The sequence below is a fragment of the Stenotrophomonas sp. STEN054 genome (assembly GCF_056854535.1).
The window spans coordinates 1-55,240 of sequence record NZ_JBXFWG010000018.1 but is presented as its reverse complement, the minus strand read 5'-3'; the positions used below and the strand labels follow the sequence as shown (position 1 = coordinate 55,240).

At 67.3% G+C, this 55,240-nt stretch carries 53 protein-coding genes and 1 other RNA gene (1 of these 54 cut by a window edge); 19 read left to right on the top strand and 35 right to left on the bottom strand.

The genetic code is table 11. From position 1 onward, the window contains the following. Positions 1-489, bottom strand: the 5' end (the start) of a protein-coding gene (locus AC1VXD_RS09560) for an MFS transporter (protein WP_482991855.1). The gene continues 711 nt to the left of window position 1, outside the view; the window shows 489 of its 1,200 coding nt (coding positions 1-489); the start codon lies at positions 487-489; its stop codon lies off the left edge, out of view. A gap of 73 nt (positions 490-562) precedes the next feature. Here AC1VXD_RS09560 and AC1VXD_RS09555 point away from each other — a divergent pair, with 73 nt between their 5' ends. Next, the gene (locus tag AC1VXD_RS09555; RefSeq protein ID WP_482991854.1) at positions 563-1,360 is read left to right on the top strand and encodes an AraC family transcriptional regulator; all 798 of its coding nucleotides are present in this window, start codon (positions 563-565) and stop codon (positions 1,358-1,360) included. A 152-nt stretch (positions 1,361-1,512) separates the two neighbouring features. On the opposite strand, the gene dnaJ is transcribed toward AC1VXD_RS09555, so the two are convergent. The 4 genes from dnaJ to hrcA all read right to left on the bottom strand — a co-directional run bounded on the left by dnaJ (position 1,513) and on the right by hrcA (position 6,544). Continuing rightward, positions 1,513-2,640, bottom strand: a complete 1,128-nt coding sequence (dnaJ, locus tag AC1VXD_RS09550; RefSeq protein WP_482991853.1) for a molecular chaperone DnaJ — start codon at positions 2,638-2,640, stop codon at positions 1,513-1,515. Between the two features lie 154 nt (positions 2,641-2,794). Next, complete coding sequence (dnaK, locus tag AC1VXD_RS09545) at positions 2,795-4,717, bottom strand: molecular chaperone DnaK (protein ID WP_482991852.1); 1,923 nt, start codon at positions 4,715-4,717, stop codon at positions 2,795-2,797. A gap of 183 nt (positions 4,718-4,900) precedes the next feature. Then, positions 4,901-5,416 carry a nucleotide exchange factor GrpE gene (gene grpE, locus AC1VXD_RS09540; RefSeq protein WP_482991851.1) on the bottom strand — a complete coding sequence of 172 codons (516 nt, stop codon included), beginning with the start codon at positions 5,414-5,416 and terminating at the stop codon, positions 4,901-4,903. A 63-nt stretch (positions 5,417-5,479) separates the two neighbouring features. Further along, positions 5,480-6,544, bottom strand: coding sequence for a heat-inducible transcriptional repressor HrcA (hrcA, locus tag AC1VXD_RS09535; protein ID WP_482991850.1), 1,065 nt, complete (start codon positions 6,542-6,544; stop codon positions 5,480-5,482). Positions 6,545-6,658: 114 nt separating this feature from the next. Here hrcA and recN point away from each other — a divergent pair, with 114 nt between their 5' ends. Further along, positions 6,659-8,335: a DNA repair protein RecN gene (gene recN / locus AC1VXD_RS09530; RefSeq protein WP_482991849.1), complete on the top strand. Its 1,677-nt coding sequence runs from the start codon at positions 6,659-6,661 to the stop codon at positions 8,333-8,335. Between the two features lie 103 nt (positions 8,336-8,438). On the opposite strand, the gene AC1VXD_RS09525 is transcribed toward recN, so the two are convergent. Continuing rightward, on the bottom strand, positions 8,439-9,356 hold the full coding sequence (locus AC1VXD_RS09525) for a LysR family transcriptional regulator (RefSeq protein ID WP_482991848.1): 918 nt from the start codon (positions 9,354-9,356) through the stop codon (positions 8,439-8,441). Positions 9,357-9,453: 97 nt separating this feature from the next. Between AC1VXD_RS09525 and AC1VXD_RS09520 the strand changes: the two genes are divergently transcribed. Beyond that, positions 9,454-10,755 (top strand): SGNH/GDSL hydrolase family protein, encoded by a 1,302-nt coding sequence (locus AC1VXD_RS09520; protein WP_482991847.1) that lies wholly within the window; start codon positions 9,454-9,456, stop codon positions 10,753-10,755. A gap of 77 nt (positions 10,756-10,832) precedes the next feature. On the opposite strand, the gene fur is transcribed toward AC1VXD_RS09520, so the two are convergent. Further along, on the bottom strand, positions 10,833-11,246 hold the full coding sequence (gene fur / locus AC1VXD_RS09515; RefSeq protein ID WP_164074970.1) for a ferric iron uptake transcriptional regulator: 414 nt from the start codon (positions 11,244-11,246) through the stop codon (positions 10,833-10,835). Positions 11,247-11,349: 103 nt separating this feature from the next. On the opposite strand from fur, the gene AC1VXD_RS09510 reads away from it, so the two are divergent. Beyond that, the gene (locus AC1VXD_RS09510; protein ID WP_313203887.1) at positions 11,350-11,739 is read left to right on the top strand and encodes an outer membrane protein assembly factor BamE; all 390 of its coding nucleotides are present in this window, start codon (positions 11,350-11,352) and stop codon (positions 11,737-11,739) included. A gap of 36 nt (positions 11,740-11,775) precedes the next feature. Here AC1VXD_RS09510 and AC1VXD_RS09505 read toward each other — a convergent pair whose 3' ends face one another. Then, positions 11,776-12,033 carry an RnfH family protein gene (locus AC1VXD_RS09505; protein WP_482991846.1) on the bottom strand — a complete coding sequence of 86 codons (258 nt, stop codon included), beginning with the start codon at positions 12,031-12,033 and terminating at the stop codon, positions 11,776-11,778. 3 nt (positions 12,034-12,036) lie between these two features. Next, positions 12,037-12,462 (bottom strand): type II toxin-antitoxin system RatA family toxin, encoded by a 426-nt coding sequence (locus AC1VXD_RS09500; protein ID WP_079221549.1) that lies wholly within the window; start codon positions 12,460-12,462, stop codon positions 12,037-12,039. Positions 12,463-12,519: 57 nt separating this feature from the next. Here AC1VXD_RS09500 and smpB point away from each other — a divergent pair, with 57 nt between their 5' ends. Next, the gene (gene smpB / locus AC1VXD_RS09495) at positions 12,520-13,023 is read left to right on the top strand and encodes an SsrA-binding protein SmpB (RefSeq protein ID WP_079221548.1); all 504 of its coding nucleotides are present in this window, start codon (positions 12,520-12,522) and stop codon (positions 13,021-13,023) included. A 90-nt stretch (positions 13,024-13,113) separates the two neighbouring features. Here the strand turns inward: smpB and AC1VXD_RS09490 are convergent, their stop codons facing one another. Together AC1VXD_RS09490 and AC1VXD_RS09485 are read right to left on the bottom strand one after the other, a co-directional pair. Further along, positions 13,114-13,686 (bottom strand): hypothetical protein, encoded by a 573-nt coding sequence (locus tag AC1VXD_RS09490; RefSeq protein ID WP_313053952.1) that lies wholly within the window; start codon positions 13,684-13,686, stop codon positions 13,114-13,116. 109 nt (positions 13,687-13,795) lie between these two features. Continuing rightward, entirely contained in the window at positions 13,796-14,845 is a 1,050-nt protein-coding gene (locus tag AC1VXD_RS09485) for a hypothetical protein (RefSeq protein WP_482991845.1), read from the bottom strand. 221 nt (positions 14,846-15,066) lie between these two features. Here AC1VXD_RS09485 and ssrA point away from each other — a divergent pair. The 3 genes from ssrA to AC1VXD_RS09470 all read left to right on the top strand — a co-directional run bounded on the left by ssrA (position 15,067) and on the right by AC1VXD_RS09470 (position 16,552). Further along, positions 15,067-15,459: a transfer-messenger RNA gene (gene ssrA / locus AC1VXD_RS09480) on the top strand. 154 nt (positions 15,460-15,613) lie between these two features. Continuing rightward, positions 15,614-15,988 carry an NINE protein gene (locus tag AC1VXD_RS09475; protein ID WP_482991844.1) on the top strand — a complete coding sequence of 125 codons (375 nt, stop codon included), beginning with the start codon at positions 15,614-15,616 and terminating at the stop codon, positions 15,986-15,988. Between the two features lie 93 nt (positions 15,989-16,081). Beyond that, entirely contained in the window at positions 16,082-16,552 is a 471-nt protein-coding gene (locus AC1VXD_RS09470; RefSeq protein ID WP_482991843.1) for a hypothetical protein, read from the top strand. Positions 16,553-16,568: 16 nt separating this feature from the next. Here the strand turns inward: AC1VXD_RS09470 and AC1VXD_RS09465 are convergent, their stop codons facing one another. Continuing rightward, positions 16,569-17,024: a methyltransferase family protein gene (locus AC1VXD_RS09465; RefSeq protein ID WP_482991842.1), complete on the bottom strand. Its 456-nt coding sequence runs from the start codon at positions 17,022-17,024 to the stop codon at positions 16,569-16,571. A gap of 118 nt (positions 17,025-17,142) precedes the next feature. Here AC1VXD_RS09465 and AC1VXD_RS09460 point away from each other — a divergent pair, with 118 nt between their 5' ends. Further along, positions 17,143-19,152 (top strand): esterase/lipase family protein, encoded by a 2,010-nt coding sequence (locus tag AC1VXD_RS09460; protein WP_482991841.1) that lies wholly within the window; start codon positions 17,143-17,145, stop codon positions 19,150-19,152. Positions 19,153-19,172: 20 nt separating this feature from the next. Here the strand turns inward: AC1VXD_RS09460 and AC1VXD_RS09455 are convergent, their stop codons facing one another. Then, positions 19,173-21,281 (bottom strand): TonB-dependent receptor, encoded by a 2,109-nt coding sequence (locus tag AC1VXD_RS09455; protein ID WP_482991840.1) that lies wholly within the window; start codon positions 21,279-21,281, stop codon positions 19,173-19,175. A 204-nt stretch (positions 21,282-21,485) separates the two neighbouring features. On the opposite strand from AC1VXD_RS09455, the gene AC1VXD_RS09450 reads away from it, so the two are divergent. Next, positions 21,486-22,343: an endonuclease/exonuclease/phosphatase family protein gene (locus AC1VXD_RS09450; protein ID WP_482991839.1), complete on the top strand. Its 858-nt coding sequence runs from the start codon at positions 21,486-21,488 to the stop codon at positions 22,341-22,343. A 16-nt stretch (positions 22,344-22,359) separates the two neighbouring features. Here AC1VXD_RS09450 and AC1VXD_RS09445 read toward each other — a convergent pair whose 3' ends face one another. The 7 genes from AC1VXD_RS09445 to AC1VXD_RS09415 all read right to left on the bottom strand — a co-directional run bounded on the left by AC1VXD_RS09445 (position 22,360) and on the right by AC1VXD_RS09415 (position 30,594). Then, the gene (locus AC1VXD_RS09445) at positions 22,360-22,623 is read right to left on the bottom strand and encodes a hypothetical protein (RefSeq protein WP_482991838.1); all 264 of its coding nucleotides are present in this window, start codon (positions 22,621-22,623) and stop codon (positions 22,360-22,362) included. A gap of 150 nt (positions 22,624-22,773) precedes the next feature. Next, a complete protein-coding gene (locus AC1VXD_RS09440) occupies positions 22,774-24,195 on the bottom strand; it encodes an efflux transporter outer membrane subunit (RefSeq protein WP_482991837.1) in 1,422 nt (473 codons plus the stop codon). Continuing rightward, on the bottom strand, positions 24,189-24,926 hold the full coding sequence (locus tag AC1VXD_RS09435) for an SDR family oxidoreductase (protein ID WP_482991836.1): 738 nt from the start codon (positions 24,924-24,926) through the stop codon (positions 24,189-24,191). Before AC1VXD_RS09435 ends, AC1VXD_RS09440 begins: the two co-directional genes overlap by 7 nt. 63 nt (positions 24,927-24,989) lie before the next feature. Next, complete coding sequence (locus AC1VXD_RS09430; RefSeq protein WP_482991835.1) at positions 24,990-28,160, bottom strand: efflux RND transporter permease subunit; 3,171 nt, start codon at positions 28,158-28,160, stop codon at positions 24,990-24,992. Positions 28,161-28,287: 127 nt separating this feature from the next. Further along, positions 28,288-29,508, bottom strand: coding sequence for an efflux RND transporter periplasmic adaptor subunit (locus tag AC1VXD_RS09425; protein ID WP_482991834.1), 1,221 nt, complete (start codon positions 29,506-29,508; stop codon positions 28,288-28,290). A 91-nt stretch (positions 29,509-29,599) separates the two neighbouring features. Continuing rightward, entirely contained in the window at positions 29,600-30,370 is a 771-nt protein-coding gene (locus tag AC1VXD_RS09420) for an SDR family NAD(P)-dependent oxidoreductase (protein ID WP_482991833.1), read from the bottom strand. Further along, on the bottom strand, positions 30,367-30,594 hold the full coding sequence (locus tag AC1VXD_RS09415) for a hypothetical protein (protein WP_482991832.1): 228 nt from the start codon (positions 30,592-30,594) through the stop codon (positions 30,367-30,369). Before AC1VXD_RS09415 ends, AC1VXD_RS09420 begins: the two co-directional genes overlap by 4 nt. Positions 30,595-30,740: 146 nt before the next feature. On the opposite strand from AC1VXD_RS09415, the gene AC1VXD_RS09410 reads away from it, so the two are divergent. Further along, on the top strand, positions 30,741-31,769 hold the full coding sequence (locus tag AC1VXD_RS09410; RefSeq protein WP_108768548.1) for a LysR family transcriptional regulator: 1,029 nt from the start codon (positions 30,741-30,743) through the stop codon (positions 31,767-31,769). A gap of 41 nt (positions 31,770-31,810) precedes the next feature. On the opposite strand, the gene AC1VXD_RS09405 is transcribed toward AC1VXD_RS09410, so the two are convergent. Next, positions 31,811-32,695 (bottom strand): LysR family transcriptional regulator, encoded by an 885-nt coding sequence (locus AC1VXD_RS09405; RefSeq protein WP_482991831.1) that lies wholly within the window; start codon positions 32,693-32,695, stop codon positions 31,811-31,813. A gap of 119 nt (positions 32,696-32,814) precedes the next feature. Here AC1VXD_RS09405 and AC1VXD_RS09400 point away from each other — a divergent pair, with 119 nt between their 5' ends. Next, positions 32,815-33,540 (top strand): SDR family oxidoreductase, encoded by a 726-nt coding sequence (locus AC1VXD_RS09400; RefSeq protein ID WP_482991830.1) that lies wholly within the window; start codon positions 32,815-32,817, stop codon positions 33,538-33,540. A 166-nt stretch (positions 33,541-33,706) separates the two neighbouring features. On the opposite strand, the gene AC1VXD_RS09395 is transcribed toward AC1VXD_RS09400, so the two are convergent. Together AC1VXD_RS09395 and AC1VXD_RS09390 are read right to left on the bottom strand one after the other, a co-directional pair. Then, positions 33,707-34,402: a YiaD family glycine zipper/OmpA-like lipoprotein gene (locus tag AC1VXD_RS09395; RefSeq protein WP_079221528.1), complete on the bottom strand. Its 696-nt coding sequence runs from the start codon at positions 34,400-34,402 to the stop codon at positions 33,707-33,709. Positions 34,403-34,540: 138 nt separating this feature from the next. Beyond that, positions 34,541-35,956: a cryptochrome/photolyase family protein gene (locus tag AC1VXD_RS09390; RefSeq protein ID WP_482991829.1), complete on the bottom strand. Its 1,416-nt coding sequence runs from the start codon at positions 35,954-35,956 to the stop codon at positions 34,541-34,543. 109 nt (positions 35,957-36,065) lie between these two features. On the opposite strand from AC1VXD_RS09390, the gene AC1VXD_RS09385 reads away from it, so the two are divergent. After that, the gene (locus AC1VXD_RS09385; protein ID WP_482991828.1) at positions 36,066-36,650 is read left to right on the top strand and encodes a hypothetical protein; all 585 of its coding nucleotides are present in this window, start codon (positions 36,066-36,068) and stop codon (positions 36,648-36,650) included. A gap of 19 nt (positions 36,651-36,669) precedes the next feature. On the opposite strand, the gene AC1VXD_RS09380 is transcribed toward AC1VXD_RS09385, so the two are convergent. From AC1VXD_RS09380 to AC1VXD_RS09365, 4 genes are read right to left on the bottom strand one after another with little or no spacing between them, the layout of a single operon-like run. Continuing rightward, positions 36,670-37,284 (bottom strand): inorganic diphosphatase, encoded by a 615-nt coding sequence (locus AC1VXD_RS09380; protein WP_482991827.1) that lies wholly within the window; start codon positions 37,282-37,284, stop codon positions 36,670-36,672. An 11-nt stretch (positions 37,285-37,295) separates the two neighbouring features. Further along, a complete protein-coding gene (locus AC1VXD_RS09375; RefSeq protein ID WP_482991867.1) occupies positions 37,296-38,612 on the bottom strand; it encodes a purple acid phosphatase family protein in 1,317 nt (438 codons plus the stop codon). A 44-nt stretch (positions 38,613-38,656) separates the two neighbouring features. Further along, positions 38,657-39,772, bottom strand: coding sequence for a phytase (locus AC1VXD_RS09370; RefSeq protein WP_482991826.1), 1,116 nt, complete (start codon positions 39,770-39,772; stop codon positions 38,657-38,659). Further along, entirely contained in the window at positions 39,772-42,324 is a 2,553-nt protein-coding gene (locus tag AC1VXD_RS09365) for a TonB-dependent receptor (RefSeq protein WP_482991866.1), read from the bottom strand. Before AC1VXD_RS09365 ends, AC1VXD_RS09370 begins: the two co-directional genes overlap by 1 nt. 179 nt (positions 42,325-42,503) lie before the next feature. Here AC1VXD_RS09365 and upp point away from each other — a divergent pair, with 179 nt between their 5' ends. Beyond that, positions 42,504-43,136 (top strand): uracil phosphoribosyltransferase, encoded by a 633-nt coding sequence (gene upp / locus AC1VXD_RS09360; protein ID WP_108768539.1) that lies wholly within the window; start codon positions 42,504-42,506, stop codon positions 43,134-43,136. A 66-nt stretch (positions 43,137-43,202) separates the two neighbouring features. Here upp and AC1VXD_RS09355 read toward each other — a convergent pair whose 3' ends face one another. Then, the gene (locus tag AC1VXD_RS09355; RefSeq protein WP_482991825.1) at positions 43,203-43,421 is read right to left on the bottom strand and encodes an SRPBCC domain-containing protein; all 219 of its coding nucleotides are present in this window, start codon (positions 43,419-43,421) and stop codon (positions 43,203-43,205) included. Positions 43,422-43,778: 357 nt separating this feature from the next. On the opposite strand from AC1VXD_RS09355, the gene AC1VXD_RS09350 reads away from it, so the two are divergent. Then, a complete protein-coding gene (locus AC1VXD_RS09350; protein WP_150454601.1) occupies positions 43,779-44,069 on the top strand; it encodes a PsiF family protein in 291 nt (96 codons plus the stop codon). A gap of 214 nt (positions 44,070-44,283) precedes the next feature. On the opposite strand, the gene AC1VXD_RS09345 is transcribed toward AC1VXD_RS09350, so the two are convergent. The 6 genes from AC1VXD_RS09345 to rsmD form a co-directional block, all read right to left on the bottom strand. Continuing rightward, positions 44,284-45,171: an MBL fold metallo-hydrolase gene (locus tag AC1VXD_RS09345; RefSeq protein WP_482991824.1), complete on the bottom strand. Its 888-nt coding sequence runs from the start codon at positions 45,169-45,171 to the stop codon at positions 44,284-44,286. 132 nt (positions 45,172-45,303) lie between these two features. Then, positions 45,304-47,034, bottom strand: coding sequence for a gamma-glutamyltransferase (ggt, locus tag AC1VXD_RS09340; RefSeq protein ID WP_482991823.1), 1,731 nt, complete (start codon positions 47,032-47,034; stop codon positions 45,304-45,306). Further along, positions 47,031-47,312 carry a YfhL family 4Fe-4S dicluster ferredoxin gene (locus AC1VXD_RS09335; protein WP_482991822.1) on the bottom strand — a complete coding sequence of 94 codons (282 nt, stop codon included), beginning with the start codon at positions 47,310-47,312 and terminating at the stop codon, positions 47,031-47,033. The genes ggt and AC1VXD_RS09335 overlap by 4 nt, the downstream gene beginning before the upstream one ends. 131 nt (positions 47,313-47,443) lie before the next feature. After that, entirely contained in the window at positions 47,444-47,935 is a 492-nt protein-coding gene (locus AC1VXD_RS09330) for a hypothetical protein (protein WP_116864860.1), read from the bottom strand. 78 nt (positions 47,936-48,013) lie between these two features. Continuing rightward, on the bottom strand, positions 48,014-48,523 hold the full coding sequence (gene coaD / locus AC1VXD_RS09325) for a pantetheine-phosphate adenylyltransferase (protein WP_008267036.1): 510 nt from the start codon (positions 48,521-48,523) through the stop codon (positions 48,014-48,016). Positions 48,524-48,549: 26 nt separating this feature from the next. Beyond that, on the bottom strand, positions 48,550-49,128 hold the full coding sequence (gene rsmD, locus AC1VXD_RS09320) for a 16S rRNA (guanine(966)-N(2))-methyltransferase RsmD (protein ID WP_482991821.1): 579 nt from the start codon (positions 49,126-49,128) through the stop codon (positions 48,550-48,552). A gap of 746 nt (positions 49,129-49,874) precedes the next feature. On the opposite strand from rsmD, the gene htpG reads away from it, so the two are divergent. Beyond that, positions 49,875-51,761, top strand: a complete 1,887-nt coding sequence (gene htpG / locus AC1VXD_RS09315; RefSeq protein ID WP_482991820.1) for a molecular chaperone HtpG — start codon at positions 49,875-49,877, stop codon at positions 51,759-51,761. A 123-nt stretch (positions 51,762-51,884) separates the two neighbouring features. Here htpG and AC1VXD_RS09310 read toward each other — a convergent pair whose 3' ends face one another. Beyond that, positions 51,885-52,181, bottom strand: a complete 297-nt coding sequence (locus AC1VXD_RS09310) for a hypothetical protein (RefSeq protein ID WP_482991819.1) — start codon at positions 52,179-52,181, stop codon at positions 51,885-51,887. Between the two features lie 130 nt (positions 52,182-52,311). On the opposite strand from AC1VXD_RS09310, the gene ftsY reads away from it, so the two are divergent. From ftsY to AC1VXD_RS09295, 3 genes are all read left to right on the top strand, one after another. Continuing rightward, positions 52,312-53,628 (top strand): signal recognition particle-docking protein FtsY, encoded by a 1,317-nt coding sequence (ftsY, locus tag AC1VXD_RS09305; RefSeq protein ID WP_482991818.1) that lies wholly within the window; start codon positions 52,312-52,314, stop codon positions 53,626-53,628. Between the two features lie 120 nt (positions 53,629-53,748). Beyond that, positions 53,749-54,873: an A/G-specific adenine glycosylase gene (mutY, locus tag AC1VXD_RS09300; RefSeq protein WP_482991817.1), complete on the top strand. Its 1,125-nt coding sequence runs from the start codon at positions 53,749-53,751 to the stop codon at positions 54,871-54,873. A gap of 5 nt (positions 54,874-54,878) precedes the next feature. Beyond that, the gene (locus AC1VXD_RS09295; RefSeq protein WP_482991816.1) at positions 54,879-55,148 is read left to right on the top strand and encodes an oxidative damage protection protein; all 270 of its coding nucleotides are present in this window, start codon (positions 54,879-54,881) and stop codon (positions 55,146-55,148) included. Positions 55,149-55,240 lie beyond the last annotated feature (92 nt).

The window sequence follows — 55,240 nt, the reverse complement described above, 5'->3', positions numbered from 1 at the left end:
CACCGCGGCGGCGATCAGCGGGCCCAGGGCAGTACCGAAGTTGCCGCCGACCTGGAACACCGACTGGGCAAGCCCGTGGCGGCCACCGGAAGCCAGCCGTGCGATGCGCGAGGCTTCCGGGTGGAAGATGGCCGAACCGATCCCGACCATGGCCGCAGCCAGCAGCACCATCGCGTAGTTCGGCGCGAAGCCGAGCAGCAGCATGCCGCACAGGGTCGACGCCATGCCGATCGGCAGCGAGTACGGCGCCGGCTTGCGGTCTGTGACCAGGCCGACCAGCGGCTGGAAGATCGACGCGGTCAGCTGGTAGGTCAACGTGATCAGGCCGATCTGGGTGAAGCTGAGGTTGAAGCCTCCCTTGATCACCGGATAGATGGCCAGGATCAGCGACTGCATCATGTCGTTGACCATGTGGGAGGTGGAAATCGCTGCCAGCACGCCGCGGGTCGAGCTGCGGACGGTGGGCGCGGGTGTAGCCAGGCTGGACATGGTGCGCAGTCAGGTTGGGGGCGAGGCCTGCATGCTACGGTGCCCTCCCCCTCCCTTCCGCCGCGTTCTGGTCATGCCATATCGCAAAAAGGACACTCCCTGCACGATCCGGGAGTTCGCGCCCTGGAACGAGGTGCCCGGCCACCGGCCGGTGACCTGCCGGGTCAAGGATTACCCGGCCGGCACCCGGGTGTCGCCACACCGCCATCGCCGCCACCAGCTGGTCTATGCCATGTCCGGCCTGATGGTGGTGCGCTCGGAAGTCGGCCGCTGGGTAGTGCCCTCCACTCGTGCCATCTGGATGCCGGCCGGCATGGCCCATGCGGTGGACTGCATTGCCGACGTGCACATGCGCAGCCTGTACATCGACCCGGCATTCGCTCCGCAGCTGGCCACCGAGGCCTTTGCGGTGCAGGTGGCGCCGCTCCTGCGCGAGCTGCTGCATGCAGCGACCCTCATCGAGGGCGAGCACGAGGACGACAGCCGCGATGGCCGCGTGGTGCGCCTGCTGCTGGATGAACTCCACCGCATGGACGTGCTGCCCCTGCATTTGCCGACCCCGGTCGATCCGCGGCTGCAGCGCATCTGCCAGCACATCCAGAAGCATCCCGGCGACGAAGCCACGCTGCAGGACTGGGCCGAAGCCCTGGCAGTGGACGTGAAGACCGTCCAGCGCCACTTCGCCAGCGAACTGGGCATGACCTTCGGCCAGTGGCGGCAACAGGCGCGCCTGCTTGCCGCGATGGAGCGCCTGGCGGTCGGCGAGAAAGTCATCGATGTGGCGCTGGCGATGGGCTATGACAGCCCAAGCGCCTTCACCAGCATGTTCAAGCGTCAGCTGGGGCAGACGCCGGCGGCGTTTTTCCGCTGATTCGGCAAACCGCATCCACGCATGGCGTGGGTCTACCAGATGACAGCCCCGTGGCAGCGCCGGGCCATGCCCGGCGGAATGCGTGCGATGCGCGCAAACGAAAAACGCCGGGCATGGCCCGGCGCTACCGTTCTACGTTTTCGTTCAAGAACTCAGGACGTCATGCGGTCCCAGAAGCCCTTCACGCCATCCATGAAGGTGGCTGACTTCGGCGAATGCTTGCGCGCTTCCTCGCCGACGAAGGTGGCTTCGAACTGCTCAAGCAGCTTGCGCTGGTCGTTGGTCAGGTTCACCGGGGTTTCCACCACCACGCGGCAGTAGAGGTCGCCTTCGCTGCGGCTGCGCACCGAACGCACGCCCTTGCCGCGCAGGCGGAACAGCTTGCCGGTCTGGGTTTCGGCTGGAATGCGGATTTCCGCTTCGCCGCCGAGGGTGGCCACGCGCACGGTGTCGCCCAGCGCGGCCTGCGAGATGCGGATCGGCACTTCGCAGTGCAGGTCGTCGCCGTCGCGCTGGAAGATGTGGTGCTCGCGCACGCGCACTTCCACGTACAGGTCGCCCGGCGGCGTACCGGCGGGGCCGGCCTCGCCTTCGCCCTGCAGGCGGATGCGGTCGCCGGTATCGACGCCGGCCGGCACCTTCACCGACAGCACCTTGTCTTCCTCGATGCGGCCGTTGCCGTGGCAGGTCTTGCACGGCTTGGCGATGATCTGGCCACGGCCGTTGCAGTGGTGGCAGGCCTGCTGCATGGCAAAGATGCCGCGCTGGATGCGCACCTGGCCGCGGCCATGGCAGACGTTGCAGGTCTCGACCTTGCCGTCTTCGGAGCCACTGCCATCGCAGTCGCCACACTCGGCCAGGGTCGGGATCTCGATCCGGCGTTCGACGCCGCGCACGGCTTCTTCCAGGTCCAGTTCCATCACGTAGCCGATGTCGGCACCGCGACGGGCCTGGCGCTGACCGCCACCGCCGCCACCAAAGATGTTGCCGAAGATATCGCCGAAGATATCGTTCATGTCCGGGCCGCCCGGACCACCGCCGCCGCCCATGCCGTGCTCGAACGCGGCGTGGCCGTGGGCATCGTACATGCGGCGCTTGTTGCTGTCGGACAGCGTTTCGTAGGCTTCCTTGCACTCCTTGAAGGAGGCTTCGGCGGCCGTATCACCCGGGTTGCGGTCCGGGTGGAACTTCATGGCACAGCGACGGTAGGCTTTCTTCAGCTCTTCGTCGGTGGCGGTGCGGGCAACGCCCAGCACTTCGTAGTAATCGCGCTTGCTCATAGGGTGAATCAGTTTCCGGAAAGTCGGGATTCGTCAAAGCGGAAGAGCGGAACCAGGTCCGCTCTTGCGTCGGGCGCCCCGACACGCCGGGCGGCGGTCAGGACCCTGGTACGACAACGGGACGCTGGCAGGCAGCGCCCCGCGTCGGTCCGGATCAGGACTTCTTGTCGTCCTTGACTTCGGTGAACTCGGCGTCCACCACGTCATCCGCTGCCTTGCCTGCGTTGCCGGCATCGCCACCCGGGGCACCGCCCTGGTCGGCCGAAGCCGCGGCGAACAGCGCCTGGCCGGCTTCTTCCAGCACCTTCGACTTGGCTTCGATCTGTGCCTTGTCGTCGCCCTTCATCGCGGTTTCCAGATCGGCCAGAGCCGCCTCGACCTTGCCGATGACATCGCCGCCGACCTTGCTGCCGTGCTCGGTGATGGCGCTGCGGGTGCCGTGGATCAGGGCATCGGCCTGGTTGCGGGCCTGCACCAGTTCCTGGAACTTCTTGTCTTCGTCGCGGTTGGCTTCCGCGTCGGCGACCATGCGTGCGATCTCTTCCTCGGACAGACCCGAACCGGCCTTGATCTCGACCTTCTGTTCCTTGTTGGTCTTCTTGTCCTTGGCCGACACGTGCAGGATGCCGTTGGCGTCGATGTCGAAGGACACTTCCACCTGCGGCAGGCCGCGCGGGGCCGGCTCGATGCCGGACAGGTCGAACTTGGCCAGCGACTTGTTGAAGCGGGCCTGCTCGCGCTCACCCTGCAGCACGTGCACGGTCACGGCCGACTGGTTGTCCTCGGCGGTGGAGAACACCTGCGAGGCCTTGGTCGGGATGGTGGTGTTCTTCTCGATGATCTTGGTGAACACGCCACCCATGGTCTCGATGCCCAGCGACAGCGGGGTCACGTCCAGCAGCAGCACGTCCTTGACGTCGCCGCCCAGCACGCCGCCCTGGATCGCCGCACCCAGTGCCACCGCTTCGTCCGGGTTGACGTCCTTGCGCGGTTCCTTGCCGAAGAACTCGGTCACCGCCTGCTGCACCTTCGGCATGCGGGTCTGGCCACCGACCAGGATCACTTCGCTGATGTCGCTCGAACGCAGGCCGGCATCGTTCAGGGCGACGCGGCACGGCTCGATCGACTTCTTGATCAGCTCGTCGACCAGCGATTCCAGCTTGGCGCGGGTCAGCTTGATGTTCAGGTGCTTCGGACCCGAGGCATCAGCGGTGACGTACGGCAGGTTCACTTCGGTCTGCTGGGCGCTGGACAGCTCGATCTTGGCGCGCTCGGCGGCGTCCTTCAGGCGCTGCAGGGCCAGCGGATCCTTGCGCAGGTCGATGCCCTGGTCCTTGTTGAACTCTTCAACCAGGTACTCGATGACGCGGTTGTCGAAATCTTCGCCGCCCAGGAAGGTATCGCCGTTGGTGGCCAGCACTTCGAACTGCTTCTCACCGTCGACGTTGGCGATCTCGATCACCGAGACGTCGAAGGTGCCGCCGCCCAGATCGTACACCACGATCTTGCGATCCTTGTTGTCGCCCTTGTCCAGGCCATAGGCCAGCGCGGCCGCGGTCGGCTCGTTGATGATGCGCTTGACGTCCAGGCCGGCGATGCGGCCGGCGTCCTTGGTCGCCTGGCGCTGGCTGTCGTTGAAGTAGGCCGGCACGGTGATGACCGCTTCGGTGACCTTCTCACCGAGGAAGTCCTCGGCGGTCTTCTTCATCTTTTCCAGCACCTTGGCCGAGATTTCCTGCGGCGCCATCTTCCTGGCATCGCTGGTCGACACCCAGGCGTCGCCATTGTCATGGGCCAGGATGCTGTACGGGACGTGGGCGATGTCCTTCTGCACTTCAGCGTCGGTGAACTTGCGGCCGATCAGGCGCTTCACCGCGTAGAAGGTGTTCTTGGGGTTGGTGACGGCCTGACGCTTGGCCGAGGCGCCGACCAGGACTTCGCCGTCCTTGGTGTAGGCGACGATCGACGGGGTGGTGCGATCGCCTTCCGAATTCTCGATGACGCGGGCCTTGCCGCCGTCCATGATCGCCACGCACGAGTTGGTGGTGCCGAGGTCGATACCAATGATCTTGCCCATGGGGGAGACTCCTGAAGAATGCTTGTTGGTGTCAATCCGGCCGGTCGGCCGGTGGATGAATGGGATGTGGGGGAGGCTCGTGGAACATTCAAGCCATCCCCCGAACGCTGTGTTCAACCGTTCAAAGTGCGCCGGGCCTGGCCCGGCTACCTGACGGCGATGGGCCGTTGCCGGCCCGGCGCGTCAGTCGGCAGCCACCACCACCAGCGCCGGCCGCAGCAGGCGCTCGTTGAGCAGGTAGCCCTTCTGGAACACGGTCACCACGCTGCCCGGGGCCGCGTCGGGGGCCGGCACCTGGCTGATGGCCTGGTGGTGTTCCGGGTTGAATGCCTGGCCGGTCGGGTCCAGCAGGACCAGTCCGTTGTCGGCGGCGACCTTCAGCAGCTGCCTGTAGGTCATCTCCAGCCCCTCGCGCAGCGGGTTGGCATCGTCGCCGGCGGCCTTCAGGCCGGCATCCAGGCTGTCAAACACCGGCAGCAGCTCGCCCAGCAGCTTCTCGTTGGCGAACTTGCGCGCCTGCTCGATGTCGCGGGCCACGCGCTTGCGCTGGTTCTCCAGGTCGGCGCGCTCACGCAGCGCATCGGCCTTGACCTGCTCGACTTCGGCGCGCAGGCGCTCCACTTCGTCATGGGTGCCCGCGGCAGCGGCCGCATCGGCGGCGCTCTGCTGGGCTTCGATATCTGGCTGTTCTTGGTTCATGTCTGGGTCCCTGGCGGTCACTCTCCGCCTCCACCCACCCTAGTGTGGGCGGGATGCTGCGTTTCAAGCGTCTGCCGGCCCCGGACCGCGTCCCGGCGGCGAAAAGGCCGCCCCGAGCACGTCCGCGGTGGCCTGGACCAGTGGAATCATCCGGTCGTAGGCCATCCGCTTGGGCCCGATCACCCCCAGCACGCCCAGCACCTGGCCGTTGGCGGTGTAGGGCGCGGTGACCAGCGAGACCCCCTGCAGCGGCATCATCCCGGTCTCTTCGCCGATGAAGATGCGCACGCCTGGGGCCTGGATCGTCCGCTCCAGCAGCTGCAGGATCTCGCGCTTGCTGGAGAACAGCTCGAACAGCTCGCGCAGGCGCTCCAGGTCCGACAGGTCCTGCACCCCCATCAACCGGGTCTGCCCGGCTACCAGCATGTCGTCGGCCGGTGGCTGCAGGGCCTGCTCGGCCAGCTCGATGCTGTGCGCCAGCAGCTGTTCCAGCTCGGACCGGGCGTCGCGCAGCTCCAGCAGCAAGCGGGTGCGGATCTCGGCCAGCGGCAGCCCGGCGAAATGGGCGTTGAGGTAGTTGGCCACCTGTTCCAGCTGACCCGGCTCGAAGCCCTGGCGGGTCTCGATGACCCGGTTCTGCACCTCGTTGTCGGCAAACACCAGGATCGCCAGCACCCGGCGGCCGTCCAGGGCTACGAAATCGATCTGGCGGAAGGCGAACTGCTCGCGCCGCGGCGCGCTGACCACGCCGACGAAGTGGCTCATCGCCGACAGCAGCTCCGAGGCGCTGCCGAGCAGGGCCTGGGTGCTGCCGCCACCGGCCAGCTCATGGCGCAGGCGGGCCAGTTCGCCCTCGCCCGGCGGCTGCATCTGCAGCAGGCTGTCGACGAACACCCGGTAGCCGTGCGCGGTCGGGATGCGCCCGGCCGAGGTATGCGGCGACGCCAGCAGGCCCAGGTCCTCCAGGTCGCCCAGAATGTTGCGGATGGTGGCCGGGCTGACCTCCAGGCCTGCCACGCGCGCCAGCGTCTGCGAGCCGACCGGCTCACCGTCCTGGATGTAACGCGCGATCAGCGTGCGCAATAGATGGCGCGCACGCGGGGCAAGCTGGTCAGCGGAACCGTGCATGGAATCAACCTGTGAGACACGGAGACTAGATAATGGCGGTGCGTCGCCTTGGCAAGTCGTTGGACCACCCCGCCGCGCGTGCTAGCGTTGCGCGGCTCAGACACCCCTGTACCCATGCTCAGACATCTTTCGATCAAGGATTTTGCCGTCGTCCGCGCTACCGAGCTGGAGTTCGGGCCGGGCATGACCGTCGTTTCCGGCGAGACCGGCGCCGGCAAGTCGCTGATGGTCGACGCGCTCGGCTTCCTGTCCGGCCTGCGTGCCGACAGCGGCGTGGTCCGCCATGGCGCCGCCCGTGCCGAGCTGTCGGCCGAGTTCGCCCTGGACCAGCTGCAGGCCGCGCGCCAGTGGCTGGCCGACAACGAGCTGGACGACGAGGACCAGTGCCAGCTGCGCCGGGTGATCCGCGCCGATGGCGGCTCGCGCTCGTGGATCAACGGCCGCCCGGTGACCCTGGCGCAGCTGGCCGATCTGGCGGGGCGGCTGGTGGAAATCCATGGCCAGCACGAGCAGCAGGCCCTGCTGACGCGCCCGTCGCAGCTGGCCTTGCTGGATGCCTATGCCCGCAACGAGGACGAGCGCCGCCAGGTGCGCCGCGCCGCTGCGGCCTGGCAGACCCTGGTCGATGAATCGCTGGCCCTGTCGCAACAGGGCGACGTTTCCGACCGCATCGGCTTCCTCGAACACCAGCTGCGCGAGCTGGACCGCGAAGACCTGGAACCCGAGTCGATTGTCGCGCTGGGTGCCAGCCACCGCCGCCAGGCCCACGCCAGCGCCCTGCTGAGCGCCTGCCAGGCGGCCAGCAACCAGCTCAATGGCGACGACGGCAGCTCGGCCATGGACCTGCTGCAGCAGGTGCGCCACGAACTGTCGCGACTGATCGAACACGACCCGCGCCTGGGCGACGTGGACGGCCTGATCGAGAACGCCTCGATCCAGCTGCACGAAGCCCTGTCGCTGCTGGACCGCGTGCACGACGACCTCGATGCCGACCCGGAGCAGTTCGAAGAAAACGAGCGCCGCCTCGGCCGCCTGCACGACCTGGCCCGCAAGCACCGCGTGCCGATGGACGAGCTGGGCGCGCAGCGCGAACGCATGCATGCCGAAGTGGAACAGCTGCGCGGTGCCGACGAGCGCCTGCAGCGCCTGGCCGGTGAGATCGAGAAGGCTGCCGCCGCCTGGCGCGTGCAGGCCGAGGTGCTCAGTGCCAGCCGCCGCAAGGCCGCTGCCGAGCTGTCGGCCACCACCACCGGCATCATCGCCGAGCTGGGCATGGGTGGCGGCCAGTTCCTGATCGAGCTGGAAGCACAGGACAGCGGCAAGCCCGACCCGCAGGGCGCCGAGCGCGTCGAGTTCCTGGTGGCAGCCAATGCCGGCCAGCCGCCGCGGGCGCTGCGCAAGGTCGCCTCCGGCGGTGAACTGTCACGCATCTCGCTGGCCATCGAGGTGGCCGCGCTGGACCTGGATGCGGTGCCGACCATGGTGTTCGACGAAGTGGACTCGGGCATCGGTGGCGCGGTCGCCGACATCGTGGGCCAGAAGCTGCGTGCACTTGGCGAGAAGCGCCAGGTGCTGTGCGTCACCCACCTGCCGCAGGTCGCCTCCAAGGGCCACGCCCATTACCGGGTCAGCAAGGCCCCGGTGGAAGGCATGACCCAGAGCGCGGTGGAGAAGCTGGACACCAAGGCGCGCGAAGAAGAGCTGGCACGCATGCTGGGTGGCGTGGAAGTGAGCAAGGAAGCCCGCGCCGCAGCCCGCAAGCTGCTGGTGGCGTCGAGCTCGCTGGACTGACCGCATTGAGCCGGGCATGGGCTCGGCTCTACAACGTGCGCCCGAACGAAACCGGCCTGTAGAGCCGAGCCCACGCTCGGCTCCGGCGCATCCACGCGCGGCGTCACCCCAGCGGCCGCGCCAGATCCACATGCTCCACCAGGAAATCAAGAAACGCCCGCACCCGCAGCGGCAGGTATCCACCCTGCCCCAGAAACACCGCGTGCACCTCTTCCAGGTCACCCGGGTTGACCTCTTCCAGCACCGGCAGCAGCCGCCCCGCCGCGATGTCAGCCTGCACCTGGAACGCAGCCAGCCGCGCCATGCCCAGCCCACCCAGCACCAGGCGGCGCAGCGCATCGCCATTGCTGGCGCGGGCATTGCCGCTGGGCAGCAGCATCCGCTCGCGCCCGTCCTGCAGCACCGGCCAGCCCTGCATCGCCCGCGCGTGGCCGATATCCAGCCGGTTGTGTGCCTGCAGCGCCTCGACCGAGTGCGGAAGGCCATGGCGCTGCGCATAGGCTGGCGCCGCGACGATCATCATCCGGGTCGAGCCCAGCCGCCGCGCCACCAGGCTGGAACTCTTCAGCGGTCCCGCGCGCACGGCCACGTCGGTGCGCTGCTCCAGCAGATCGATCACCTCGTCGTTCAGGGTCAGGTCCACTCCCACCTGCGGGTGCTGCTGCAGGAACGCGGGCAGCAGCGGCAGCAGGAAGTGCTGGCCGAAGGGCACGTTGGAATTGACCCGCAGGCGCCCGCGCGGCTCGGCGTGGGCACTGGCGCAGCGCTCGGCCTCCTCCAGGTCGGCCAGCACGCGCAGGCCGCGCTCGTAGAACGCACAGCCTTCCGGCGTCAGCTGCAGCTGGCGAGTGGAGCGCTGCAGCAAGCGCGTACCCAGCCGCTGCTCCAGCCGCGCCACCAGCTTGCTGACCGCCGAGGGCGTCATGTCCAGCGAGCGCGCGGCAGCGGAGAAGCCGCCGGTCTCGATCACCCGCACGAACACTTCCAGTTCGCCGGATCGGTTGATGTCGGGTCGTGCCATGCCAGTGAATCCAGTTCATAGATGATTATCCATCCGCAGTCTAGTTCACAGATGGGGCCGCAATCACCATGGCGCGTCCACCTGCCGGGATTGACCGATGAACGACCTTCGCCATCTTGCCGCCACTGCCCTGATCGCCCTGTCCGGCACCGCCGGCACTCAACCTGCCAGCCCCAGCCACTGGGTCGCCAGCTGGCAGGCCAGCCCGCAACCGGTGTGGAAACAGGACTTCCTGTTCCCCACACTGTTGCCCGCACAGCTGGACAACCAGACCTTCCGGCAGACCGCGCGCATCAGCCTGGGCGGGCCGCGCCTGCGGGTGCGACTGAGCAACGCCCACGGCACGCAGCCGCTGCAGATCGATGCGGCCAGCGTGGCGGTGGAGGCCGATGCGCCGCCGCTGGCCCTGCGTTTCGATGGTCAGCCGGGCGTGCGCATCGCACCGGGCCAGCAGTGCGTGAGCGATCCGCTCGCCCTGCCGACCCGCAACCTGCAGCAGGTGCAGGTCAGCACCTACCTGGCCGGGCCGACCCCGCTGCAGACCTTCCACTGGGAAGGCCGCCAGACCAGCTGGATCGCGCCGGGCGACCAGAGCCCGGCGAGCACGCTGCACGACGCCCGCCCCACCACGGCGCGCGCGTTGCTGGCGGGGATCGACGTCGAGGCGCCGGCCAGCGCGCGCAGCGTCGTGGTCATCGGCGATTCGATCACCGATGGCGCGACCGCCACCCTGGACCAGGACCAGCGCTGGACCGACCATCTGGCCGCCCGTCTGGCCCCGCGTGGCATTGCCGTGGTCAATGCCGGCATTTCCGGCGGCCGCCTGCTGCGCGATGGCATGGGCGCAGCCACCCTCGCCCGCTTCCAACGCGACGTGATCGACCAGCCCGGCGTGGCCAGCGTGATCGTGCTGATCGGCATCAACGACATCAGCTGGCCGGGCACCGCCTTCGCCCGCGATGAGCCCCGCCCTACCCTGGCCGGGCTGCAGGCCGGCTATCGGGCACTGGCCCAGCAGGCCCGCCGCCACGGCCTGCGCATCCTCGGCGCGACCCTGCCGCCGTTCGCCGGCGCCCTGCCCGGCACGCCGCTGGAGAACTACTACGACGCAGACAAGGACGCGCTGCGCCGCCAGCTGAACGACTGGCTGCGCACGGACAGCCCCTTCGATGCGGTGGTCGACCTGGATGCGGCCCTGCGCGACCCGGCAGAACCGTCGCGGATGGCCGCTGCCTTTGATTCCGGTGACCACCTGCACCCCGGCGATGCCGGCAACCGGGCCATGGCCGAGGTGGTGGATCTGGACGCGCTGCTTGGGACATCCACGCAGGGCGTGGATCTACTGCACGAGCCGGGGTCGGCCGGGGTCGGATCCCTTTGCGCCAGCAAAGGGCTCTGACCCCAGCACCAGGCCCAGCAACGAAAAACCCCGGGCAGGCCCGGGGTCTTCATGCATCCGCAGATGGCTGCAGCGCCTTACTTGCGCTTCTTGCGCACGTACAGCACCAGCGAGTGCTCTTCCAGCTCGTAGCCGTGGTCTGCGGCGATCTTGCGCTGCAGCTCCTCGATCTCATGGCTTTCGAACTCGATGATCCTGCCGCTGTCCACGTCGACCATGTGGTCGTGGTGGCCGCCGCGGTCCAGCTCGTAGACGGCCTGGCCGCCTTCGAAGTTGTGCTTCAGCACCAGGCCGGCGGCCTCGAACTGGGTCAGCACCCGGTACACCGTGGCCAGGCCGATTTCATCGCCGTGCTCCAAGAGCTGGCGGTAGATGTCTTCGGCGGTCATGTGGTGGTGGTGCTGCGCATCGCGCTGCTCGAGCAGCGCCAGGATCCGCATCCGCGGATGGGTCACCTTCAGGCCGACTTTACGCAGGTCGTGGGTTTCCATAGGTCTCCGTTCATTGGCGATTTAGCGCCAGCTGCCTCGGATTGGGTCGCGGTGGCACGCCGGGAGTGTATCATCGGTTTGATTTCCCCAACCGCCAGTACCGATGCGCAATCTTCTGTTGGTCGCCGCCGTCGCCCTGTCCACCACCGGGTGCGGCATCATCTACAAGCAACCCATCTATCAGGGCAACCTGATCCGGGAAGATGCCGTGTCCAAGCTGCAGGTCGGGCAGAGCAAGCAGCAGGTGAACGCCCTGCTGGGCACCCCGTCCGTGCCGGACCCGTTCCACGCCCAGCGCTGGGACTACACCGCCAGCCAGCGCATCGACCGTCTCGGCCGTACCGAAGTGAAGAACTTCACCGTGTACTTCGAGAACGACGCCGTCACCCGCTGGGAAGGCGACTACTTCCCTGCCAACGACAAGGCCCTCGCGCAGCAGACCGTGCGTCAGTTCGGCCGCAACCTGGCCAAGGACAAGAAGAAGGGCCGCTGAGCCTTTCGACCCGCCCCTCGGGGCGGGACCCTGGAATCAATCGCCGCGCGCGCGACGCCGGCGGTTTTCCTTGGGATCGGCCTGCAGAGGCCTCAGCAGCTCCACCCGATCGCCATCCAGCAGCGCCTGCTGCGGGCGTGCGGGCACGCCATGCACGGCAGCGGCCGGACAGTCGGCACTGCCTTCGAGGGCGGCGGCGGCAATGGCCTCGGCCACGGTCGCGCCTTCCGGCAGCTGCAGCCGGCGTGACAGCACCTGCTGCGGCCAGGCCAGCACCACCTCGACCTCGATCATCGCTCAGCCCTCGTCGGCAACGCGGACGAAGTCGTTGACCATGCGGTCGGCCAGGCCCTGGAAACCGATTGCCAGCGCTGGCGCGAGCAGGCGGGATTTCGGCTCGAACTCCAGGGTCAGGGTGACCTTGCAGGCATCCTCGGCCAGGGCATGGAATTCCCAGCGACCGTGCAGCTGCTTGAACGGGCCGTCGCGCAGCTGCATATCGATGCTGTGCGGGCGCTGCAGGGTGTTTTCGGTCTGGAACCAGGTGCTGAATGAACCCAGGCCCAGATCCAGGCGGGCGACCAGGCGGTCCTCGCCCTGTTCCAGGACGCGGGCATCCGAGCACCAGCGGAAGCGGCGCGGATAGGCCTGGACATCGTTGACCAGGTCGAACATGCGCGCGGCCGAGTGTTCGACCAGGGCGCTGCGGCGGATAGTAGGCATAAAGACGGCGCGTTTCGGCAATCGACCGGGCGGGCCCGAATCGGAGACAATACGGAAATGAGCAAGAACAGCGGCAAGGATAAAGCAAAGAACGCGACGGCCAACAAAACCATCGCGTTGAACAAGCGTGCCCGCCACGAGTACCACATCGAGGAACGCTTCGAGGCAGGCCTGGCCCTGCAGGGCTGGGAGGTGAAGTCGATCCGCGCCGGGCGCGGCAACATCATCGACGCCTACGCCTACGTGAAGCAGGGCGAGATCTTCCTGATCGGCGCGCAGATCACCCCGTTGATCCAGGCCTCCACCCACGTGGTGGCCAACGACCGGCGCGAGCGCAAGCTGCTGCTGCACCGGAACGAGATCGACAAGCTGGTCGGCAAGGTCGAGCGCGATGGCTACACGATCGTGCCCACGGCCATGTACTGGAGCAAGAACAAGATCAAGCTCGAAGTGGCGCTGGCCAAGGGCAAGCAGACCCACGACAAGCGCGATGCCGCCAAGGACCGTGACTGGGCGATCGAGAAGCAGCGCGTGATGCGTCGCGGAAACCGCGACGCGTAACAGCTGTCTGTAGAGTCGAGCGATGCTCGACTTGGCTCTACTGGTTGCAGGGCAGCCGAGCATGGCTCGGCTCTACAGGAAGGTGGGCGATCAGCCCGCCAGCATGCCCTGCCCGCGCATCCGCGGCGCCAGCGCCGCATGCATCACCGCCAGGTGCATCACCACCGCCAGCTCCGGCGCATGCCGGTCATCGCCGGCCCGCCACTGCTTTGCCAGCTGGGCCGCATCGTCAGGCAACAAAGCCAGCAGCTGCTGGTCATCCAGCGCATCGGCCTGGTGCTGCAGCTGCTGCGACAGCGCCCAGCTGCGGCGGACATGGGTCAGGATGCTCAACGAGGCCAGGGTCAGCAGGGCCACCGCCGCCCCGTGCTCGAACCATTGCGCGATGACGTCCGGGCCCCAGACCATTACCGCCAGCACGGCCAGGGCCAGCATGCGCCAGCCCGGCACCAGGGCCTGGTCGCGTCGCGGCCAGTACACCACCACCGCGCTGGCCACCAGGAACACCGCCGCCGTCGCCGGCAACGCGGTCAGGCAGGCCGCCGTGACGATCGCGGCCAGCACCGCCCAGACCCAGCCGGGCGGCAACGCGCGTCGGCGGTAGTCGGCGCCTACCGGCCCGATCAGCTGTCGCAGACTGCGTTGTTGGATGGTGTCGGTCACCCGGGTCTCCGTGTCATTCCTGGCTCGGATGTTGGCCGCCAGTGTGTCGCAAAATCGTGCCAATGAAGTTAGCAATCCGCTATGACGGGCATGCGGCAATCCCTCGACTTCACTCGCACACAGACGCCGCAGCCTGTAGCAGCGGGCCCTCACTCAGCACGGGCGCGGGCTGATCCGCCGGAAACGCGGCCGCGATCGCCTTCGCCGCGCGGTCGGCATGGGGTTGGACGTACCACGAAGACTGGCTCGAAAGCGTCACCCCACGCACCTCCCGCTCAAACCGGTACTGGCCCCAGTAGATCGCCAGCGGCTCCTCCAATGCGTTCAACGGATTGGGCAGGGCCAGGGCCGCGGGGCACAACCGCGCGAACGCTGCCGCCAATGCCTCACGCCCGGCCGCGGGCTGGCCAGCCGAAAGGAAGTGCGCGTACTCGTGCAGCACGATCGGCGCCCAGTCGTCCTCCACACCCGGCGGCGAGAACAGCACGATGGACCCGCCTCGCAGCTTGGCCTGGGTGCGGTTGGCGTACGGCCACCACACAAAACGAACCTGGAAGACAGGCGCAGCCTCGGCGGCGTAGAAGGTGCGCATGCGCGCGACGAACACGGCTGTCTCCGGCGCCGCCAATTCCCGGGTCAAGGCTTCCTGCTGCTGGATGAAGCGTCCAGCCCCTGCCAGCAGCTCGCGGGCACGGGGCTCGAACCGCGCATAGTAGCGCCGCAACAGCTCGTGGTCGGCAGGCGCCTGAGCAGCGATTGCGGCATTCGCGGCAGCCGTGAATGACGCGGCATTCTGGAAGTAGCCGGTGTAGGGGTCGCCGACGCGGGTGTCGCTGCCGGCAAACAAGCGCTCCGCCACTGGCCGCGCATTGTCGTCCTCCCTAACCATGGGGGACGTGCGCTGGCGGAAGCGGGCGTACTCCTTGAGCACGGCACGATCCTGCGCATCCAGCCCAAAGCGGCGCTCCCAGTCTTCCCTGTAGATCGCGCTCGTATAGCCCGGCAGCCAGTCAGGCAGGTTGTCGAGCAGGTTGAACAGATCGAAGGCCTCGTCGTAGCCCACAGTCACCAGGGGTGATGCCTGTCGCGAAAGGCCTTGCGGCTCGGCACGGGCCCATTGGGCCAGCAGTAATAGAACAGCGATGCACGCGAACTGCACTGCCCATGACCTGACTGACATCCGATGTCCCCCTGGAGACTGAATGGCCTGATTCGAGCACGGCCAGCACGCAGTCACAACATGTCCCTCGGCAGGGTGCCCTCACCCACACACACGTCCGCCGAGCGTGACTGTTCAGGAAGATTGCCGTACCATTGGTGTCGTTAGGCGGGTCCTTGGGCAATAAGGCACCTGAAAGCCTTGCAAGACTTGAAGAAACCGGGGGTGCATTGGTTTCGACGGGGGTTGTGAAGTCGCCTGGCGCATGCCGAGGGGGTAGCTGTCCTCGTAAATCCAGCTGCAAAACTCTAGTTGCCAACGACGACAACTACGCTCCGGTCGCTCTCGCAGCCTAAAAACTGCGGTGCGTGACCTTCTGCCGACTTAGGCGGAGCCTCGAAACTGCTTGTGTCCATGCTCGCAGCGTAGAGTCATTATCATGGAATCGCGCTGGGCGGTTGCCTGTCAGTCCGGCACTAGAACACAACAGGCTGGTTCCCGGGTGCGCTTTGCACACCGTGCTGCTCGGGGATGAGATTCAACGGTGAGCTAAGCATGTAGTGCTGGGGATGGAGTGCCTTCGGACGGCGGTTCAATTCCGCCCACCTCCACCATCTGTACCGCCCTTCGGGGCACGAAAAGCCGGACACTCCCGTCGATTGGGGTCCGGCTTTTTTGTTGCCTGTTCTACGGCCGCATTTCGCCCGACACCACCGATAATGTTGCTTTGGACCGGCGGATCCCCCGCCCAGCACAGGGAACAGAACGATGGCGTTGGTGAGTTGCATGGAGTGTGGCCGCGAAGTCAGTGACAAGGCCGCCAGTTGCGTCGGCTGCGGCGCCCCGATCGGCGCCCACCGCCCGACCCCGCCGCCACTGCATGCGGCATCGGCGTACGCCGCCCCTCATGCACAGCCGCAACCCGTCGCGCGTGCCCGCGTCGCCTACGTCCTGCTGGGCCTGTTCCTCGGCGGGCTGGGCATCCACAACTTCTACGCCGGCTACCACGGCCGTGCCGTGGCCCAGCTGGTCATCACCTTGCTGCTGGGTTGGCTGTTCATCGGCCTGCTCATCACCGGTCTGTGGGCGCTGATCGAAATCATCACCGTCGATACCGACGCCGCCGGCGTGCGCATGGTCTGAGTTCCGCGCTGCGACCCGTGCAATCGGCTGCGGGCTGGCCCACACTCGATCCGTGCCCGACCACCGCCCCCCCGAACGCCAGAGGGACCTGCCATGAAACGCCAGATCACCGCCCTGCTCCTCCTCCTGGCCACCAGCACCGCAATCGCCGCGGCGCCGACGGACAAGGGCACTGCAGCCCTGAAAACCCTGCTGGCCTGCAAGGCCGGCTCGGACTTCACCCAGGCCCAGGCCGAAAAAGCGCTGCAGGCTGCCGGCCTGACGCACTTGCGGGGCGGCGTGTTCGAGACCCAGGGCGGCAAGGTCGCCCTGTTCGGCGGCAGCGTGGACAGCGCCAGCGTCGACACCGCCCCCGGCGGCAGCAAGAGCCTGCATGTCTATCTGAAGGACGTGGCTGCCACGCAGGTGGGCCGACAGCTGTCGGTCACCGCGGTCAATGAAGACGCAGAGACCGAAGCGCCGTCGTACATCCGCAAGGTGGACGCAAAGCACACCCTGCATGTCGGCGCGGCCGATGACTACGAAGGGTACTCGGCGTCGGTGACCTGCCAGATCGCAGGTTGAGCGCAGGCGCCCTGCCCTACAGCCAGCGCCGCACGTCGCGCCGGAAGGCGGCATAGTCGGCGCCGAACCGGGCGGACAGCACCCGCTCCTCCGGCAGGATCTGGAAGCGGGTGATCCAGCCGACGAACAGCGGCACCACCAGCAGGGCCGCGGCACTGCCCAGCCACAGCATTGCGCCCAGCAGCACCAGCGCCTGCCCCAGGTACATCGGGTTGCGCGTGTGGCGGTAGATGCCGCCGGTCACCAGCGACGTGGCGGAGGCCGGGCGCAGCGGGTTGACCGTGGTCCGCGCGCGGCGGAAGGCCAGCTTGGGCAGAAGGTTCAGGGCCAGCCCCGACAGCATCAGGGCCACCACACCCCAGACGGGCACCAGCAAGACCGGCCATGGCCATACGCGGGCCAGCAGATACCCCGATACCGCGCACAGCAGCATCAGCAGCGGCGGTGGAATCCGTGTTTCCAGCTTCTGCATGCATGCTCACTGTCGGTCGATGCGAGAGCCTGCCACACCTGGCAGGCGCGAAGCGACCAGCGTGCTTCCGCGTTGACGCCGTGACCGCTAGAGTTGCGCGACCGCGCTGGAGCCGTACATGACCCCCACCCGTTTTTCCATCATCCGCCGCACGACCCTGATCGTCACCGCGCTGCTGCTGCTCAACGGATGTGCGACGCTGCGGCAATTCGGCCCCTCGGTGCAGGTGGCCTCGGTCACCCCGGGCCAGTACATCGCGCTCAAGCGCGGCGACATCCTCACCAGCGGCAGGCTGAGTGCGGCCACGATGGAAACGCTGCGGGTGGCCGGCCTGGACGAGACCACCTGTGCCAAGCCTGGTCTGCCCTGCATCGAGGCGATGGAAGCGAGCATCGTGGTCCGCGAGGAAGACAAGCGGTCGACGCTGGCCGAGCTGTGGCTGCAGCAGGCCATGGCCATGCCCGCCCCCAAGCAGAAGCGAGGTACGACAACCGCCATGCGGGTGGCCGACCCCAGCTTCCAGCCCCGGATGGATGCATGGATGCAGGTCGCTCGGCAGGCCTACGCCTACCTTTTCTTCACCGAACGCACGGCCAACCAGCGCGGCTTCGAGGATCGCCAGACCCAGGTGCGCGACTACTACAACCTGGCCGCCCAGGAATCGGCGGTCATGCTGTTCGACGCGTATTCCAGCCAGAGCGTGCGCAACAAGGAGGGCCGCCTGCAGCTGGGCCGCTGGACCTTCGTGCTGGCGCCTGCGGACAAGGGCGTGGTCCAGGACACCCGGGAGCCGATCGAACTGGTGCCCGCCGCTTCGCTGTCCTTTACCGGCACGCTGCGCCGGGTGCAGCGCCGCGATGGTTTTGGTGCCGAGCTGGTCGCGGTGATGGCCGACCCGGCCAGTGCCGGGCCGAGCGCTGCACACGCAGCCGGGCAGACGGCGGACCCTGATGCACCGCTCGCGCACAGCTGGAGTGGCATGCCCTCGCCCTCGATCACGGTGCTGCTGCGCTTCTCCGGCGCCAATCTGTGGGAAGTACTGCATGACCAGACGCCCACGGTGGAGATCCACGATCCCTACCAGATCGCGGCGGTGGAACTGCACGGGCAGAAGGTGCCCCTGGCCGCCAATTTCACCGCGGGTTATGCGCTGTGGCTGGCCCGCTCCAACTTCAGCCGGCAGTCGCTGCGCAGCCTGTTCGGCAGCAAGGGCGGCATCGACCGTCCGCACTTGTTCATGCTGCAGCCCTACGACCCCAACCGCCGCGTGCTGCTGATGATCCACGGCCTGGCCAGCAGCCCGGAGGCCTGGGTGAACGTGGCCAACGAGCTGATGCGCGACGACGAGATCCGGCGGAATTTCCAGGTCTGGCAGTTCTACTACCCGACCAACATGCCGATCGCCCTCAGCCACGATGCGATCCGGCATACGCTGGACGACGTGATGCAGCACTACGACCCGGCCGGAAAGGCGCAGGCATCGCATGACATGGTGGTGGTCGCGCACAGCATGGGCGGGGTGATTTCCCGGTTGCTGGTCTCTTCCTCCGGCGACCACCTGGTGGACACGCTGCTGGCGACCGCCAAGATGAGTCCCGCCCAGCGCGAGCTGCTGCGTACCCGCGGCGCGCCGGTGCTGACGTTCCAGCCTGAGCCGGAGATTTCGCGGGTGGTGTTCATCGCCACCCCGCACCGGGGCACGGACGTGGCCGGGACCCGCCTGGGCCGCTGGATCGGCCGCCTGGTCCGCCTGCCACTGACCGTCCTGGAGGACATTGCCGGCGCTGATGACGCCGGTACCCCTGGCGGCAAGGGCGCCGGAGAGGGTTACCGGATGAACAGCATCCAGAACCTGGACAAGGACGATCCGTTTGTCAGGGCCGTGGCCAATCTGCCGATGTCACCGCGCGTACGCTACCACTCGATCATCGCCCGCCTCAACGCCGATGGACCGCTGGAAAAGACTGACGACGGACTGGTGCCTTACTGGAGCTCGCACCTGCCCCACGCGGTCTCGGAAAAGGTGATCGTGTCCGGGCACAGCGTGCAGGAAGCCACGCCGGCGATCGTCGAACTGCGGCGCATCCTGCACGAGGACATGCAGGCGCATGATGGCGGGCAGAAATAATCCTGCCCGCCCGGTCTGGCTCAGAAATCCAGGCTGTAGCCCAGCGTCACCGTCCGCCCACGCCCGGCGAAGTACCGCGCTGGTTCGATCAGCGCGCTCTGAGAGTAGTAGGTGATGTACTGGCGGTCGAACAGGTTGGCGATGCCCAGATTCACCTTGCCCTTGGCAAGCCTGTAGTCGACGCCCAGATCGAACAGCGCGTAGCCGCTGAACTCCTTGGCGGCCTCGTCGAAGTTGCGGCTGAAGGCGTACTGCCCCTGCACGAAGGTCGACAGCTCCGGCGTCCACTGCGCCGACCAGGTGGCGATGACGCGGTTCGGTGCGATGTTCAGGCCGTCCAGGCGCGCGTCGAGCCTGCCATCGGCATTGCTGTCGTAACGCCCACGCGTCCAGGCATAGGACAGGCCCAGGCGGTGCGCATCATTCAGGCGATAGCGCACGCTCGCATCCAGGCCCTCGATAGCGGTCTTTTCGCGGGCCAGCTGGAACGCGCCGTCGACTGCGATCACCCGTGTGCCGTACTCGGAGCGCGACTGGAACGCACTGGCCTCGGCTTCCCACGACGGCGAGCGGTAGCGCACGCCGATCTCGCTGTTGCGGGTCAGCAGCGGCTGCAACGAACGCAGCGATTCCACGTTGGTACCCGGCGTGTTGATCGAGCGCAGCACGCGGCCGACGTCGGGCATGCCGAAGCCTTCGGAATAGCTGGCGAAGGTGTTGAAGCGCTCGGTAGGCGCGTACACCAGGCCGATGTTGCGCAGGTTCTGCTGGAACTTCAGCTTGCCACCCTGCACCGCCACGCGGTTGTAGCGGTACAGCGTGGTGTAGCTGTCGATGCGCAGGTCGGCCTCTTCGCGGCGCCACCCGCCCTGCACGGTCAGCTGCGGCAGCAGTTTGTAGTCGGCCTGCACGAAGCCGGCCACGCTGCTGTAGCGCGAATCGGGCACGTAGGTGCGGCCGGTGCCGTAGAGATCCTGCTTGCCACTGTCGCGCAGCGTGTCCACGCCGGCAGTGATCCTCAGGTCGCCGCCGAGCAGGTCGTCGCGGCCCAGACTGGTCTTGGAGCCCCACTTCGAGGCGGTCGAGCGTGACTGGTCATACAGCGTGCCGGCCGGTGCGATCAGCGGATCCTGAAAGGTGGATGAGTTGTCGGCGCCGAACAGACCTTCGAATTCCTGGTTGAACACCATCGCCTTCAGTTCCATGCCCGCGAGGTCATGGTGGGTGTAGCTGAGGCCGGTGGTCCAGGCATCGTTCCAGGCCGGCGTGCCCGGCGGCGTGCCACGCACCGACGTGGTGGGAACGCCCAGATCTCGGTTGCCGGCCACTGGCACGTATTCGGCCTTGGACTTGATGCGGTAGCGGTTGCTGCTGAACTGCAGTTCCTGGTTGTCATCGATCCAGTAGCCCAGCTTGGCGTGCAGGTCGTAGGCAAGGGTCGACATCAGGTCGCCCTGGGTGACGTCCACGCCAATCGGCGTGCCCTCGCCGTCCACCCACAGGCCCTGGTCTTCATAACCCGCGCCGACCAGGTAATCCCACTTGCCCTTGCTGCCGCTGATGCGGTAATCGGCACGGTAGCCGGTGGTTTCGCCGCGCACCTCGGACGTCGGCAGCGTGGTCTGCACGCCCACGTGCTGGTTGACCGCACCCGGCTCCGGGCGCCGGGTGATGAGGTTGATGGTGCCCCCGGTAGCGCCCAGTCCGTTCATGGCGTTGGCGCCCTGGATGACTTCGACGCGCTCGACCAGCGCGTAATCGATGGTATGTGCTTCGCGACCGGTCGGGCGCAGCGGATTCGACTGCGGAATGCCATCGACCAGGATCAGCGGCGTGCGTCCGCGCAGGGTCTCGCCACTACCATTCATCTTGCCGCGGCTGGGCGTGTACGAGGGCAGCAGGCTGGACAGCACATCGGACGAATTGCTGCTGAGGCGCAGCTGCTGCTCGATCTGTTCCTGGCCGATGATGACCACCGTCTGCGGCGCAGTGGCGGCGTCCTGACCGGTACGCGAGGCGGTCACGATGACCTTGTCCAGCGTCCGCGCCTCGGGCGGACCCTGCTCGGCGTGGGCGTGGGCACAGACCAGCAACGAAATGGCGACCGTCAGCCGCGAATATCTCAGCACGTGAACTCCTCTTGGGGGGAGGGCGTGGCGATATGGCTGGCCCGGAACAGGGGCGTATCTTTCCCGACGTGTCTGAATGCGTCAATCCATGCGCCGGACCAAAGGGCCCCCAGCGTTCGCCAGCCGCCCATCCCGGCACACCTCCTCCGCCCGTTACATGGCATGCTCTGTGAAACCGTTTTCATGGAATGGAGGGATTCCACGATGTTGTCGCATCTTCGCCGGCCCGCACTGTGCGCGCTGCTGGCTCTCGCTCTGCCTGCCGCTGCCTGGGCAGCCCAGCCACCTGCGCCGCTGAAGGTGATGTCCTTCAACGTGCGCACCCCGGCCGATACCGACCCCGGCAAGCGCTGGGACGACCGTCGCGATGTCATGGTCAAGGTCATCCTCGATGCGCACCCGGCCGTGGTCGGCACCCAGGAACTGGTGCAGGAGCAGGCCACCTACCTGGCCGCCCACCTGCCTGGCTACCGCTGGTTCGGCGAAGGCCGCCGCGGTGGCGACGGCGACGAACACATGGGCGTGTTCTACGACACCAAGGTGCTGGCCATCGAGGAATCGGGCAACTTCTGGCTGTCCGATACGCCGGACGTGCCGGGCAGCATCACCTGGGGCAACCTGTACCCGCGCATGGTCACCTGGGCACTGTTCCGCCGCCTGGACGATGGCCGCCGCTTCTACTTCATGGATACCCACCTGCCCTATCGCGACGAAGACGAGCCGCGCCGGATCAAGGGTGCCGAGCTGATCGCCAAGCGCGTGCAGACGCTCCCGGCCGACCTGCCGGTGGTGCTGACCGGTGATTTCAACACCGAGCCGGGCAGCGAGACCTACAAGGCGTTCACCCGCGTGCTGCAGGACACCCGCACCCAGGTGAAGGCGCCGAAGGGCCCGCGCGAGACCTTCCACGATTTCACCGGCAAGGCCACCGTGCAGCTGGACTGGGTGCTGGTGCGCGGCTTCCATGCCCGCAGCTTCACCACCGACGACCGTCGCATCGGCGGCGTGCTGCCGTCGGACCACTTCCCGCTGGTGGTCGAACTGGACTGGCCCAAGCCCTGAGCGCGTGCGGCCATCGCTACGGCGGTGGCCGCCTGCCCAGCAGGCGATACAGCGCCTGATGCTGGTCGCGGGCCTGGCAGATGCGTGCGGTGATGGCCAGGAACAGGCCGATGCCTACCAGGCCTGGCGCCAGCAGCGAATCGGGCAGGCGCAGGAAGCCGATGGCCACTGCCAACGCGGCCAGCACCAGCAGCGCCACCACCACTACGGACAGGCCTGCGCCAGGCAGGCCGGGATCGCCGAACAGCACCCGCTGCGTCGATTGCTTGTCGTCAGTCATTGCCGCCGCTCCTTGGAACCTGCCCTATTAGTTACTACGGGGGGCCAGCGTTCTGGCAGAGTCAGAAGCGTCATGGCGGCAGCGGGCCAGATACAACAAAGGGACGGATGCCTGCGCATCCGTCCCTTCGTGGGTACTGCAACCCTGCGGTTACCGCACCTGGGCCACGCTCGGCGCCTGCGGCGACTGCCCCCAGCCGCCCAGTGCCTTGTAGACACCGACCACACTGACGTTGACCTCGGCCTCGGCCGCGGCCAGTGCATCGTCAGCGGCCAGCTGCGTACGCTGCGCATCCAGAAGAGTCAGGAAGTCCTCCGAACCCTCGCGGAAGCGGATCTGCGCCAGCGATTCGGCACGCCGCGCCGCCTGCGCCTGCTCGACCACGATGGCCAGCCGCGCCTGCTGCTTGGAGTAGCGGGTCAGCGCGTTCTCGGTGTCTTCCAGCGCCAGCAGCACGGCCTGCTCGTACTGCGCGGCCACGCCTTCGGCCTCAGCCTTGCTGGCACGCAGGCGTGCACGCACGGTGCCGAAGTCGAACGCCGCCCAGCTCAGCGACGGGGTCAGCGACCAGGCCTTGTTGTTGCCGTTGACCAGCCCGCTGGCATCGCCGCCGAGGAAGCCGACGAAACCGGACAGCGACAGCCGCGGGAACAGATCGGCCGTGGCCACGCCAACACGCGCGGTGGCGGCGGCGAGACGACGTTCGGCCACGCGCACGTCGGCACGCTGGCGCAGCAGTTCGCGGGTGTCACCCAGCGGCAGCGCCTTGGCAAATGCCGGCACGTCCTGCGGGGCCAGCATCGCGGTCAGCACTTCCGGGCGCTGGCCCAGCAGCACCGCCAGGCGGTTGCGCGACTGTGCCTCGGACACTTCCAGCAGCGGGATGTCGGCCTCGATCGCCTTCAGGCGGGCGCGGCTGCTCTGCACATCCAGTTCGCTGCCGGCACCCAGTTCCCAGCGCGCCTCGGTCAGCTTCTGCGTATCGCGCAGGTTTTCCAGCGTGTGCTGGGCCACCGCGATGCGCTTCTGCGTGCCACGCAGCTCGAAGTAGTTGCGTGCCACTTCGGCGGCGACCAGCACCTGTGCATCGGCCAGGTTGGCCTGCTCGGCACCGAGGTCGGCGCGCGCGGCTTCTGCAGCGCGGCGCTTGCGGCCGAACAGATCCAGCTCCCAGCCCGCATCGAAGCCGAGCTGGTAGCTTTCACTGAACACCCGCTGCCCACCCAGCTGCGGATCGGGTTGCTTGCGGCGGTCGTAGCTGCCGTCAGCGGTGACGTGCGGGGCCTGGTCGAAGCGGCTCTCGACGAACACCGCACGGGCCTGGCTGACGCGGGCCACGGCCACGCGCAGGTCCAGGTTCTCCGACAGTGCGCCGTGCACCAGTTCTTCCAGCACCGGATCATCGAACTGCGCCCACCAGCTGGCCACCGGCGAAGCGGTGCTGTACACCGCCTGCTGTGCGCCCTGCAGGACCACAGGCTCCTGTGCCGGGGCAGTGTAATTGGGGCCGACGCTGACACACCCGGCCAGCACCAGGCTGGAGATGGCCATCGCCAACGTGCGGATCACCATGGCAGCACCTCGCCCAGGTAGGTGAAGCTGCCGCTGGCGCCGGCGTCACCGACCAGCGCCATTTCCACGCTGGAACGTGCGCCTTCGCTGATTTCGATTTCGCCGTTGCCACCGTTCATGTCGGTCTTCACGTAGCCGGGGTGCACGGTGTTGACCTTGATCGGGGTGTTGCGCAGTTCGTAGGCCAGGGCCAGGGTCCAGCTGTTCACCGCCGCCTTGGAGGCGTTGTAGGCCGGGATCTTGAAATCGTAGATGCCCGAGTTCGGATCGGCGTGCAGGGTCTGCGAGCCGAGCATGCTGGACACGTTGACGATGCGGCCGGACTTGGCCTGCTTGACCAGCGGCAGGAAGGCCTGGGTGACCGCGACCAGCGCGAACACATTGGTGTCGAAGGTGCGGCGCCAGGTATCCAGCGACTGCTCGGACGGCGCCTGCGCCGGGTTCTCGATCATGATGCCGGCGTTGTTGACCAGGATGTCCAGGCGACCATGGCGCTGGCGCACCTGCTCGACGGCCTCGGCGATGCTAGCGGCATCGGTCACGTCCAGCTGGATGGCTTCCACCGGCAGGCCTTCGCCCTGCAGCAGCAGGGCCTGCTCCACCGCGGTTTCGCGCTTGCGGCCGGCCAGCAGCGTGTGCACGCCGGCCTGGGCCAGCTGGCGCACGGTTTCCAGGCCGATGCCACGGGTGGCGCCGGTGACCAGCGCGATCTTGTTCTGATGGGTGTTCATGGATTCATGCCTTGGTTTGGGGAAAGCGGCCGCCGCTCGGGGCGGCGACCGCGGGAGTGCATGTCAGTGATGGAGGGTGGACTCGCCATGCTGCACCAGCTGGCCACCGCCGTTGCGGGTGACGAACTTGCGCAGGGCCACGTAGAACACCGGGGTCAGGAACAGACCGAACAGGGTCACGCCCAGCATGCCGGCAAACACCGTGATGCCGGTGACAGAGCGCACTTCAGCGCCTGCACCATGGGACAGCACCAGCGGCACGGTGCCGGCAATGAACGCGATGGAGGTCATCACGATCGGACGCAGCCGCAGGCGGCAGGCTTCCAGCGCCGCTTCAACGATGCCCTTGCCGCCCATTTCCAGTTCGCGGGCGAACTCGACGATCAGGATCGCGTTCTTGCATGCCAGGCCCATCAGCACCACCAGGCCGACCTGCACGAACACGTTGTTGTCACCACCGGTCATCCACACGCCGAACAGGGCAGACAGCAGGGTCATCGGCACGATCAGGATCACCGCCAGCGGCAGCGACCAGCTTTCGTACAGTGCCGCCAGCACCAGGAAGGCCAGCATGATCGCCACCGGGAACACGATGAAGGCGGCCTTGCCCTGGGTGGCCTGCTGGTAGCTCAGGTCGGTCCATTCGGTGGTCATGCCCACCGGCAGCACCTTGCCGGCGATCTCGGTCAGCTTGTTCATCGCTTCGGCCGAGGACAGCAGGCGGGGGTCGGCCTCACCGGCCAGGTCGGCGGCCGGATAGCCGTTGAAGCGCAGCACCGGGTCCGGGCCGAAGGTCTGCTTGATGGTGACCATCGAACCGATCGGCACCATCTCGCCGCGATCATTGCGGGTGCGCAGCTTGCCGATGTCTTCAACGCTCTCGCGGAACGGGCCGTCGGCCTGGGCGATTACCTGCCAGGTACGACCGAACTGGTTGAAGTCGTTGACGTAGGCCGAACCCAGGTAGGTCTGCAGGGTGTCGAACAGCTCGGTGAGCTGCACGCCCTGGGCCTTGGCCTTGACACGGTCCACTTCCGCATCCAGCTGCGGCACGTTGGCCTGGTAGCTGGTGATCGGGAAAGCCATGCCCGGGGTCTGCGCGACGGTGCCCTGCATCGCCTGCACGGCATTCTGCAGCGCGCCGTAACCCAGGTTGCCACGGTCCTGGATGAACATCTGGTAGCCGTTGCCGTTGCCCAGGCCCAGGATCGGCGGCGGCATCATCGCGAAGGCGAAGCCTTCCTGCAGCCCGGCGATCTTCTGGTTGATCTCGGCATTGATCTGCGCAGCGGTACGGCCATGACGCTCGGCAAACGGCTTGAGCGGAATGAACGCCACGCCGGTGTTGGGCGTGTTGGTGAACTGGAGCGCGTTCAGGCCCGGGAACGAAATGGTGTGCGCAACGCCATCGGTTTCCTGGGCGATCTTGGCGACCTTGCGCAGCATTTCATCGGTACGCGCGATCGATGAGCCTTCCGGCAGCTTCACACCGGCGATCAGGTACAGCTTGTCCTGGGTCGGGATGAAGCCCGGCGGCACCACCTTGAAGACCAAGCCGGTACCGACCAGCAGGATCGCGTAGACCACGAACACCGCGCCGCGTCGGCCGAGGATCTTCGAAACGCCACGCTCGTACTTTTCCGAGCTGGACTTGAAGAAGCGGTTGAACGGACGGAACACCCAGCCGAACAGGCGGTCGATGAGGCGCGTCGGCGCATCCTTGGCAGCGTCATGCGGCTTCAGCAGCCGCGCGGCCAGGGCCGGCGACAGGGTCAGCGAGTTGATCGCCGAGATCACCGTGGAGATCGCGATGGTGACGGCGAACTGCTTGTAGAACTGACCGGTGACGCCGGACAGGAAGGCCATCGGCACGAACACGGCACACAGCACCAGCGCGATCGCGATGATCGGGCCGGACACTTCGCGCATGGCCTGGTGGGCCGCCGCGAGCGGGGTGAGGCCTTCCTCGATGTTGCGTTCAACATTCTCCACGACCACGATCGCATCGTCGACCACGATGCCGATCGCCAGCACCAGGCCGAACAGGCTCAGCGTGTTGATCGAGAAGCCCAGCAGGTACAGCGCAGCGAAGGTACCCACCACCGACACCGGCACGGCGATCAGCGGAATGATCGAGGCGCGCCAGGTCTGCAGGAACAGGATCACCACCAGCACTACCAGGGCGATGGCTTCGAGCAGGGTGGAGACCACGGCCTTGATCGAGTCACGCACGAAGATGGTGGTGTCATACACCGCCTCGTACTTGACGTCGGCCGGCATGGTCTTCTGCATTTCGTCCATGGTGCCGATGACCGCATCACGGATTTCCAGCGCGTTGGCGCCCGGTGCCTGGAAGATGCCGATGCCCACCGCGTTCTTGCCGTCCAGCTGCGAGCGCAGGGTGTAGTCGCCGGCGCCCAGTTCAACGCGCGCCACATCGGACAGGCGCACGATCTCGCCCTCGGTGCCGCTCTTGAGCACGATGTCGCCGAATTCCTTCTCGGACTTCAAACGGCCCTGGGCATTGATCAGGGTCAGGAACTGGCTGTCGGGCAGCGGTTCCGCACCGAGCTGGCCGGCCGAGACCTGCACGTTCTGCTCGCGCATGGCGGCAACCACGTCGCTGGCGGTCAGGCCGCGCGAGGCCACCTTGTCCGGGTCCAGCCAGGCGCGCATGGCGTAGTCACCGCCACCGAAGATCTGCGCATCACCCACGCCCGGAATGCGGGCCAGCGCGTCCTTGACGTGCAGGCGGGCGTAGTTGCGCAGGTACAGGGTGTCGTACTTGCCATTGGGCGAGGTCAGGTGCACCACCATCAGGAAGGTCGGCGACTGCTTCTGGGTGGTCACACCCTGCCGGCGCACGTCCTCGGGCAGGCGCGCCTGCGCCTGTGCCACGCGGTTCTGCACCTTCACCGCCGCCGCGTCCGGGTCGGTGCCCGGGCGGAAGGTGACGGTCATCTGCAGCACGCCATCGGAGCCGGCCACCGACTTGAGGTACATCATGCCCTCGACGCCGTTGATCGCCTCTTCCAGCGGGGTGGCCACGGTTTCAGCGATGACCTTGGGGTTGGCGCCCGGGTAGACCGTGCGCACGACCACCGACGGCGGCACCACTTCGGGGTACTCGCCGATCGGCAGCAACGGGATCGAGATCAGGCCGGCGGCGAAGATCACGATCGACAGCACCGCCGCGAAGATCGGCCTGTCGATGAAAAAACGGGAAAAGTCCATCGAGGAATTCCTGGGAAATGCCGCCGACGGGCAACAGCCGCCCCGCCCCTCGTCAATCTGACGAAGGCAGGGAAGGCTGCCGCTGGCGCCGACAGCTAAGCGGAAACGTGGATCAGGAGACGGCGGATCAGTGGTTCAGCGAGGCGGTGGCATCGCGGCCCGGTGCGGCGGCCGGCGGCTGCATGGCCACCGCCTTGGCCTGCACCGGCATGCCCGGCATGAAGACCTTCTGCACGCCGTCGATGATGACCTTGTCACCCGCGGCCAAGCCGCTTTCGACGATCCGCAGGCCTTCGGCGGTGCGGCCGAGCTGGATGTCGCGGCGCTGGGCCTTGCCATCCTTGTCGACCACGTACACGTACTTGCGGTCCTGGTCGGTCAGCACGGCCTTGTCGTCGATCAGCATGGCCTGGAACTGGCCGCTGCCGAGCAGCTGCACACGGGCAAACAGGCCCGGAGTGAACTGGCGGTCGGCGTTGTCCAGCAGCGCGCGGACGCGGATGGTGCCGGTGCTGCGGGCCACCTGGTTGTCGAGGAAATCGACCTTGCCGGTGTGCGGGTAACCCTCTTCACCGGACAGGCCGACCTTCACCGGCAGTTCGCTGTCACGCTCGCTCGGGCGTTCACCCTTGCGGGCCATCTGGGCGTAGCGCAGGAAGGTGCTCTCGTCGGCATCGAAGTACACGAATACCGTGTCCAGCGAGACCAGCGTGGTCAGCACGCTGGCGCTGTCGCCGGCGGTGACCAGGTTGCCGGCGGTGACCATCGCGCGACCGGCACGGCCGTCGATGGGCGCGCGCACCTTGGTGAACTCCAGGTTGAGGCGGGCAGCATCCAGTGCGGCCTGCGCGGCCTGCACCGCGGCACCGGACTGGTCGGCCGCAGCGCGACGCTGCTCGGCGGTCTCGGTGGAGATGGCCTGCTGCTCGGACAGGCGCTTGGCACGCTCGGACTCGCTGCGGGCCAGGCTGGCCTGGGTGCGGGCACGGGCCAGCTCGGCGGCGGCGCGATCGTACTCGGCCTGGTAGCTGCGGGCATCGATGGTGAACAGGACAGCGCCCTTCTTCACTTCTTCGCCTTCAACGTAATTGACCTTGTCGATGTAGCCGGACACGCGCGGGCGCAGTTCGACGCTCTGCACGGCCTCGACGCGGCCGCTGAACTCGTCCCACTGGCTGATCGGCTTGACCAGCACCGGGGCGGCACTGACCTGCGGCGGAGGCGGTGCGCCGGCCTCTTCGGCATGGCCGCCACTGCAGGCGGCCAGCACCGCGGCTGCGAGGATCGAGACGCCGGCCATCGCCAGGCGACGGCTGAAACGATGTGGGGTGGTGTTGGGGGAAGTCATGGCAGGCATCCGTACGGAAGGGGTGGTAGTGCGTGTAAATCGAAGATCGGTAAATCGGCGGCGTAGCCTGCGACCTCAACGATGGTTAAGGTCAAGCAACGCCTGCGGTGTCGCGCCACAGGGGTGGCAGATCGAGGTTCAAGAGGCCGCGCGGCAGTTCCGCATCGCTGCTGTCGCAGCGGACGATGGCGCGGTTGTCGCGGCATCCATCGAGCAGGGACACCACGCGGCGACCGACCAGCAGCGAGCTGGGCCACTCGATGCAGGCGTTGGCCGCGTTGGCCGGGGTGCACACGGGGCTGCACACTTCCAGCATCTGCGCACGCACGCCCAGTGCCTGCGCTTCCTGGTGCACGACCTGCGCGTACATGCGCAGCGCGGCGGTGGTGATCGAGGTTTCACCGTAGCCAGCCCAGGGCTTGGCACCGGCCGGGCTGCCGATCATCACGTAGCGGCGGGCATGCGGGTTTTCCTGCAGCAGCGGCAGCAGGTGGCGCACCGCGTGGGCGTGCGGCATCAGGTCGGCCTGGAACGCACCCAGCAGGGCATCGCCGCTGCGGTCGATGACACGGCCGCGGTTGTACGGGCCGCCCATTGCCGCGACCACGGCGGCCAGCGGGCGCGGACGCTGCGCCACGCGTTCGGCCAGCACCCGTGCCGAGCCGTCGTCGCTGAGCGAACCCAGCATCGTTTGCAGGCCGGGCTCATCGGCGAACAGCTCGTGCAGTGCCGCCAGTCGGCCCGGATCGCGCCCCACCACCAGGACCGGACTGCCGGCCTCCAGCAGGGCACCGACCACGCCCTGGCCGACGGCACCGGTGCCGCCGAGGACCAACACTTCGGGCGTCAGAATCCCATTCACGGGACATTTCCTCCCAAATCCGGGATAGTCCCAATTCGACGCAGTCGGTCGCCCTGACGGGGGACCAGACGGATCGAACTGCCGCGCTGGCTACGGACGGGCGCGGTGAACTCCCGGAAATCCTTGTATACCAAGGAACTCGGGCGGGCTTCCACGGTCATGGCCTGGTCCAGAGCGTTCTGGCCGGCACGCCGGAAGTGGTCAAGAATGTTGCGCAGGCTCATGGGGGACGAGCTCCATTTCACGAATGGCGCCACGATAGACCTCAAACCTTTACTTGATTAGTCCGGATTAAGGGGAATAATCATCCCGTCCCCGGTCCAATCGATCTGTCACGATTGTCCCATCCCCGCCGTCCAGGATCCCGACCATGTCCCACGATCTCAACGAGACGCTGATCTTCGTCAAGGTGGTCGAGCAAGGCAGCTTCATTGCCGCTGCCAAATCGCTCGGCCTGCCCAAGACCACGGTCAGCCGCAAAGTGCAGGAGCTGGAGACGCGCCTGGGTGCGCGCCTGCTGCATCGGACCACGCGCCGCCTCGGCCTGACCGAAGCCGGTTCGATCTACCACGAGCATTGCCAGCGCATCGCGCGCGAGCTGGAAGAAGCCGAAAGCGCGGTAAGCCAGCTGCAGTCCGGCCCGCGTGGCTGGCTGCGCTTCACCGTGCCCTACGCCATCGGCATCACCTGGATCGCGCCGCTGCTGGGCCAGTTCCATGCGCAGTACCCGGAAATCCGCCTGGACATGCATCTGGGCAACGAGAAGCTGGACCTGATTGCAGGCGAAGCTGATCTTGCGCTGCGCGTCGGCGCCCTGCCCGATTCCAACCTGGTGGCGCGCAAGCTCGGCAGCCTGCGCACGCAGGTGTTTGCCAGCCCGGCCTACATCGAACGCTACGGCGAGCCTCTGCACCCGGAAGAACTGCAGTTCCACCGCATCCTGGCCATGCGCAAGCCGTACCACACCGGCAATTCTCCGCGATTCACCTGGCAGCTGGGCGAAAACGGTGGCGAGCTGCGCGATTTCCCGGTGACGCCGCTGATGACCGCCAACGACATGTCGGCGTTGAATGGCGCGCTGGTGTGCGGCGAAGGCCTGCTGCTGACCGGCGACGTGATGGCCAAGCCGTTCGTCGAATCGGGCATGGTGCGCCGCGTGCTGGCCGGCTGGACCGGCCCGGAAGTGGACTTCAACGCGGTGTTTGCCGGCGGCCGCCTGGTCTCACCGAAGGTGCGTGCCTTCGTCGATTTCCTGGTGGAGAAGCTCAACTTCGACGCCAACTACATGCTGGCGCAGTGCCCGGCGGCAAAGCTGGCACGGCAGCAGCAGGAAAAGGAAGACGCCGCGCTGGAAAGCAGTGGCAAGCGCATCCTCGAGAAGGTCACTGCTGCGGCATGACCGACGGTAGTGCCGGCCGCCGGCCGGCACGTCACCGCGCATCAACCCAGTACGTGCTCGACCAGCGCGCGCAGCTTCGGCTCGGCCTGGCGACGGCTGGGGTAATACAGGAAAAAGCCCGCGAAACGCGGGCAGTACGGCTCCAGCAGTGACACCACTTCACCGCGCTGCAGCCACGGCCGCCACGTCTCTTCCATGCCGATGGCGATGCCCGCGCCGGCCAGCGCCAGGCGCACCATCACGCCCATGTCGTTGCTGGTGATTTCCGGCTGCACATCGACGCTGAACTCGCGGCCGCGCTCCTCGAATTCCCAACGGTACGGCGCCTTGCCCGGCGCACTCCGCCAGCCGATGCAGCGATGCTCGGCCAACTCGCGTGGATGCGTCGGCAGCGTGTACTGATCGCGGTACGACGGCGCGCACACCACCAGCTGCCGTTGCCGCGCCGATACGGGCACGGCAACCATGTCCTGGGCAATGACTTCGCCCAGGCGCACGCCCGCATCGAAGCCCGCGCCGACGATGTCGAATTCCTCGTCGCTTACCGTGATGTCCAGCTGCAGCGCGGGGTGTTTTGCCGCGAAGCTGGCCAGCAACGGTCCAGCGAGGAACGCTTCGGCGATGGAGGAGACCGCAAGCCGCAGCTGTCCGGACACGACGGCCTGGCGCCGTTGGGTGGCCTCCAGTGCAGTATCCAGTTCGGCCAGGGCCGGGCGCACTGACGCCAGCAGTGCCTGTCCGGCATCGGTCAGGTTGACGCTGCGCGTGGTGCGCAGGACCAGGGCGATGCCCAGCGACTGTTCCAGCTTGCTGATCGTCTGGCTGACCGCGGAGCGGGTCACGCCCAGATGGTCGGCCGCACCGGTGAAGCTGCGGCACTCGGCCACCCGCTGGAACACGGCAAGGGCATTGAGATCGACGGGCATTGGTTAGCAGTACTTAACAGGCTGATCGGCAATGGCCATCTTATCGCGACAACGCAGGCGATCTACCGTGGCGACACCGGGTCCAGACCGACCCTTTCCATCCGATCAGGAGTCCTGCCGTGAGCCTTACCCGAACCATTCTCATCACCGGCGCGTCCAGCGGCATCGGCGCCGGCATCGCCCGCACGCTGGCCCAGCCGGGCGCCCGCCTCGTGCTCGGCGCGCGCCGTGTGGACCGCCTGCAGGCACTGGCTGACAAACTGCGCGGGCAAGGTGCGCAGGTGCTGGTGCAGGCGCTGGACGTGACCCAGCGCGCGCAGGTCGACGCCTTCGCCGCCGCCGCGCTGGCGGAATTCGGCAGCATTGATGTAATCGTCAACAACGCCGGCGTCATGCCGCTCTCGCCGATGGCCTCGCTGAAGGTGGACGAGTGGGACCGGATGATCGACGTCAACATCCGCGGCGTGCTGCACGGCATCGCCGCCGTGCTGCCGCATATGCAGGCGCGTGGCCAGGGGCAGATCATCAACATCGCCTCGATTGGTGCACTGTCGGTGGTACCGACGGCAGCGGTGTACTGCGCGACCAAGTACGCGGTGCGTGCGATTTCCGAGGGCCTGCGCCAGGAACACCGCGAGCTGCGGGTGACCTGCATCCATCCGGGCGTGGTGGAAAGCGAGCTGGCTGACACCATCACTGATCCGGTCGCGGCAGAAGCGATGGTGCAGTACCGCGCCATCACCCTGCAGCCCGATGCGATTGGCCGCGCAGTGCGGTTTGCGATCGAGCAGCCGGGCGATGTAGACGTGAACGAGATCGTGGTGCGGCCGACGGCGGCGGGGTGATGCGCCGGTGCTCCTGTAGGGGTCGAGCTTGCTCGACTCTACAAAGGCCAGAGCGTGCCGACCAAGGCAAGACATGCGACGGCCGGATCCACAAAAATGCCGCCTGCAAGGGCGGCATTTTCGTTCCGGCCGAAGGCCGGACCGGCTCAGGCAGTAACGCTATGCGTTACTGCTTGAGCGGAATCACACGAATTTCCACGCGACGGTTCTGTGCGCGGCCGGCGTCGGTGCTGTTGTCGGCGATCGGATACGCCTTGCCGGCACCCAGGGTTTCAATGCGCACCTGCTGCACGCCCTGCCCCACCAGGTACTGCGCCACCGAATCGGCGCGCTCCTTCGACAGGCGGTTGTTCACCGCATCGCTGCCGATGCTGTCGGTGTGGCCGACCACTTCGATCATGGTCTGGTTGTACTCGTTCAGCGTGCTGGCCACGCCATTGAGCGAGCCGTAGAACTGCGGCTTCAGCGCCGACTTGCCGAAATCGAAGGTGATGCCGTCCGGCAGGTTCAGGGTGATGTTGTCGCCCTGGCGCTGCACGTCGATGCCGGTGTTGGCGGTGCGCTCACGCAGGGCGCGCTCCTGGCGGTCCTGGTAGTTGCCGATGGCCGCGCCGCTCAGCGCGCCGATGCCGGCACCGACCAGGGCGTGCTGGCGACGCTCGGTAGCACTGTTGCCACTCAGCAGGCCGGCGGCCACGCCGACGGCGGTACCGATCAAGGCGCCACGACCGGTGCGGTTCTGCTGCTCGGTCGGGTTGCCGTACTGGTCACTCTGCACATAGGAGCCGCCGGTGGCGCACGCCGTCAGCGCGGCAGCGGTCATCAGGGCCAGGGCGACGTTGCGGGTGGTGTTGCGGATCATGGTGGTCTCCTTGGATGCCGGCCAATGCGGCGTGCGAACGACCCGGAGGATATACAGCCCGGCGCGATGCCGGGATGATGGATGTGAAGGCCGGACGTGCTGCATTCAGCTTTCTGAGCCGGCCTTCATCTGCCCGCTTTACCCGCCACCCGTGCTCCGATAGGCCGCCAGCGCGGCATCACGGCCAGCGGCCAGATCCACCAGCGGCGTGCGCGGATAGCCCGGCGCCTTGTCGGCCAGCAGCAGCGGATGCTGCCACGGCGCGAAGCGCGCCTTCACCGGCAGCGCCGCCAGTTCCGGCACCCAGCGCGTGATGTAGCGCGCCTGCGGATCGAACTTCTCGGCCTGGGTGACCGGATTGAACACCCGGAAATACGGCGCTGCGTCGGCGCCGGTGCCGGCCACCCACTGCCAGCCCATGGTGTTGTTGGCCAGGTCGGCATCGACCAGCGTGTCCCAGAACCAGCGCGCGCCATGCAGCCAATGCGCGCGCAGATGCTTGCACAGGTAACTGGCGACGATCATGCGCACCCGGTTGTGCATGTAGCCGGTGTGCCACAGCTCGCGCAGGCCGGCATCGACGATCGGCACGCCGGTGTTGCCACGCTGCCAGTCATGCAGCTGCGCGCTGCTGGGGTTGGCCCACGGGAAACGATCGAAGCGCGGATTCAGGTTCTCGTTCGGCGTTTTCGGGAAGTGATGCAGCAGGTGATACGCAAAATCGCGCCAGCCGAGCTGGCGCAGGTAGCCATCGATATCGGCATCGGTGCCGGCGCTGCGCAGGCCTTCCAGCGCATGGGCGATGCGCCACGGCGCGATCTCGCCGAAATGCAGGTGTGGCGACATCCGCGAGGTACCTACCCGGTCCGGCAGGTCGCGCTGCTCGCGATAGCCGCGCAGGGCACCATCCTCGAACACCGACAGCGCCTCCAGCGCACCGGCTTCGCCCGGCTGCCAGTGTTCCCAGAAGCCAGTGTCCCAGTCCAGTGTCGGCGCCAGCTGCAGCGCTTCCAGCGCCTGGCTGTGCACCTTGTGGGCCGGAAGCTGCTCCGGCGCGGCCTGCAGCGCGGGCAGGCGCCAATGGCTGAGCACGTTGCGCCAGTACGGGGTGAACACCTTGTACGGCTGCCCCTGCTGGGTCTCGATGTCCCAGGGCTCGAACAACAGGCTGCCATTGCAGCTCTGCGCGTCAATGCCCTGCTCGCGCAGCGTGCGCTTGATGGTGGCGTCGCGCGGCTGGGTGGCCGGCTCGTACTTGCGGTTCCAGTACAACGCCTCGGCGCCGGTTTCCTCGATCAGTGCCTGCAGCGTGGCCAGGCTCTCACCACTGCGCAGCACCAGCGCCGAACCGCGCGCGCGCAGGTCGGCGTCGAGTGCGGCCAGCGAACGATGGCGCCAGGCATCCGACGCCGCGCCGGGCGTCCACTCGCCCTCTTCCTGCGGCGCATGGATGTAGACCGGCACCACCTCATGGCCGGCATCGAGCGCGGCCTGCAGGGCCGGATTGTCCTGCAGCCGCAGATCACGGCGGAACCACACCAACGCTACCGACACGTGCATTGCCTTCGTTCTGGATGGCGCACATGATAGCCAGCGGCGGTGAAGGCATTGCACGTGGGGGCCGTCTGCTAGGCTGCCGGGCCCGTTACCGGAACGCCCCCGCATGGATGACCTGCATGCTGCCTTCGCCCGTTTCGGCCCTTTGCAGGCCCAGGGCGAACATGACTGGCAGGGCCCGTTCCCGCTGCCGCCGGTGCTGGCCCGCTTCTATGCGCAGGTCGGGCCGCTGGGACGCGAGATCAACCCAAAGGTCGGCCATGCCGGCATCACCCTTCCCGGGCTTGAGGTATGGGTGCCGCCGCTGCAGCGTCTGTGGAGCTACCAGGCGGGGTATCGCTGGAATGGCGTGGACGGCGAGCCGATCGAGGACTGGCCGGCCAGCTGGCTGGTCGTGGCCGACCTCGGCGCCGATCCCTTCATCCTCGACATGGACGATGGCCGCGTGCTGTTCGCACGGCATGGCTGCGGAAGCTGGGACGCCGATACGTTCGTCGACGACCTGCCGACCCTGATGGCGGTGCTGGCAGCGGCCGGCACGGTGTATCTGGATGCCGGTGACGATCTCTACAACGATGATGATGACGGCGGCATCCGCGCCGAGCACCTGGAGGCAGCCGTGCAGGCGGTGGCCCAGGTGCTGGGCGACCGCCTGCAGGCCGAGTCATTCATCGAGACGTTGCAGGGATGAATCCACGCATGGCGTGGATCTACTTTTCGAAGCGCTTCATCGCCTCGCTGATCAGCGCACGGGCTTCGGCCGCATTGCCCCAGCCGTTGAGCTGCACCGGACTACGGCCGGCCGGCAGGTCCTTGTAGACCCGGAAGAACGCCTCGATGCGCTGCCGTTCGATCTCAGGCAGATCGGACAGCTCGCGGATGTTGGCGTAGGTCGGGTCGACCTTGTCAGTGGGCACGCCGATGACCTTCTCGTCGTGCTCGCCGCCATCGATCATCTTCAGGTAACCGATCGGGCGGAAGCGCACGATCACGCCCGGATGCAGCGGTTCGCGGGTCAGCACCAGCGCATCCAGCGGATCGTTGTCACCGGCCAGCGTGCGCGGCATCGAGCCGTAGTTGGCTGGATAGGCCACCGGCATCGACTGGAAGCGGTCCACGTGTACAAGACCGTCTTCCTTGATCTCGTACTTGGTGAAGCTGCCGGCCGGGATCTCCACCGCCAGGTTCACTTCGACCGGGGCCTGCTTAGGCTGCGCTGCCAGGAACGGATGCAGCACGCTGTCGGCGGCGGTCACGGCACCGGCCACCAGCAACAGGGCTGCGCCGAGGGCGGCCAGCGGGGCGATGCGTCGAGTTGCGTTCATGCGGTCACTCCTCATTCCCAGCAACGGTCCGCCCGGCCCTTGGCGGTCTGCGCACGCGGGCAGCCGCGCGGGGCGATGCGGTCTTCGCGCAGTTCCACCCGCTGCTTGCCGCCGGCGGCATCGCGGCGCAGCTCGAAGGCATCGTACAACCGGCCGGTGACGGTGCGGGCTTCGTAGCGCAGGTGCTGCGGATCGATCTTCAGCACCTGGAACAGCTGGGTATCCTCGGCCACCGGATCCATGGTCCGGCGTGCCTCGTCGGACAGGCGGTACTGCTTCGGCCCAGCCACCGTCACAACGTACTGCGGCGTGGCGGCCTCACCTTCGCCGCGGCGGCCGTAGGTGTGGTCGTGGCCCTGCAGCACCAGGTCGACGTTGTGGCGGCGCACGACCGGCAGCAGCACGTCGCGCAGCGAAGCGTTCTCGCGGCCTTCGCGCGGCGAATAGAACGGCTGGTGCAGCAGCACGATGGTCCACGGGTGCGGGTTGTTGGCCAGCACCTTGTCCAGCCACTGCGCCTGCGCCTGGGCGGTGCCCAGGTCGAGTGCGGAGGTGCCGTCGAGCACGGCCACGCGCACGTCCTGCACATCGAACCAGTAGGTGCTGCTGGCAGCCGCTGCGGCACCGTTGCCCGGCAGCGCGAACGTCACCGGCCAGTGCTTGCCCAGCACGCGGCGCTCCTGCGGGGTGTCCTCGAACTCTTCGAAGTACTCGTGGTTGCCGATGGCCGGGGCCACCAGCGTCTCCTGCGCCAGCCAACTGGTGGCGGCGAACCACTCGCCCCACTCGCTGTCATCGGCGCCGTCGCCACCGCTGACCAGGTCACCGGCGAACAGGCTCATGCGCGCCTCCGGTGCGGTCTTCTGCGCGGCACGCACCACGCGGCTGACATGACTGAGGTTCTTGTTCTGGGTATCACCGAAGTACAGCAGGGTCAGGGGCTCGCCGGCCTTGCCCAGCGTGCGCAGCTGGTTCCAGGCACTCCAGCTGCCATTGCCCTGCACGCGGTACACGTACAGGGTGTCCGGCTTCAGCCCATCGACCTCGGCGCGATGGTGGTGCGACAGACCGTGCTCGGTCTGCAGCACCCGGGTCTTCGCGCGCACCTGGCTGATGCCCTCGATGGCCGGCGAATCACCGGCCAGGGCGATTTCCAGCAGTGGCGCCTGCACGCTGCCATCGGTGCGCCAGGCCACGGCGAAGCCCTGGCTGGGATCGACCGACGGCGAGGCGACGATGCGGTCCGGCACGGTGGTGGCCGCGTAGTAAGGGCTGCCCACCGACACCTGGGTATTCGGTTCGGCGGCGGCGAACCCCAATGCGGGCATTGCCAGCAGCAGGCCCAACGCAAGGGCATTCCTGCAACGACGGCTCATGCGCCACACTCCAGCGGCAGCGACAGCTGCTTGGCGATGGCTTCCCAGTCGAAGGCCACCACGCCCTGGTCGTCATGCACGGCATACAGCGCACCGTGCGGGAAGCGCGGGCTCGGCTGCTGCATCATCCAGATGCCATCGGTGTTGGCGACCGTGTTGCCCTGGAAGGCACCGACCGGCTTCAGGGTATGGCGGTCGAACAGGTGGAACACGCTGCGCTGCTTGCCCTGCTCGGTGGTGATCCACCAGCCGTCCTTGCCGCAGGTGCGCAGCATCACACCCTCGGCCTGCGCCTTGAACACATCGCGGCCGAAGGTGCTGCCGGTGAAACGGCCGGCCAGCGTGTAGATCTTGAACTCGCTGGCGTAGGTTTCGTCTTCCTCGGCGATCAGCAGGCGGTCGTTGGCTGGGTCACCCCAGATCGACTCGACCACCCGCAGTGCGCCGGCTTCGCTGGTATCACCGATGCTGGCAGCCAGGGTCGCTTCCACCTTGGCGCCGTCGCGGGTGACGTGGTACTGGCGCACGCGCTTGTCCAGCTCGGCCAGCGGCGGCAGGATGTCCTTGCCCTGTGCGTCTTCGCCGTTGTCCCAGGAATCGGTGACGTAGACGCTGTAGCCGTCGGCCCGGCGGTCGACCCACAGGCCATAGGGCTTGCGCAGGTCGTCGGCACCGAACACCGCCAGCGGGGTGAAATCGGGCAGCGAGAACACCTGCACGCGGTGGTTGTCACGCTCGACGATCCACAGCAGGTCGTCGGTCACCGAGATGCCGTTGGGGCGGTCGAACTGGCCCAGCGCGGTGCCTGCGTTGCCGACGTCGCGCAGGTGCTGGCCGGTGCTGCCGTCATACACCACCAGCTTGTCGGTGGCCTTGGCCGTGGCGATCAGCCAGGTCTTGCCGTCCGGTGCCTTCCAGGCCGCGGGCGAATCGATGTTGTCTTCCGGCGTCATCGGGCTTAGGAACGCCTCGGCGATGGTCGACACCGAGCGTGCGTTCCCGGCCGGGGCCTTCGCGGCGGCATCGGCGCCGGCCGGAGCCGCCGCCGGCGTGCAGCCGGCTGCAAGGCAGGCGGCCATCGCGGCGGCCAGCAGGGTCATGCCACGCGACATCACAGGGCCACCTTCAGGCCGACAGCGTACGTGCGACCGTACTCTTCCATCTGCAAGGTGCGCGAACGGGTGCCTTGGTACAGCTCCAGCGGCTTGTCGAGCAGGTTCTGCGCTTCGAGGTACATGCTGATGCGCGGGGTGAACTTGTAGTCCAGCGAGAAGTCGAGCTGGGTGTTGGGCGCTACGTAGATGTCGAACGCGCGGCCGGTACCGACGGTGTCCAGGTACTCGCTGCGGTAGACCGCGGCCAGGCGGGTGCTCAGGCCGTACTTCTCATAGCCGATGTGCGCGCTGTACACGTGCCTGGAGGCACGCGGCAGCATGAACTCCTCGCCTTCGCGGTCAGCGATGCCCGCATCGAACCTGGTATCCAGCCAGGTGCCGCTGGCACCGACCAGCAGGCCGTCCAGCGCGCCCGGCAGGAACGCCAGCTGCTGCTGCCAGTTGAACTCTGCGCCGCGCACGGTGGCCTTGCGGCCGTTGATCGGACGGATCACGTCGAGGCCGTCGTAAGCCGGATCATTCTGGCTCACGGTCTCCACGATGTAGCCATCGATGGACTTGTGGAACAGGCCCAGCGAGACGATGCCGGTGGTGCCGATGTACTTCTCGACCGACAGGTCGATGTTCTTCGACTCGTAGGGATCCAGCTGCGGATTGCCCAGGCGCAGCTCTTGGTCACCGGCGTTCAGCGCGCGGCGCGGCGAGATGTCACCGAAGGACGGACGCGAGACCGTCTTGTTGGCCGAAGCACGCAGCACCCAGTCGTCGGCCGCGTCGTAGCGCAGCTGCAGGCCCGGCAGCACGTTGGTGTAGCTGCGGTTGGCCTCCACCGGGCTGACGGTGTAGCCGTCATCGTCGTCCAGCTCGACGCTGTTGCCGGTGGCCTTGAAGCGGGTGTTTTCCACGCGCACGCCGCCGATGATGCGCAGCGATCCGATGTCCCAGGTGCCCATCGCGTAGCTGGCGAAAATGTCTTCACTGGCGGTGTAATCCTCTTCCAGCGACGTGGCGGCGTTGCCGGCCACGTCCTGCGGACGCGCGGTGTAGCGGCTGCCGTTCTGTGCCCAGTAGGCGCGCATGGCAGCCGAGCTCATGCCCTGCCCCATCACACCGTGGCGGTGTTCCGGATCGGCGGCCGTCCAGCTGGCCAGGTCGATGTCCGGGCCGCGGCGCAGTTCGCTCTCGTCCACGTTGACATCACGGTCGCGCCAGCGGCCGAGCAGGCCGAACTTGATGCTGCTGTTGTCGCCATCGAAACGCACGTTGACCTGCGCGCTGCGTTCTTCGTCGTTGACCTGCTTGGGCGAGATCACGAAGCGGTCGAACGCGAAGTTCGCGTTGTCCATCCAGCCGTTGCTGCTGAGCGTGTAGGTCGGCAGGCGGCTGCGCTGGTCCAGGGTGCCGGACATGTCGTCGGCATCCAACTCGAAGCGTGCTTCCATCTCGTCGTCGACGCGCTCTTCGGTGCGGGTGTAGCCGATCTTGTAGTCCACCACCGCGTTGGTCAGCGTGTTCTCGCCGCCCAGGCTGGCAGCAAAGGTGTTTTCCTTCTTGGTGCGGTAGCGCATGCGCTTCTGGATCGCATCGGCCGGAAGGTCGTCCAGGCGGTACTGGTCGGTGCCGGTGGCCACCATGTCGGCGTCATCGAAGTTGTAGATCACGCGCTGGCGGGTTTCGGCGTCGTCGAACTGGCTGTACAGGGTGCGCAGGTAGTACCTGCTGCCCTCGTCCGGGCGCCAGTCCATGTTGAGGTTGGCACCGATGCGCTTGCGCTCGATCTCGTACTTGCGGTTCTGCAGGTTGATCGCGGTGAGGTCACCGGGCTTCACGTCCTGCGGATCGATGTCACCGTCGAGATTGTCATACTCGACTTCGGTGTTGTCGGACTCGAACCTGCGGTTCTGGTAGTTCACGCCCAGCGCGATGCCGAATGTCTCGGCGAACACTTCGCTGTAGTTGAACGAGGCCTTGGGGCTGGTCTCGCCGGACAGCTGCTGGTGGCTGGCTTCGATCTTGCCGCGCAGGCTGCGGCCGTCGCGGTCGAAGGCCGAGGCCGATTCGACCAGCACCGCGCCACCGATGGCGTCACCCGGCATGTCCGGGGTCGGCGACTTGACCACGCGCAGGCGCTCGGTCGAATCGGAGGGGATGACGTCCAGTGGCGCGGCGCGGCTGGAGTCTTCCGGGGTACCCACGGCGATGCCATCGATGCTGACGCTGTTGAGGTTGGCATCCAGGCCGCGGATGACCACGAAGCGGCCTTCGCCCTGGTCACGGGTCACGCTGATGCCCGGCAGGCGCTGCAGCGACTCGGCCACGTTCTTGTCCGGGTACTGGCCCAGGGCATCGGAGGACACCGCATCTTCGATGGCGTCGCTGCTGCGCTTCAGATCAACCGCGCGGAGCTGCGATTCGAGCTGGGCGCGCACTTCGATGCGGTCCAGATCGACCGCATTGGCGGCAACCACGCCGGTGGCGGCCAAGGCCTGCTGTCCGGCGGCCTGCAGCGGTGCTGCGGCCCCCAGCGCCAGGGTCACGGTGATGGCCATGGCCAGCGGAGTCTTGATGTGCACGGTGGAGCCCCATACCTGTGAAGAATGGGTCTGCACGGTATGTCCGCAACGTTGCATGGCGGTGACACCGTTCAGCACATTCATTGCATCCGGCGTGGGCTTCGCAGCGCCGATCCGGCAAAATGGAGGCCTCTCTACAGCCCCCATTCCCGACCATGAAGATCGTCGAAGTGCGCCACCCGCTGGTGCAGCACAAGATTGGCCTGATGCGCAACGCCGCGCTCAGCACCAAGGATTTCCGCGAGCTGGCCAACGAACTGGGCACGCTGCTGGCCTACGAGGCCACCGCCGACCTGGAGACCGAGCCGCACACCCTCCCCGGCTGGGCCGGCCCGGTGACCGTGCAGCGCATCGCTGGCGCCAAGATCACCGTGGTGCCGATCCTGCGTGCCGGCCTGGGCATGCTCAGCGGCGTGCTGTCGCTGATCCCGGCTGCGCGCGTGAGCGTGGTCGGCCTGCAGCGCGATGAGGAAACCCTGCAGCCGGTGCCTTATTTCGAGCGCCTGACCGGCCGTCTGGAAGAGCGCGATGCGCTGATCCTGGACCCGATGCTGGCCACCGGCGGCACCCTGATCGCCACCATCGACATGCTCAAGCGCGCGGGCGCGCGCCGCATCAAGGGCATCTTCCTGGTCGCCGCGCCGGAAGGCATCGAGGCGGTCAAGGCCGTGCACCCGGACGTGGAGATCTACACCGCGGCCATCGATGCCCAGCTCAACGACAAGGGCTACATCCTGCCGGGCCTGGGCGATGCCGGTGACCGCATCTTCGGTACCCGCGTGGTGTGATCCGGTGGAAGGGATCTGACCCCGGGGTCGGATCCCTTTCGCAGAAGGGCTCCGGGCCCCCGCTCTTTAAAGCCCGGCCGCCAGCGCCTGCAGCCGGTCGATGGCCATTTTCCAGCCATCAAAAAAGCCCATCGGCTCGTGTTGGTCACGGACGGTCTTGTCCGGGTGCATGACCTGCGCGGTGTAGCGGCAGCCCTGCCCTTCGCCGGCGAAGGTGATGGCCGCGGTGAAGCCCAGCCACGGGCTCTGCGGCCGCCAGCCGCCGCCCAGCATCGAGGTGAACACCAGGCGCTGCTGCGGCACGATCTCGACGAAGCCCCGCCCGGGCGCAGCTCGAACGCACGCACCTCGGTGGTCTACAGCCGCGGGCACCACTACTGTCGCAACAGCTCAGGCTCCGTCCAGGCCCGCCACAACGCCGCCCGCGGCGCGGCCAATGCGCGGCTGATGACCGGATCGGTCTCTGGATGAGGGTCGGCAGCGGATGTCATGGACGTGCTCCAGTGCGTCATAAAGGATGCACACCGATACGCCGATCACATCTCCAGGCGAGCGTTACCGGGACGATCGCGAATCTTCACGTCGTTTTCCAGCCAGCAGGCGAATGCTCCGCGCACCCGCACCGCTCGCCCTGGAGATGCCATGAAAGCCTCGTTCCTGCTGGCTGCCGCCCTGCTCATCGGCCTGCCCCTGGCCGCCACCGCCGCCACCCCGCAGCAGCAGCGCATGGCCGACTGCTCGGCCAAGAACAAAGGGCTGAAGGGCGACGCCTACAAAACCGCGCAGAGCGCCTGCCTGAGCGGCCACGCCACCGAAACCAAGGCCACAACCCCGCAGGAGCGCATGAAGCAGTGCAACGCCGATGCCGCGACCAAAAAGCTCGCCGGCGACGCCCGCAAGACCTTCATGAGCAGCTGCCTGAAAGCCTCGTAGCACCGCCATCATATTCAATCAGATGGGGCCAGAGCCCGTTGCGAAGCAACGGGATCCGACCCCATCTGAACATCGATCTCTGACAGATGTGCCGACCAACGGCCGGCACCCACCAACAGCCGCCTGAACCCCGCCAACCCACGGGCAGCCCGCTTTTGACGTTGACGTTGCTTCTGCAGGTGCGGGGCTGCAAGCCCTGCCGAACGAACACCCCTCAACCCAACGCCCGCGCCTTCAGCTCCCCCTGCTCATGCAGGGTCACGAAACGCCCCTTCTCATCCCGCCCCAGCTGCGCCAGCGCCACCTGCGGGTCATGGGTGAAGAACAGATGCACGTTGCGCGCAAGCTTGTCTTCCAGGAAGCGTCGCTTCTCGTCGATCAACAGCTCCGCATTGCGGTCGTAGCCCATGGTGATCGGCACGTGCACCCACGAGCGCCCCGGGATCAGGTCCGCACAGAACACCACGCCACCGTGCGCATCCTCGCCGGCATGCGCGTGGCCGACGATCTCGCCAAGCATCAGGCCCGGCGTATGGCCGTCGCTGTAGCTGAAGCGCACGCTGCTGCCCAGCACCTTCGAGTACTCGCCCTCCACCACTTCCAGGCGGCCGGTGGCCTGCAGCAGGCCCGGCAGCTCGGGAATGAAGCTGGCGCGGTCGCGCGGATGCGGCTGCAGCGCCCGCTGCCAGTGCTGCGCACCGACCACAAAGGTCGCGTTGGGGAACAGCAGTTCCGGCGAGCGGCCTTCGCTCCATGCCGACAGCAGGCCGCCGGCATGGTCGAAGTGCAGGTGGCTGAGCACCACCACGTCGATGTCCTCGTGCTCGAAACCCGCCTCGCGCAGCGAATCGATCAGCACGTGCTGGCTTTCCTGCACACCGTAACGGTCGCGCATGCGGGGGTCGAAGAACGCACCGATGCCGGTCTCGAACAGCACCGTCTTGCCATCCAGCGGACTGGCCAGCAACGCACGGCAGGCCAGCTCGATGCGATTGAGCTCGTCCGGAGCCGCCCACTTTTCCCACACCGCACGCGGCGCGTTGCCGAACATCGCACCGCCATCCAGGCGCTGCGAGTTCCCACGAATCGACCATAGTTTCATGCCGCAATTATCGAGCGCCCCCCGTTAAATAATCGCTAGCCGGAATTACGGGCCGGAAAGCGCAGAACCCCGCCGGGTGGCGGGGTTCTGGGGCGCTCCATTCGCCGGGCATGGCCCGGCGCTACCGACGCATCAACGTGCCGGCAAGACCTGGGCGCTGCCGACAGGGTTGCGCGGGTCGCTGCCGCCGTAGAGCTTGTTGGCCGTGCGGTCCCACTCCACGGTCTGCAGGTTGCCCCACACGTGGCTGGAGCCGCGGCCGCCGGCGGCGACATCGCCCGGCAGGTCGATCTTGTGGCCCATCGCCTGCAGCTGCTTCACGGTGTCCGCGTCGAAGGCGTCGCTCTCGGCCTCGATCAGGTCCGGCAGCCACTGGTGGTGGTAGCGCGGCAACGCGGCAACCTGCTGCGCGTCCAGGCCGGCGTCATAGCCGAGGATGCCCAGCAGCACCATGGTGATGATGCGGCTGCCGCCCGGGGTGCCCAGCACCACCACCTTGTCGGCGTTCTCCATGAAGGTGGGCGTCATCGAGCTGAGCATGCGCTTGCCCGGCTTCGGTGCGTTGGCCGCATAACCCATCACGCCGAAGGCGTTGGGGGTGCCCGGCTTCAGCGCGAAGTCGTCCATCTCGTTGTTCAGCAGCACGCCGGTGCCCTTGGGAATCAGGCCCGAGCCGTACAGCAGGTTGACGGTCTGGGTGGCGCCGACGCGGTTGCCATCGCGGTCGATGATCGAGAAATGCGTGGTCTCGTCATCTTCCAGCGGGGTCGGGTTGCCCGACAGCAGGTCGCTGGGGGTGGCCTTGTCCGGGTGGATCGTGGCCCGCAGGCCCTGCGCGTAATCCTTGCTGGTCAGCACCTTCTGCGGGATCTGCACGAAGTCCGGATCGCCGAGGAAGAAAGTGCGGTCGCGGTAGGCGCGGCGCATCGCTTCCACCACCAGGTGGGTGCGGTGGGCTGCATCCATCTGCTTGATGTCCCAGCCTTCCAGGATCTGCAGCATGCTGGCCAGCGCGATGCCACCGGACGACGGCGGCGGCGCGGTGGTGATCTTCCAGCCGTTGTAGTCGAACACGATCGGCTCGCGCAGCTTGACCTGGTAGCCGGCCAGCTCGTCGGCCGTCCACTTGCCACCGGCCTGCTTCACGCCTTCCAGCAGCAGCTTGCCGGTCTGGCCCTTGTAGAAGCCATCGCGACCGCCGGCCGCCAGGCGCTCCAGGGTCTGTGCCAGCTCAGGCTGCTTGAACAGATCGCCGGTAGCGATCGGCTTGCCGTTGCGCAGGTAGACCTCACGCGTGCCGGGGAAGCGTTCCATCACCTCGCGGCGCGAGGCGTAGCCCTTGGCCATGCGGTCATAGACCGGGAAACCTTCGCGGGCGATGCGGATAGCCGGCTGCAGCGAGGCCGACAGCGGCAGCTTGCCGTGCTTGGCCGACAGTTCCACCAGTGCGGCGGGCAGGCCAGGGATGCCGGCCGACCACGGGCCGTTGACCGAGCGGTCACGGTCCAGGTTGCCCTGCTTGTCCAGGAACGCCTGCGGGGTCGCGGCCGCCGGGGCGGTCTCGCGCGCATCCAGCATGATGTCCTTGCCGGTGGCTGCATCGTGCAGCAGGAAGAAGCCGCCGCCGCCCAGGCCCGAGCTGATCGGCTCGACCACGGCCAGGGTGGAGGACACCGCGACCGCGGCGTCAAAGGCGTTGCCGCCCTGCGCCAGGATGTCGATGCCGGCCTGGGTGGCCAGCGCATGGCCACTGGCGATGGCCGCGCCATCAGGGCGCTCGGCACGGGCGGTGGTTTCGGCCCAGGCCAGCGGGCTCAGCACCAGGCTGAGCAGCAGCAGGGGACGGACGATCAGCGTCTTCATTCGGATGAGGGCTCCGCGTAGAGTTCGGGGTGATCGTGCTGCAGTCGGCGCAACTTGGCCAGCAGCTGGACTTCCGTTTCCACGATCTCCGGGTCCGGGTCGATGCATTCGACCGGGCAGACGACCACGCACTGTGGCTCATCGAAGTGACCCACGCATTCGGTGCAGCGCGCAGGGTCGATCAGGTAGATGGTTTCACCCATCGAAATGGCCTGGTTCGGGCAGGCCGGCTCGCAGACGTCACAGTTGACGCAGAGCTCGTTGATTTTCAGCGACATGGCGATACTCCTCGCCCGCGCCTTGGGACAAGGACCGGCCCGCGCGGGCGCGCGGGCCGGTCAGGTCATCAGCGGCGCCCTCGCGGAGCGCCGCCCGGGCCATGCCGGAGCATGGCCGCCATGGCACGGTCTTACTTGGCTTCGACGAAAATGTACTCGGCGCCGGTCGGCTGCACGGCAGCCTGCACGCGGGCGTTGTCAGCGGACTGGCCGATGAAGACGACGCGCACGCCCTTCATCGAATCCGGCGAGACGTCCTTGAACACGGTCTGGATCATGTCAGCCATCTTGCCCGAGGCCGACGAACCGAAGGCCAGCATGTTGCCCGGCTGCACGCCACGGGCCACGGCCTGGGTCGCGCTTTCGGTCTGGCGCTCGTACTTGGCCTGGAAGTCCGGGTCCGATTCCGGCGAGAGGTAATACAGGAACGGGCTGTTGGTGATGTTGCCCATGTTCTGGATCGCCACTTCCTGCAGGTACTTCTTCCAGCCTGCATCGTCTTCCTTGGCCGGAGCGACCAGGGCCTGCTTGGCGTCTTCGACCGGAGCGGCCTCTTCCTTCTTGCAGGCGGTGAAGGCCAGGGCAAACGAAGCGATCAGCATCGCGCGCATGGTGGTGTTCATGGGTTTCCTCCCGAGTGGTGCGTGTGGTTTACGTAATGGGGGTGCGTGGTACTACTGGCCCTGCCGCGCGGGCAGGATTTACGACTGCGCCGACTTCGCTTCGCGGACCTTGCGCAGCGCCTCGAGCACGGCGGCCGGCACGAAACCGGACACGTCGCCTCCCAGGCGGGCGATCTCGCGGACCAGCGAGGACGAAATGAAGCTGTGCTGCTCGGCCGGCGTCAGGAACAGGGTCTCGACCTCCGGGATCAGGTGGCGGTTCATGCTCGCCATCTGGAATTCGTATTCGAAGTCGGACACCGCGCGCAGGCCGCGCAGCAGCACCCCGCCCTGGACCGAACGTACGAAATGGGCCAGCAGGGTATCGAAGCCGATGACCTCGACATTGCTGTGGTGGCCCAGGGCGCCCCGGGCCAGCTGCACGCGCTGCTCCAGCGGCAGCGCCGGGCCCTTGGACGGGCTCTGCGCCACGCCGACCACGACCTTTTCAAACAACGGCGCAGCCCGGCTCACCAGGTCGATATGACCATTGGTGATGGGGTCGAACGTGCCGGGGTAGACGGCGATGCGGCGGTTGGCCACGGTCATGGGCGGTAGCAGATGTTCAGATGAGGTCAAAGTGTAGCAGTGGCGCGGCGGTACAGGGCAAAGCGCACCTCGCGGGTGCCGCCCTCGCGGTGCAGCAGCCATTCCGGCGGCAGCACGGGCACGTGGCCTGCCGGGGATTCCAGGTACAGCCAGGCATCGGCGGCAAGGTGGCGCGGCAGCTGGGCGAGCACGTCCTGCCACAGGCCGTCGGCGAACGGCGGGTCGATGAACACCAGGGTGGCCTGCTGGGCCGGCGCGCTCTGCAGCCAGCGCAGGGCATCGGCCTGGACCACGCTGACCTGCTCGGCCGCCTGCAGCCTGGCGACGGCGGCGGTCAGGTTGCGGCCGAGCTGGGCATCGCGTTCGACCAGGGTGGCGTGGGCGGCACCGCGCGAGACGGCCTCCAGGCCCAGCGCGCCGCTGCCGGCGAACAGGTCCAGCACCCGCGCCCCGCCGAGCTTGGGCAGCAGCCAGTTGAACAGCGTTTCGCGCACGCGGTCGCTGCTGGGCCGCAGGCCCGGCAGGGTCGGCACCGGCAGGCGGGTATTGCGCCAGCGCCCGCCGATGATGCGGACCTGGCCGTCATTGCCACCACGGCCGCTCACCGGCTACCCCGGTGGGGGTTGTTCGAGAAATTCACCATGAGTGGGATTGTAATTCGGCCGGCCCCCGGCCGGCACCCGCAGAAGCCACAGCAACGACCGAAGCAACAGCAACGGCGGGGACCCCGTGGGATGGCGGGGTGGGTTCGGTTGAGGGGGGCGCTGCAAGTACGTCCCTGTGAGCTCGGTCGCCGCATCCATGCGGCTCACGCCCCCTCAACCGGACCCACCCCGCCTTCGACAGTTTTCCGCGATCTGTCGGAGCACGGGGTCGGATCCCGTTGCTGCGCAACGGGCTCTGACCCCAGATGGAATTCGGTATCTGACAGATGTGTCGACCAAGGTCGACACTTACCAACAGCCGCCGTTGCCAGTAGATCCACGCCATGCGTGGATGAATTCATCCTATATCTCACAGATGTGCCGACCAGCGGTCGGCACCCACCAACAGCAGGTTCCAACAGTCGCGTGAACCTGTCAGAGGTGGGGCGGTGTGGGTGGGCAGGACCGCAGGCGCCATGGATGGCGCCTACGAGCCCCCATGGACGGGTTTACGGCGTGTCCTGCCAACCCACACCGTCCCGCCATCCACGGACAACCCGCTGTTGCTGTTGCTTCGGCCGTTGCCGTTGCATTGAGCAGGTGCAGGGCGCAGCCCTGCCGACCACCCCCTTGATTTCGGGACAATCAGCCATACCCCTTGGCCAGGCCGCACGCGCTGGCGCGGCATTGCACACGGAGCCCTATCGATGACCGAGACCACCCAGACCGAAACCCTTGGCTTCCAGACCGAGGTCAAGCAGCTGCTGCAGCTGATGATCCACTCGCTGTACTCCAACAAGGAAATCTTCCTCCGCGAGCTGGTCTCCAACGCCGCCGACGCCGCCGACAAGCTGCGCTTCGAGGCCCTGACCCAGCCCGCCCTGCTGGAAGGCGACAGCGAACTGCGCGTGCGCGTCAGCTTCGACGTTGCCGCCCACACCATCACCATCGAAGACAACGGCATCGGCATGAGCCGCGCCGAAGCCATCGCCCACCTCGGCACGATCGCCAAGTCCGGCACCGGCGATTTCCTGCGCCAGCTGTCCGGCGACCAGAAGAAGGATTCGCAGCTGATCGGCCAGTTCGGCGTCGGCTTCTACAGCGCCTTCATCGTCGCTGACGAAGTGGAAGTGACCTCGCGCCGCGCCGGACTGGCCGCCGCCGAAGGCGTGCGCTGGACCTCGCGTGGCGAAGGCGATTTCGACGTGGCCACCATCGACAAGGCCGAGCGCGGTACCCGCATCGTCCTGCACCTGAAGGACGGCGAGCACGACTTCGCCGACGGCTGGCGCCTGCGCAGCATCCTCAAGAAGTACTCCGACCACATCGGCCTGCCGATCCAGATGCCGAAGGAAGGCGAAGAGGCCGCCGGCGAGTGGGAGACCGTCAACCGCGCCAGCGCGCTGTGGACCCGCCCGCGTACCGAGATCAGCGACGCCGAGTACACCGAGTTCTACAAGCACGTGGCGCACGACCACAGCGACCCGCTGGCGTGGAGCCACAACAAGGTTGAAGGCAAGCTCGAGTACACCTCGCTGCTGTACGTACCCGGCCGCGCGCCGTTCGACCTGTACCACCGCGACGCGCCGAAGGGCCTGAAGCTGTACGTGCAGCGCGTGTTCGTGATGGACCAGGCCGAGCAGTTCCTGCCGTTGTACCTGCGTTTCATCAAGGGCGTTGTCGACTCCAACGACCTGTCGCTGAACGTCTCGCGCGAGATCCTGCAGTCCGGCCCGGTCATCGATTCGATGAAGGCCGCGCTGACCAAGCGCTCGCTGGACATGCTGGAAAAGCTGGCCGCCGACAAGCCGGAGCAGTACGCCACGTTCTGGAAGGAATTCGGCCAGGTGCTGAAGGAAGGCCCGGCCGAGGACTACAACAACCGCGAGAAGGTGGCCGGCCTGCTGCGCTTCGCCTCCACCCGTGGCGAGGCCGATGCGCAGACCGTGTCGCTGGCCGATTACATCGGCCGCATGGCCGAGGGCCAGGACAAGATCTATTACCTGACCGGCGAAAGCTACAGCCAGGTGCGCAACAGCCCGCACCTGGAAGTGTTCCGCAAGAAGGGCATCGAAGTGCTGCTGCTGACCGATCGCATCGACGAGTGGCTGATGGGCTACCTGACCGATTTCGATGGCAAGGGCTTCGTCGATATCGCCCGTGGCGACCTCGACCTGGGCGCGCTGGAAAGCGAAGCCGACAAGCAGGAACAGGAAGCGGCAGCGAAGGACAAGCAGGGCCTGGTCGAGCGCCTGAAGTCGGTGCTCGGCGATGACGTGGCCGAAGTGCGCGTGTCGCACCGCCTGACCGATTCGCCGGCGGTACTGGCCATCGGCGAACAGGACCTGGGCCTGCAGATGCGCCAGATCCTGGAAGCCAGCGGGCAGAAGGTGCCCGACAGCAAGCCGGTGCTGGAGATCAACCCGGGCCACCCGCTGATCGCCAAGCTCGACGCCGAAGCCGATGGCGCGCGCTTCGACGACCTCGGTCGGGTGCTGTTCGACCAGGCCGCGCTGGCCGCCGGCGACAGCCTGAAGGATCCGGGAGCCTACGTGGCGCGCCTGAACAAGCTGCTGCTGGAACTGTCGGCCTGACCGATGGGGTGGTCGCCGGGCATGGCCCGGCGCTACCGGTCGATGCTTTGGTACGTGCCAACCGTCGTTGGCGCTCCAAAGACGTGTCAACCAAGGTTGACACCTGCCAGGGCGGCTGATGCCTCAGGCGTTCCGGTCCAGCAGCGCGCCCAGCATCTGGTCCTGGCTGCGGATCACCGTGGCGTTGGCGGCAAATGCCACCACCTCGGCCTTGGCTGCCAGCAGGTCGCCCAGCGGCGCTGCCGGGTCCGGATCGGTGGCACTGACCGTGGTTTCCACCCCGCCCTGCTCGACCGGGCTGCGCTGCAACTGCAGGCGCTGCGCGTCCGGGGTGGCGAGACTGGCCACGTTGTGTGCGGCCACCTGCACGCCCTGCTGGGCCGCTCGCATTCCCGACAGCGCAGTCTCCAACACGTTCATCGGCGGTCTCCGGGCCACCCTGCGCAGCCCCTCGGACCGGTTAACGGCCCGGCACGCGCAACCTTGAGTCCACATCGGGTCAACGGTCCCGAGTGGTAGCATACCCCCCTGATTTCAGCGCCTTTTGCCAATGCTCAGTTTTTTCCGCCGCAAGAAGCCCCAGGACGCCGCCACGCCGGACGCGCCCAAGACCCAGCATTACTCGGCTGAGGAGCTGGCGGCGGCGTTCCCGTCCGCTGCCCCGGTCGAAGAAGCCCCGGCCGCACCGGTCGCCACGCCGGCCAGCGTCGAGGCCACCACGTCCGCGCCTGCGCCTGTCGCAGCGCCCGAGCCGCCGGTCGCCGCTGCGCCGCCGGCCTCGGCCCCGGCCCCGGCCCCGGAACGCGTCATCGCTCCGGAAGACTTCGAAGCCGAGGCCCTGGCTGCCGCCGCCGTGCTTGCACCGCTGGCCCCGGTCACCCCGGCCGAAGCGCCGGCCACGCCTGCCATGGACCTGCCGGTGCTGGTCGATGCCGCCCCGGCCCCGGCCGGCAAGCCCGGCTGGCGCGAGCGCCTGCGCAACAGCGTCATCGCCCGCAGCTTCGGCGGCCTGTTCTCGCGCAATCCCAAGCTCGACGACGATCTGCTGGACGAGCTGGAAACCGCGCTGATCACCGCCGACGTCGGCGTGGGCGCCACTACCGACCTGGTCGAGGGCCTGCGCAAGCGCATGAAGTCGCGCGAGTTCGTCGATGCCAATGCGCTGCTCGCCGCGCTGCGCAGCGAACTGATCGCGATCCTGCAGCCGGTCGCCAAGCCGCTGGTGATCGACCGCAACGCCAAGCCCTTCGTGGTGCTCACCGTCGGCGTCAACGGCGTCGGCAAGACCACCACCATCGGCAAGCTGGCCAAGCGCTTCAAGGACGAAGGCCACAGTCTGATGCTGGCCGCCGGCGATACCTTCCGCGCCGCCGCCGTGGCCCAGCTGCAGGCCTGGGGTGAGCGCAACGGCGTGGCTGTGGTCGCCCAGGGGCAGAACGCCGACGCCGCTTCGGTGGCCTACGACGCCCTGCAGGCCGGCAAGGCGCGCGGCACCTCGGTGCTGATCGCCGACACCGCCGGTCGCCTGCATACCCAGTCCGGCCTGATGAACGAGCTCGGTAAGATCCGTCGCGTACTGGGCAAGATCGACGAGACCGCGCCGCACGAAGTGCTGATGGTCATCGACGGCACCACCGGCCAGAACGCGCTCTCGCAGCTGCGCCAGTTCAATGCCGCGGTGAAGGTGACCGGCCTGGTGGTGACCAAGCTGGACGGTACCGCCAAGGGCGGCGTGGTGTTCGCCTTGGCCCGCGAGTTCGGCATTCCGATCCGTTTTGCCGGCATCGGCGAGCGCCCGGAAGACCTGCGCGTGTTCGATCCGGAAGCCTTCGTCGACGCCCTGCTGCCTGAAGCGCTGGGCGCCTGATACGCCGTGCAGCCACGCATGGCGTGGCTCTACTGCACTGCGCGCGCCCATGGCGTGGGTCTACCGCAACCGCAATCCAGTAGAGCCACCCCACGGGTGGCTGCCTTCCCCGGAACACCCATGCCCCGCCAGCCGCACGCCAGCGCCGCACTTGACCACGCAGACGGTTTCGTCGCCCACCTGCTGCACTGGTTCGACGACCACGGACGCCACGACCTGCCCTGGCAGCATCCGCGCAGTCCTTATCGGGTCTGGCTGTCGGAGATCATGCTGCAGCAGACCCAGGTGACCACGGTCATCCCGTATTTCCAGCGGTTCCTGCAGCACTTCCCGACCCTGCCCGACCTGGCCGCCGCCAGCAACGACGCGGTCATGGCGCAGTGGGCCGGGCTCGGCTACTACGCCCGCGCACGCAATCTGCACGCCGCGGCCAAGCGCTGCGTGGAGCTGCACGACGGCGACCTGCCGCGCGATTTCGATGCCCTGCACGCCCTGCCCGGCATCGGCCGCAGCACCGCCGGCGCGATCCTCAGCCAGGCCTGGAACGACCCGTTCGCGATCCTTGATGGCAACGTCAAACGCGTGCTCAGCCGCTATCACGGCATCGAGGGCTTTCCCGGACTGCCGGCCGTCGAGAAACAGCTGTGGTCGCTGGCCGAAGCGCATGTAGCGCAGGTGCCGGCCGGACGCATGGCCGATTACACCCAGGCGCAGATGGATCTGGGCGCGACCGTGTGCAGCCGTGCCAAGCCGGCCTGCGTGATCTGCCCGATGCAGGAAGACTGCGTGGCACGCCGCGAAGGCCGCACCGCCGAACTGCCCACGCCGAAACCCGGCAAGCCCCTGCCCGAGCGCGAGGCCGTAGCCCTGCTGCTGCGCGACGCCCAGCAGCGCGTGCTGCTGCAGAAGCGCCCGGACACGGGCATCTGGGCGCAGCTGTGGACGCTGCCGCAGGCCGACGCCGGCAGCGACCTGCAGGACTGGTTCGACACCCATGTCGACGGTTCGCTGGAAGAGGCCGAGGAACTGCCGGTGCTGCTGCACACGTTCAGCCACTATCGGCTGCACCTGCAGGTACTGTCACGGCAGGTGCGCGGCCTGCGCGTGGAGGAACCCGCGCTGCGCTGGGTCACCGCCGATGAACTTCCGGCGCTGGGCCTGCCCGCGCCGATCCGCAAGCTGCTGGACGGCACGCCGGTAAAGGCGCCGAAACGCAGAGCCACCAAACCCCGCAACCACGAGTGAGTGCCATGCCCCGAACCGTCTTCTGCCAGTACGAACAACGCGATGCCGAGGGCCTGGACTTCGTGCCCTACCCCGGCGACCTGGGCCAGCGCGTGTTCAACCACATCGGCAAGCAGGCCTGGGTGGCCTGGCTGGCGCACCAGACCATGCTGATCAACGAAAACCGCCTGTCGCCGCGCAAGCCGGAGCACCGCGCGATGCTGGAAGCGGAGCTGGTCAAGTTCCTGTTCGAGAAAGACGCCGAAAAGCCGGCCGGCTTCACCCCCGAGGCCTGAGCCGGTAGCGGGGGGGGGGGGCGGCGCGGGGCCCCCCCCCCCCGCCCGCGGCGGCGGGGGCGGGGAGGGTTTTTTGGGGGGGGGGGGAAGGG

Excerpts from the sequence above, each read along its gene's own strand:
- AC1VXD_RS09555 (WP_482991854.1), top strand. The coding sequence starts at position 563 with ATGCCATATCGCAAAAAGGACACTCCCTGCACGATCCGGGAGTTCGCG.
- dnaJ (WP_482991853.1), bottom strand. The coding sequence starts at position 2,640 with ATGAGCAAGCGCGATTACTACGAAGTGCTGGGCGTTGCCCGCACCGCC.
- dnaK (WP_482991852.1), bottom strand. The coding sequence starts at position 4,717 with ATGGGCAAGATCATTGGTATCGACCTCGGCACCACCAACTCGTGCGTG.
- grpE (WP_482991851.1), bottom strand. The coding sequence starts at position 5,416 with ATGAACCAAGAACAGCCAGATATCGAAGCCCAGCAGAGCGCCGCCGAT.
- hrcA (WP_482991850.1), bottom strand. The coding sequence starts at position 6,544 with ATGCACGGTTCCGCTGACCAGCTTGCCCCGCGTGCGCGCCATCTATTG.
- recN (WP_482991849.1), top strand. The coding sequence starts at position 6,659 with ATGCTCAGACATCTTTCGATCAAGGATTTTGCCGTCGTCCGCGCTACC.
- AC1VXD_RS09525 (WP_482991848.1), bottom strand. The coding sequence starts at position 9,356 with ATGGCACGACCCGACATCAACCGATCCGGCGAACTGGAAGTGTTCGTG.
- AC1VXD_RS09520 (WP_482991847.1), top strand. The coding sequence starts at position 9,454 with ATGAACGACCTTCGCCATCTTGCCGCCACTGCCCTGATCGCCCTGTCC.
- fur (WP_164074970.1), bottom strand. The coding sequence starts at position 11,246 with ATGGAAACCCACGACCTGCGTAAAGTCGGCCTGAAGGTGACCCATCCG.
- AC1VXD_RS09510 (WP_313203887.1), top strand. The coding sequence starts at position 11,350 with ATGCGCAATCTTCTGTTGGTCGCCGCCGTCGCCCTGTCCACCACCGGG.
- AC1VXD_RS09505 (WP_482991846.1), bottom strand. The coding sequence starts at position 12,033 with ATGATCGAGGTCGAGGTGGTGCTGGCCTGGCCGCAGCAGGTGCTGTCA.
- AC1VXD_RS09500 (WP_079221549.1), bottom strand. The coding sequence starts at position 12,462 with ATGCCTACTATCCGCCGCAGCGCCCTGGTCGAACACTCGGCCGCGCGC.
- smpB (WP_079221548.1), top strand. The coding sequence starts at position 12,520 with ATGAGCAAGAACAGCGGCAAGGATAAAGCAAAGAACGCGACGGCCAAC.
- AC1VXD_RS09475 (WP_482991844.1), top strand. The coding sequence starts at position 15,614 with ATGGCGTTGGTGAGTTGCATGGAGTGTGGCCGCGAAGTCAGTGACAAG.
- AC1VXD_RS09470 (WP_482991843.1), top strand. The coding sequence starts at position 16,082 with ATGAAACGCCAGATCACCGCCCTGCTCCTCCTCCTGGCCACCAGCACC.
- AC1VXD_RS09465 (WP_482991842.1), bottom strand. The coding sequence starts at position 17,024 with ATGCAGAAGCTGGAAACACGGATTCCACCGCCGCTGCTGATGCTGCTG.
- AC1VXD_RS09460 (WP_482991841.1), top strand. The coding sequence starts at position 17,143 with ATGACCCCCACCCGTTTTTCCATCATCCGCCGCACGACCCTGATCGTC.
- AC1VXD_RS09450 (WP_482991839.1), top strand. The coding sequence starts at position 21,486 with ATGTTGTCGCATCTTCGCCGGCCCGCACTGTGCGCGCTGCTGGCTCTC.
- AC1VXD_RS09445 (WP_482991838.1), bottom strand. The coding sequence starts at position 22,623 with ATGACTGACGACAAGCAATCGACGCAGCGGGTGCTGTTCGGCGATCCC.
- AC1VXD_RS09440 (WP_482991837.1), bottom strand. The coding sequence starts at position 24,195 with ATGGTGATCCGCACGTTGGCGATGGCCATCTCCAGCCTGGTGCTGGCC.
- AC1VXD_RS09435 (WP_482991836.1), bottom strand. The coding sequence starts at position 24,926 with ATGAACACCCATCAGAACAAGATCGCGCTGGTCACCGGCGCCACCCGT.
- AC1VXD_RS09430 (WP_482991835.1), bottom strand. The coding sequence starts at position 28,160 with ATGGACTTTTCCCGTTTTTTCATCGACAGGCCGATCTTCGCGGCGGTG.
- AC1VXD_RS09425 (WP_482991834.1), bottom strand. The coding sequence starts at position 29,508 with ATGACTTCCCCCAACACCACCCCACATCGTTTCAGCCGTCGCCTGGCG.
- AC1VXD_RS09415 (WP_482991832.1), bottom strand. The coding sequence starts at position 30,594 with ATGAGCCTGCGCAACATTCTTGACCACTTCCGGCGTGCCGGCCAGAAC.
- AC1VXD_RS09410 (WP_108768548.1), top strand. The coding sequence starts at position 30,741 with ATGTCCCACGATCTCAACGAGACGCTGATCTTCGTCAAGGTGGTCGAG.
- AC1VXD_RS09405 (WP_482991831.1), bottom strand. The coding sequence starts at position 32,695 with ATGCCCGTCGATCTCAATGCCCTTGCCGTGTTCCAGCGGGTGGCCGAG.
- AC1VXD_RS09395 (WP_079221528.1), bottom strand. The coding sequence starts at position 34,402 with ATGATCCGCAACACCACCCGCAACGTCGCCCTGGCCCTGATGACCGCT.
- AC1VXD_RS09385 (WP_482991828.1), top strand. The coding sequence starts at position 36,066 with ATGGATGACCTGCATGCTGCCTTCGCCCGTTTCGGCCCTTTGCAGGCC.
- AC1VXD_RS09380 (WP_482991827.1), bottom strand. The coding sequence starts at position 37,284 with ATGAACGCAACTCGACGCATCGCCCCGCTGGCCGCCCTCGGCGCAGCC.
- AC1VXD_RS09375 (WP_482991867.1), bottom strand. The coding sequence starts at position 38,612 with ATGCCCGCATTGGGGTTCGCCGCCGCCGAACCGAATACCCAGGTGTCG.
- AC1VXD_RS09370 (WP_482991826.1), bottom strand. The coding sequence starts at position 39,772 with ATGTCGCGTGGCATGACCCTGCTGGCCGCCGCGATGGCCGCCTGCCTT.
- AC1VXD_RS09365 (WP_482991866.1), bottom strand. The coding sequence starts at position 42,324 with ATGGCCATCACCGTGACCCTGGCGCTGGGGGCCGCAGCACCGCTGCAG.
- upp (WP_108768539.1), top strand. The coding sequence starts at position 42,504 with ATGAAGATCGTCGAAGTGCGCCACCCGCTGGTGCAGCACAAGATTGGC.
- AC1VXD_RS09350 (WP_150454601.1), top strand. The coding sequence starts at position 43,779 with ATGAAAGCCTCGTTCCTGCTGGCTGCCGCCCTGCTCATCGGCCTGCCC.
- AC1VXD_RS09345 (WP_482991824.1), bottom strand. The coding sequence starts at position 45,171 with ATGAAACTATGGTCGATTCGTGGGAACTCGCAGCGCCTGGATGGCGGT.
- ggt (WP_482991823.1), bottom strand. The coding sequence starts at position 47,034 with ATGAAGACGCTGATCGTCCGTCCCCTGCTGCTGCTCAGCCTGGTGCTG.
- AC1VXD_RS09335 (WP_482991822.1), bottom strand. The coding sequence starts at position 47,312 with ATGTCGCTGAAAATCAACGAGCTCTGCGTCAACTGTGACGTCTGCGAG.
- AC1VXD_RS09330 (WP_116864860.1), bottom strand. The coding sequence starts at position 47,935 with ATGAACACCACCATGCGCGCGATGCTGATCGCTTCGTTTGCCCTGGCC.
- coaD (WP_008267036.1), bottom strand. The coding sequence starts at position 48,523 with ATGACCGTGGCCAACCGCCGCATCGCCGTCTACCCCGGCACGTTCGAC.
- htpG (WP_482991820.1), top strand. The coding sequence starts at position 49,875 with ATGACCGAGACCACCCAGACCGAAACCCTTGGCTTCCAGACCGAGGTC.
- AC1VXD_RS09310 (WP_482991819.1), bottom strand. The coding sequence starts at position 52,181 with ATGAACGTGTTGGAGACTGCGCTGTCGGGAATGCGAGCGGCCCAGCAG.
- ftsY (WP_482991818.1), top strand. The coding sequence starts at position 52,312 with ATGCTCAGTTTTTTCCGCCGCAAGAAGCCCCAGGACGCCGCCACGCCG.
- mutY (WP_482991817.1), top strand. The coding sequence starts at position 53,749 with ATGCCCCGCCAGCCGCACGCCAGCGCCGCACTTGACCACGCAGACGGT.
- AC1VXD_RS09295 (WP_482991816.1), top strand. The coding sequence starts at position 54,879 with ATGCCCCGAACCGTCTTCTGCCAGTACGAACAACGCGATGCCGAGGGC.